32 protein-coding genes are annotated in these 41,978 nt (G+C 32.3%); 21 read left to right on the plus strand and 11 right to left on the minus strand.

All coding sequences use genetic code 11. The annotated features are described in order from the left end of the window. The 6 genes from Q0C58_RS06455 to Q0C58_RS06480 form a co-directional block, all read right to left on the minus strand. Positions 1-5,314 (minus strand): choice-of-anchor L domain-containing protein (locus Q0C58_RS06455; protein ID WP_290698979.1); only part of this gene is annotated, 5,314 nt, incomplete at its 3' end. A 156-nt stretch (positions 5,315-5,470) separates the two neighbouring features. Next, positions 5,471-7,819, minus strand: a complete 2,349-nt coding sequence (pbpC, locus tag Q0C58_RS06460; protein WP_290698981.1) for a penicillin-binding protein 1C — start codon at positions 7,817-7,819, stop codon at positions 5,471-5,473. A 75-nt stretch (positions 7,820-7,894) separates the two neighbouring features. After that, positions 7,895-8,203 carry an antibiotic biosynthesis monooxygenase gene (locus Q0C58_RS06465; RefSeq protein WP_290698983.1) on the minus strand — a complete coding sequence of 103 codons (309 nt, stop codon included), beginning with the start codon at positions 8,201-8,203 and terminating at the stop codon, positions 7,895-7,897. Positions 8,204-8,213: 10 nt separating this feature from the next. Then, a complete protein-coding gene (locus Q0C58_RS06470; protein ID WP_290698985.1) occupies positions 8,214-9,074 on the minus strand; it encodes an SH3 domain-containing protein in 861 nt (286 codons plus the stop codon). A gap of 49 nt (positions 9,075-9,123) precedes the next feature. After that, positions 9,124-14,721, minus strand: a complete 5,598-nt coding sequence (locus Q0C58_RS06475) for an MG2 domain-containing protein (RefSeq protein ID WP_290698987.1) — start codon at positions 14,719-14,721, stop codon at positions 9,124-9,126. Positions 14,722-14,830: 109 nt separating this feature from the next. Further along, entirely contained in the window at positions 14,831-15,916 is a 1,086-nt protein-coding gene (locus Q0C58_RS06480) for an isoaspartyl peptidase/L-asparaginase family protein (protein ID WP_290698989.1), read from the minus strand. A gap of 120 nt (positions 15,917-16,036) precedes the next feature. Here Q0C58_RS06480 and Q0C58_RS06485 point away from each other — a divergent pair, with 120 nt between their 5' ends. The 3 genes from Q0C58_RS06485 (at position 16,037) to Q0C58_RS06495 (ending at position 19,356) form a co-directional block, all read left to right on the plus strand. Continuing rightward, positions 16,037-17,590, plus strand: a complete 1,554-nt coding sequence (locus Q0C58_RS06485; RefSeq protein ID WP_290698991.1) for an aldehyde dehydrogenase family protein — start codon at positions 16,037-16,039, stop codon at positions 17,588-17,590. A gap of 213 nt (positions 17,591-17,803) precedes the next feature. Next, complete coding sequence (locus tag Q0C58_RS06490) at positions 17,804-18,736, plus strand: OmpA family protein (protein WP_290698993.1); 933 nt, start codon at positions 17,804-17,806, stop codon at positions 18,734-18,736. Between the two features lie 23 nt (positions 18,737-18,759). Beyond that, positions 18,760-19,356, plus strand: coding sequence for a hypothetical protein (locus tag Q0C58_RS06495; protein WP_290698995.1), 597 nt, complete (start codon positions 18,760-18,762; stop codon positions 19,354-19,356). A gap of 62 nt (positions 19,357-19,418) precedes the next feature. On the opposite strand, the gene Q0C58_RS06500 is transcribed toward Q0C58_RS06495, so the two are convergent. From Q0C58_RS06500 to Q0C58_RS06510, 3 genes are read right to left on the minus strand one after another with little or no spacing between them, the layout of a single operon-like run. After that, on the minus strand, positions 19,419-20,219 hold the full coding sequence (locus Q0C58_RS06500) for a phosphodiester glycosidase family protein (RefSeq protein ID WP_290698997.1): 801 nt from the start codon (positions 20,217-20,219) through the stop codon (positions 19,419-19,421). Beyond that, positions 20,216-20,842 (minus strand): hypothetical protein, encoded by a 627-nt coding sequence (locus Q0C58_RS06505; RefSeq protein ID WP_290698999.1) that lies wholly within the window; start codon positions 20,840-20,842, stop codon positions 20,216-20,218. The genes Q0C58_RS06500 and Q0C58_RS06505 overlap by 4 nt, the downstream gene beginning before the upstream one ends. Beyond that, positions 20,839-21,591, minus strand: a complete 753-nt coding sequence (locus Q0C58_RS06510) for an SDR family NAD(P)-dependent oxidoreductase (protein WP_290699001.1) — start codon at positions 21,589-21,591, stop codon at positions 20,839-20,841. Before Q0C58_RS06510 ends, Q0C58_RS06505 begins: the two co-directional genes overlap by 4 nt. Positions 21,592-21,789: 198 nt before the next feature. On the opposite strand from Q0C58_RS06510, the gene Q0C58_RS06515 reads away from it, so the two are divergent. From Q0C58_RS06515 to Q0C58_RS06580, 14 genes are all read left to right on the plus strand, one after another. Then, positions 21,790-22,791 carry a MoxR family ATPase gene (locus Q0C58_RS06515; RefSeq protein ID WP_290699003.1) on the plus strand — a complete coding sequence of 334 codons (1,002 nt, stop codon included), beginning with the start codon at positions 21,790-21,792 and terminating at the stop codon, positions 22,789-22,791. A gap of 117 nt (positions 22,792-22,908) precedes the next feature. After that, entirely contained in the window at positions 22,909-23,772 is an 864-nt protein-coding gene (locus tag Q0C58_RS06520) for a DUF58 domain-containing protein (protein WP_290699005.1), read from the plus strand. A 43-nt stretch (positions 23,773-23,815) separates the two neighbouring features. Continuing rightward, positions 23,816-25,495: a hypothetical protein gene (locus tag Q0C58_RS06525; RefSeq protein ID WP_290699007.1), complete on the plus strand. Its 1,680-nt coding sequence runs from the start codon at positions 23,816-23,818 to the stop codon at positions 25,493-25,495. Further along, a complete protein-coding gene (locus tag Q0C58_RS06530) occupies positions 25,495-26,499 on the plus strand; it encodes a VWA domain-containing protein (protein WP_290699009.1) in 1,005 nt (334 codons plus the stop codon). Before Q0C58_RS06525 ends, Q0C58_RS06530 begins: the two co-directional genes overlap by 1 nt. A 26-nt stretch (positions 26,500-26,525) precedes the next feature. Then, the gene (locus Q0C58_RS06535; protein WP_290699011.1) at positions 26,526-27,560 is read left to right on the plus strand and encodes a VWA domain-containing protein; all 1,035 of its coding nucleotides are present in this window, start codon (positions 26,526-26,528) and stop codon (positions 27,558-27,560) included. Positions 27,561-27,617: 57 nt separating this feature from the next. Further along, positions 27,618-28,457: a tetratricopeptide repeat protein gene (locus Q0C58_RS06540; protein WP_290699013.1), complete on the plus strand. Its 840-nt coding sequence runs from the start codon at positions 27,618-27,620 to the stop codon at positions 28,455-28,457. A 124-nt stretch (positions 28,458-28,581) separates the two neighbouring features. Beyond that, entirely contained in the window at positions 28,582-30,348 is a 1,767-nt protein-coding gene (locus tag Q0C58_RS06545) for a BatD family protein (protein ID WP_290699015.1), read from the plus strand. A gap of 37 nt (positions 30,349-30,385) precedes the next feature. Further along, positions 30,386-31,141, plus strand: coding sequence for a tetratricopeptide repeat protein (locus Q0C58_RS06550; protein ID WP_290699017.1), 756 nt, complete (start codon positions 30,386-30,388; stop codon positions 31,139-31,141). Positions 31,142-31,255: 114 nt separating this feature from the next. Then, complete coding sequence (locus Q0C58_RS06555; RefSeq protein WP_290699020.1) at positions 31,256-31,504, plus strand: hypothetical protein; 249 nt, start codon at positions 31,256-31,258, stop codon at positions 31,502-31,504. Between the two features lie 93 nt (positions 31,505-31,597). Beyond that, complete coding sequence (locus tag Q0C58_RS06560) at positions 31,598-33,178, plus strand: SulP family inorganic anion transporter (RefSeq protein ID WP_290699022.1); 1,581 nt, start codon at positions 31,598-31,600, stop codon at positions 33,176-33,178. Between the two features lie 11 nt (positions 33,179-33,189). Then, positions 33,190-34,011, plus strand: coding sequence for a universal stress protein (locus Q0C58_RS06565; protein ID WP_290699024.1), 822 nt, complete (start codon positions 33,190-33,192; stop codon positions 34,009-34,011). Positions 34,012-34,020: 9 nt separating this feature from the next. Further along, positions 34,021-34,695, plus strand: a complete 675-nt coding sequence (locus Q0C58_RS06570; RefSeq protein ID WP_290699025.1) for a DUF2490 domain-containing protein — start codon at positions 34,021-34,023, stop codon at positions 34,693-34,695. 80 nt (positions 34,696-34,775) lie between these two features. After that, positions 34,776-36,644 (plus strand): SulP family inorganic anion transporter, encoded by a 1,869-nt coding sequence (locus Q0C58_RS06575; RefSeq protein WP_290699027.1) that lies wholly within the window; start codon positions 34,776-34,778, stop codon positions 36,642-36,644. 38 nt (positions 36,645-36,682) lie between these two features. Next, positions 36,683-37,312 carry a carbonic anhydrase family protein gene (locus Q0C58_RS06580; protein WP_290699029.1) on the plus strand — a complete coding sequence of 210 codons (630 nt, stop codon included), beginning with the start codon at positions 36,683-36,685 and terminating at the stop codon, positions 37,310-37,312. Positions 37,313-37,376: 64 nt separating this feature from the next. Here Q0C58_RS06580 and Q0C58_RS06585 read toward each other — a convergent pair whose 3' ends face one another. Further along, on the minus strand, positions 37,377-37,892 hold the full coding sequence (locus tag Q0C58_RS06585; protein ID WP_290699031.1) for a CvpA family protein: 516 nt from the start codon (positions 37,890-37,892) through the stop codon (positions 37,377-37,379). A 67-nt stretch (positions 37,893-37,959) separates the two neighbouring features. Here Q0C58_RS06585 and Q0C58_RS06590 point away from each other — a divergent pair, with 67 nt between their 5' ends. Genes Q0C58_RS06590 through Q0C58_RS06600 form a run of 3 tightly spaced genes read left to right on the plus strand, consistent with a single transcriptional unit; the run spans position 37,960 to position 39,801 of the window. Further along, complete coding sequence (locus Q0C58_RS06590; RefSeq protein WP_290699045.1) at positions 37,960-38,316, plus strand: hypothetical protein; 357 nt, start codon at positions 37,960-37,962, stop codon at positions 38,314-38,316. A gap of 54 nt (positions 38,317-38,370) precedes the next feature. Continuing rightward, entirely contained in the window at positions 38,371-39,390 is a 1,020-nt protein-coding gene (pheS, locus tag Q0C58_RS06595) for a phenylalanine--tRNA ligase subunit alpha (RefSeq protein WP_290699034.1), read from the plus strand. Between the two features lie 15 nt (positions 39,391-39,405). Then, entirely contained in the window at positions 39,406-39,801 is a 396-nt protein-coding gene (locus Q0C58_RS06600; protein ID WP_290699037.1) for a hypothetical protein, read from the plus strand. A 189-nt stretch (positions 39,802-39,990) separates the two neighbouring features. Here the strand turns inward: Q0C58_RS06600 and Q0C58_RS06605 are convergent, their stop codons facing one another. After that, entirely contained in the window at positions 39,991-40,992 is a 1,002-nt protein-coding gene (locus tag Q0C58_RS06605; RefSeq protein WP_290699040.1) for an NAD(P)H-dependent glycerol-3-phosphate dehydrogenase, read from the minus strand. Between the two features lie 131 nt (positions 40,993-41,123). Here Q0C58_RS06605 and Q0C58_RS06610 point away from each other — a divergent pair. Continuing rightward, positions 41,124-41,978 (plus strand): nicotinic acid mononucleotide adenyltransferase (locus tag Q0C58_RS06610; RefSeq protein WP_290699043.1); only part of this gene is annotated, 855 nt, incomplete at its 3' end.

Raw genomic sequence — 41,978 nt, forward strand, 5'->3', positions numbered from 1 at the left:
AATTTGCAATTCCGTCTTCGTTATCATCACAACCTAATATAGTACCACTTTGTACTAATATTGGTTTAGGTGCTAAATCGATATTAAAGGTAGTAGTTTCAAAACAACCGTTAGCATTTTCAACTCTTACATAAATAATTTGTGCAATTCCTTCAAAATCTAATGGGTTTGCTATTGCATTCATACTTGTTTCTGCATCTGCTAAACTCGTATAATAAGAGAAAACAAATCCTGATTGTCCATTAGAAATAACTGATTCGTTTAATGTTAAGTCGTAATTAGCAATACCGTCAGCATTATCATCACATGCTAATATAGTATTAGCTTGAACTAGAACAGGCTTAGGCGCTAATGCTAAGTTAAAACTACTAACTTTAAAACATCCTGTTATATCATCTTCTATTCTGTAATAAATAATTGTAGGAGTTGATTGGTAAGCTGTTGAGTTAGCAATTGGGTTAACACCATCTGTAGCATCTTGCTCTGCTAAGTAGTAAGATATAGTTAATCCTGTTTGTGTTCCTAGAATTTGAACATCATTATCTGTTAAGTCAAATATAGCAAATCCAGTATTATCAGTATCACAACCAAGTATATCTGGAAGATTTTCTGGAGTAATAGGAGTTGGAAAGAATTCGACTATGATATTATCGATCACAAAACAAGATGCACTAGCGTTTAAAACAATTTCAACTTGGTACGTATTGCTCTCGGTAACAGTTAAAGTTAATCCGCTTTCAGGAATACCATTAGCATCAAGAACTGGTTCTTGAATCAAGAACTCATCTATAGTAAACCAAGTAATAGTAGCATTGCTACCTACTGGTACTCCAACATCTAAAATAATTTCATCACCTTCACAGTTCGCATTTCCATTAGCTACAAGAATGTCTTCTCCTAAATCTACTTCACCAATATCAAAACTACCTGCATTTAAGAATACTGCAGAATCGAAAGCAGTATCGCCATCATCAGCAATTACTAGTTTAATATGGTATGTTCTATTAGGTACTACTGTTGACATAGCTGCTAATGGAAAAGTTCTACCTATAAAGTTAGTTGGACTTGATATTTCTGGTAAGCCTCCAGGCCCATAAAAAGCATCAAACAATTCTGGATTTTCAGATGTACAGTTACCGTTAAAGGCCATATCTCTAATAGTAAATACAGAAACAGGAGTTGTTGTGCCTGGAATAAGAGCAATATTAGTTGTTACACCAGTAACTGTATCTGTTAGTAAGAATGCAAAAGCATCTGAGAATCCACATTGGAAATTACCATATTCTTCTGCTGCAAAAATAAATTCGAAAGACATATCTTGAATAAATGGTACAAAGTCAAACTCTATAATGGATGCATTATTTGTTGGACCTTCATTTATTACTGCTTCTAAATCAGCATCTCCTAGCCATCCAGAAGCACCACCATCACTAAGAGTCGTTCCCTCAGGTCCTGGAGCATTTTCAGCATTTCCTGTGGTCATTATTATTCCACTTTCAAAAGGGAATCCAGATCCATTTGCTTCAAAATAACCTATACCATTATCTGAACCAAAATTTGTTCCAGTAGATGATGTTACGTTAGATATAGTTGAACATGGAGAATTTACCAAGACGTCTTCAACCAATTGCTCTACTGTAAACTGAGTACTACTAACTGTAATAGGTGGAGGTATTGAAATAACACATAAATCAAAAGTAGTTGTTTCTGCATTGGTATTATTAGAAAATATTCTAATATAATATGTGTTTCCAATTGTAAGACCATTTGCTACACTATTATCATCAGTACTACAAGTTATATTTGTTAAAGTGTTACAATCTGGACCTTCATAAAGTCCATGAGACAAGAAAGTTGTCGTTCCAAGAATATTGGTTAAATTAATAGCATGATCTGTAGATACTGCTACAAAAGAGAACCAAACATCATCATTAGGTGTTCCATTACATGGATTTGCTTGAGGTGATTGTGTAGCACCAAATATAGTACCACTTGTAAAAGTTGTACAATTTCCATCTGTGTTAGCTGTAAACATTGTTGCTGTACCACATTCATCATTAGCAGGTAATGTTGAAAAAATAACAGGACCTGTCCAGTCACTAAAACCATCACCTGTAGAATTACAATCTGACCTTACATAAATTTCGTAAACTGTTCCAGCTATTAACATATCTACTGTTACAGTTGTTGCCATTGTAAATGTTCCTGCAGTTGTTGGAAATCCAGTTCCTACTGGTTGTACTATATATTCCCAAGCAGTTTCTCCAGCACCTGGTAACCAGGAAATTTCTACAGATGTTTCTGTTATGTTCGCTACTGTAATCATATTAGGAAAAAAACAAGGTGGTAACTCATCGAAAGTAACATCGTCTATTGCTATATCATCAGTAAAATCCCCTGTTACAGTTTCAGAAAATATAAATCGTGCTTGTACATCGCCAGTTATGTTTAAGGTATTAATGTTTATTATTCTTAATTCCCAACCAGCAGTATTTGTATTGTATGTACCCATTAGGTTCCAAGCAGCTCCATCCCATACTTCTACATCTAATTGTGCATTGGCATTTCCTTCATTATCACTAATTTCGAAGAAAGATAAAGCAGGTTCTGCTAATCCAGAAACATCAACAAATGGTGTTAATAAAGTAGTTGGACCATCATTACCAGATGCATCTACCCAAGCAAAAAAGTCATTGGTAGCAGTAGTTCCTGTAATAGTTCCATCATCTCCAATGTGGTTATTACCAGTAACATTATCAAAATTCCAATCTTCACCACCAGACATTTCCCAACATTGTGGTATAACTCCTGCGTTCTCAAATCCTTCTGTATATGGTGCTATAAACGTAGAACATTCTGTAGAAAAAGATAATGGTCCTATCCAATCGCTAAATTCTGTACCACAATCTGCTCTTACATAAAATTCATAATCTGTAATAGGTGCTAATCCCATAGCTACATGTGGATTTGTAGTTGTAGCAATTCCTGAAGCTGTTGGTACTCCTGTTCCTGGAATTTGCACTACAATTTCCCATGCAGTCTCTGTGCCATTTGCCAACCATGAGAGTGTCGCTGTCGTTTCGTTCACACTATCTATAGCTAAAGTTGATGGATTTACACAAGTTGGTAATTCATCGAAAGTAACATCGTCTATTGCAATATCATCTACAAAATCACCCAATGGTTCTGAAAATATAAAACGTGCTTGCACATTTCCGGTAATAGTTAGTGTGCTAATGTTTATTATTTTTTCTTCCCATCCTGCTGTATTTGTATTAAAAGTACCCATTAAGTTCCAAGCTGCTCCATCCCATACCTCTACATCTAATTGTGCATTTTCACCTCCTTCATTATCACTAATTTCGAAGAAAGATAATGCTGGTGTAGTTAAACCAGAAACATCAATTAATGGTGTCAATAAAGTAGTTGGACCCTGATTACCCGATGCATCAACCCAAGCAAAAAAGCCATTGGTAAGTGTTGTTCCAGTGATGGTTCCGTTAGCTCCAATGTGACCAAAAGCTGGTGCTACATCATCAAAATTCCAATCTTCACCTCCAGACATTGTCCAACATACTGGAATAACTCCTGCGTTTTCAAAGCCTTCTGTATATGGTGCTATAAAAGTAGTACACTCTGTTGTGAAATTTATTGGTCCTATCCAAAGACTAAACTCTGTACCACAATCTGCTATTACATAAGCTTCATAATCTGTTGCTGCTGTTAATCCTGTAATTACATATGGATTAGTAGTTGTAGCCATACCTGAACCTGTTGGTATTCCTGTTCCTGGCGCTTGTACTACAACTTCCCATGCCGTTTCTGTACCATTAGCCATCCACGAAATTGTTGCTGTGGTATCAGTTGCGCTAACTAAAGCTAGATTAGATGGGTTTGGACAGTTTGGTAACTCATCGAAAGTAACATCATCTATTGCAATATCATCAGTAAAATCAACCACTACTGGTTCTGAAAATATAAATCGTGCTTGTACATCACCTGTTATAGTTAATGTACTAAGATTTATAACTCTTTCTTCCCATCCGGCCGTATTTGTATTATAAGTTCCCATTAGGTTCCAAGCAGTTCCATCCCATACTTCTACATCTAATTGAGAATTAGCATCTCCTTCATTATCACTAATCTCAAAGAAAGATAAGGATGGCGTAGTTAATCCAGAAACATCTATAAGAGGTGTTGTTAAAGTAGAAGGGCCATCATTTCCTGAGGCATCTACCCAAGCAAAAAAGCCATCGGTTAATGTGTTACCAGTAATAGTTCCGTTATCTCCAACATGTCCACCGCCTGGTGCTGCATCATCAAAATTCCAATCTTCACCACCATCCATAGTCCAACATAAAGGAATAACTCCTCCATTATCAAAACCTTCTGTATATGGTGCAACAATTGTTATACATTCTGTTGCGAAATTTAAGGGTCCAACCCAAATACTAAAATCACCACCACAATCTGCTCTTACATAAGCTTCATAATTTGTTGCTGGCGATAAAGACATAGCAATATATGGTGCGTTATCTCCAGTTGAAACTCCTGCTCCTGTAGGAGGACCTGTTCCTGCTAGTTGTAATACTACTTCCCATGCTGTTTCAGCACCACCTGCAGTCCAAGATAGGTTAGCTGTTGTAGATGTTGCTGCAATAAATGATAAAGCAATAGGCTCAGGGCAATTTACTTCAAAGACTGTTACATCATCAAAGGCTACGCCTTCATCATTTACAGAAGCATCTGATCCAAAAGCAATACGTAATATTACATTAGATTCTCCAGCCAAACCATCTAATACATGACTTGCAGTTATCCAACCATTAGATCCAGTTCCATTTCGCCCTGTCCAACCTATTGGTTGTCCTCCAGGACTTCCGTTTATAGCACCATCATTATACCAATTTACATCATCATCTAATGCACCTACGTTATCCCATGTAGTACCACCATCTATAGAAGATTGTAAGACCGTACCATCCCAACTAAACTCTGATTCCCACCAAATACTAAAAGATATGGATGGTGCAGCTAGTGTTGAAAAATCGAATACAGGACTGATAACATTTGATGATTCACCATTGTTGTAATTTCCTACTAAGTTAGTAGCCCAAGAATTAACTCCTGAGGCTGCACTATTTATAACAGTTGATGCTGGTGTTCCTAGAGCCCAAGTACCGTTAGTTGTATTGTCTGCTATCCATCCTCCATCACCTGCTTCAAAATCTTCAGAATAAGGATACGTTGTAATTTGCGCATTAGTTGATAAACTTAAACAAAGTAAAATCAACAATAAAGTAATCTTTTTCATTATTATGATTATTGTTAGTGTTATTTAAACAAAATTGAATTTTAAATATAGACTAATTTATTTTAAAAATGGTTAAGGATAGATGTAATGCATTCTTATTCGATAAAGTGAGTTAAAATTTAAAAGAATGAATAAAGCCTCAATATTATTAACACTTTAGTTACTAATTTGTATGTTTCTTTTAATTTCATTTCCATATTCATCAACAGCAGTGATGATATGTTTTCCTTCTTTAGGAATAATGGCTAAATCATGAATATCATTGGTGTTTCCAATAAATAGATCATTTAAATACCAATAGATTTTGGTTTTGGGTTTTGAGTGTGCAATTTTTAAAATTAATGAATTAATTTTTCCATCAAAATCTTTAGGTAGAAAAACAATGCTATTGTGTTTTGGATAAATAAATTGCATGTTAACTTGCTCATTAACAGAACAATCATTTCTGAAAGGAGGTAGTGGTTTGTAGAAAGGGTTTTTAGATTTATAATAATATTCCATTAATGGAGGAAGTACAAACCAGGATGTATTTGAAACAGTACTTAAATCTTCACAAGAAGAATTTACTTGATGTCTTTTTGATACATCTAAGTGTATTAGTTTGTGATATGGACATGGTTTTGTTTTAAGACCACTTTTTTGTACAAATTTTTGAACATTGTTTTGACAATATTGTCCAGATCTATAACCACTCTCTTTACAAATGCTAGTTTGTTGCATTTCATCAAACGGTTTAGCAAACCAATCACTATTTGGAAGCAAATCGAAAACATCAAATAGAATAGGAGCAGCGGCTTGAACACCAACTAAACCAGGTCGTCCTTCTCCATCTGCATTGCCAACCCAAACACCAACAACGTAATCTTTTGTAGTGCCAATTGCCCAAGCATCACGAAAACCAAAACTTGTTCCTGTTTTCCATGCTATTTGTTTAGAATTATCAAAAAATTCCCAATTTTCGTCTCCTTCAGGTCTATTTACTTCTTTTAAACTTTCATAAGTTAAATAAATTGAAGCAGCATCAAACAATGTTTTTTCCGTTGATTTTTTTCCAAAATCAATAGTTTTTGAAGCAAAAAAAGTAGGTTCACAAAATTCGTTCGAAAAGTACTCGCTTGAAGACTCGTTAAAATGATTTAATGTTGAAGAAAAACTCGCGTAGCTTTTACATAGATCCCATAAATTACTTTCTGCACCACCAAGAATTAAAGACAATCCGTAGTGATTGGCATTGTTTTTAATATCTTTTAATTTTAAATCTTTTAAATAATGATGAAACCTATCCAAACCAAAATCTTTAAGCATCCTTACAGCTGGAACATTTAAAGATCGAGACAAGGCGCGACTAGCAGGAACAGCGCCATCAAATTCTTGATGATAATTTTCTGGCACATAATTACCAAATTGAGTAGGAATATCTGCAACTAAAGTATTTGGGAGTAAATCGCCAGCATCTAGCATTGCAGCATAAAGAAATGGTTTTAAAATACTTCCTGTACTTCTAGGTTTGTTTATAATATCAACATCTTTTTGGTTTTTGTTAGTTGTTGGAGCGTTTCCAATGTATGTTAATACTTTTCTGGTTTTTACATCTAAAACTAGGACTGAAATATTATGAATTTCATTTTGTTTCAATAAGTTGTAATGATTGTAAACAACATTATTAACTTGTTGTTGCAGTTTGTAATCTACAGTTGTTTTAATGCGTTCACCATAATTCGATTTTACTATTTTTTGAAGCAAATGAGGTGCTATTTGTGGTAAAGGATATGGTTTTTGAGGCAAGCCTTCAGCAATTGATAAATTATAGGTTAATGAATCTATAACCTCTTTTTGAAGTAATTTTGCTAGTAATCTGTTACGCTTTTTAAGCAGTCGTTCTTGGTTTTTTCCTGGATAAATTAAGCTTGGAGCATTTGGTAAAACAGCTAACGTAGCACTTTCTGCCCAAGACAATTCATGCGGATTCCTATTAAAATAACGCCAAGAGGCTGCATCTATACCAACAACATTTCCTCCAAAAGGTGCATAGCTAGAATAGTAAGTTAAAATTTGGTCTTTACTTTCTCGTAATTCTAAACGAGTAGCAAGAATTATTTCTTTTATTTTCTCTGTATATGTCCTAGATTGTCCTTTGCGAGATAAACGAATAACTTGTTGTGTAAGTGTGCTTCCGCCACGTTTTACTTTACCAGAATTAATATTTTGTTTGAGTGCGTTAAGTATTGAAACAGGATTAAAGCCTGGATGTTTGTAGAAATATTCATCTTCAAAATTAATAATGCAAATTTTAAATTTAGCTGGAACACTATCGTTTTTTGGAAATCGCCATTGTCCATCTTTTGCAATTTGAGCGCCTAGTAGAGTATTATTAGAGCTTGTAATTACTGTTGCTGTTGGATCTTTAAATAATTGTTTTGGTAAACAGAAATAATAAGCGACTAAAAGACAAGCGATAATTATCGACTTTATTTTATTACGGTTTATATAAGCTATTATTTTCATTTTTTTATTTCCAAGAAGGCGAAGATCTATTTGTCTTATTATTATGGATTCCTGCCTTCGCAGGAATGACAAATTTTATTTATTAAACTCATATTCACGTTCTACTTTACAAATTTTAACGTTATACCATTTGTACCAATCTTTAATACCTATCTGCTGCGCTAGAATATGATCTGTTTGTTGTTTCCAACTTTGTATTGCTTCTAAACTTTCCCAATAACTAACAGTGATTCCAACTTCGTTTCTGGCAGAATCTATGTTAAGAAAACCGTCTTGGTTTTTTGCTAAGGATTCCATCAAGGCTGACATTTCATTATAACCGTAGTCTCCTTCGGTTCTTGTGGATGTAAAAATCACTGCGTAATATGGTTTAAAGTTTTTCATCTTTATGCTTTTAGCAACCCATTGGAATTACAAATTCTATTGTTTTTTCTGTAATATTATCCTCCAAATCTGTTAAAATAAATTTCAAGAAAACACGACTAGTAGTCACTCCTGCAGGATATTGATTTACATCTTTAACTTTCTCAATATATTTTGCCCAGTCTTCACCGCATTTTTGAGATACCGCTTGCTTTAATTCTTCAATATTAACAGGTATGAATTTTTGGTAATCTGCTTCAGCGTAAGACAATGTTTGAAACTTTATTTTGTTTATTTTCTTTACAGGTTTCCAATCTGAATTATAATGTTTCCATTCTATTAAATCGCAATGAGGACCTTCATTCATTATAGTTATGCTGTTTTCATAACGCTGAAGAATCTTAACATTCTTGTACTTATTGTCCTTAATTATTATGGTTTTATTTTCAGGCGAATCTCCCAAATCTACTGCAATTATTAGATTATTTTCGTAATCTAAATGGCGAACCGCATCATCATCAATAATAGATAAGTTTTTAATATGAATGTTGGCTTTTAGAAACTTAACGTTAATAATTTTTGGCATTTTGTTTTCAGATAAAAAACCATTAAAAACGTAACCTTGTAAACCTTGGGAGCCATTCATTTTTATTTTAACCCATTCTCCTGAAATTTTGTTTCCTTCATCTACCACAATCAATTTAACATCGGTTTTCTCGATTACTTCTACTGCCTCGTTATACATTAGTTTCCCTGATTTTGAAGCACCAATAGCAGGTCTTTCTCTAACAGTTAAACCACTATCTGCGTTTACATATGCATAATTTTGGCCATAGCTTAAAGTGACTAATAACAATAAAATTATAGCTAAAAAATGTTTTGTATTTTTCATAATGTTTGTGTTTTAAAAAATAATATTATGGTTAAACATTTTTGGTTTGTTACTTCTCAACCGTCACCCATTCTCCTTTAGTACGTACTAAAAACTCGTTATCGTACATAGCTTCTGCTTGAACTCCTGGTAAATAGTAGGTTCCTAAATACGATGCATTTAGCATCACGTTAAACGTATTGGTTCCATATTTCCCTTTTTTATTTAAATCGAAATAGAAGTTTACACGATCATCGCGAATGTCTGTAAATCGCGCATCGCTTCGTTTAGCAGCACTTCCAAAGGCTGTAAATCGCGTGTTTACAATTTCCCAACCTGATGGAAAAATTTGTGTTAATGCGACATCTGTAAGACGTTCGTTTTTAAGATTAGAAACTGTAACTGTAGCCACAAAATCTTGACCTTGTTTCAGGCTTTTAATATCAATAGCGTTTCCTTTTAAGTCTTTATAAACAATACTTGTACTTAAACCTCTTTGTTCCGCTAATTCTTGACCTAAAGGTAATTTTCCAGAATTTAATACACGAACGTAAACCACATTGCCTTGCTTGTTTTTAAAGCTTAAAGTATTGCTGCCATCATTTACTTTTAGTTCTCTTTGCGCAATAGCACTTTTAGAATTTACACTTTCGGTTTTACCATTGATAGTGTATTCTAAATCAAGAGATTTTCCACCATTTGCTTTAACCATTTTTGCCATAGACAATAAACTGTAAGCTGTTGTTTGTGTACTCATCCAACGGTTGCTCGATAAGTCTTTAGCTAAAGTTTTTGCTAATTCCTGCATTCTATAATCTTTGGTTAACACCATAGTTTCTAGAGCCATTGCACGATTTCTGTCTATAGACCCATAAGTATAATAGTTATATCTAGGTGCTTTAAACTCTATATTCGCTGTTTTAGAAATTGCTTTACTAGCTTCCGTTTGTCCTGCTAATGCATAAGCTGCAGCCAATCTCCATTTTGCTTCGTTAGAAATTTCACTAAACTCTTTAAGCCTGTTCATTGCGCCTAAATCTGAACTTCCTGCTAAAGCTAAAGTGTATAATCTGTAGGCTTGCGCTAAATCGCTGTTGTACGTTTTATAGCTTGGTCTCCAACTTCTGGCTGCCTCTTTTTGGTATTTTATCCAATTACTTTTGAAGGTAAGCGGAAGAACGAATCCTAGTTTTTCGGCTTCAATCATAAAGTGACCAGAATAGCTTGTTCCCCAATCATTAGCTGAAGCTTCTCCCATCCAATAACTCATACCTCCATTTGGTCTTTGGAAATTTCCGAGACGCTTGATTCCACTTTCGATATTAGACTGAATTTCTTGTTTTTTCTTCAACGGAATATCAAAAATTTCATTTAAATATAACTGCGGAAACACTCCTGAAGTCGTTTGCTCCACACAACCATGAGGATATTGTACTAAATATTGTAGCCTTCGTGAAAAATCCATTGGTGGCATAGTTGAGAATTCAACCGTTGCACTATTTGAACCTACAACACCAAAGGTTTTAAAGTCAAGACTTGCAGAAGCAGATTTTTCTAGCGTTTGATCTAATGCTTGAGACGTTATCAGATTGACATTTTCAACATCCAATTCTACTTTGTAAGTCGATTTTTCACCATTTCCAGTTGCAATAACTTCTACAGTATTTATACCGTTTGCTTTAGTAACATCCAGCTCGAAATAAGCCATTTGCTCGTCTGGTTTTGCAAATGATAATTTTTTAGATTGATCTCCAATAATTTTAATACCGTTGCTTAATTTTAATTTAATAGTAACATTTTTAATATTAGGTTCCATGGCAAAAACAGTAACAGGTAATGTTACTTTTTCACCTGGACTTAGTTTTCTTGGTAATGTTGCTAAAACCATTAAAGGCTTTTTAACTTCAACAGATTTATCTGTGCTTCCATAAGCTTCAGCAGTTGTGTTTCCTGCTACAACCATTGTTCTTACTGCACCAATATAATTTGGCATTTTTATGCTATGCGTTGTTCTTCCACCAGCTTCCAATTTAAAAGGACCTAATACTTTTACAACAGGCTTAAAACGGTTTGCTTTTTTATTTTTTCCGCCTGCAGCACTTCCATCTCCACCAATAGCAAACACTTGATCTATACTACCACTATAAGCTCCAATAACATCATCGAAAACATCCCAAGTTTTTACACCTAAAGCTTCACGAGCATAAAATGCAGACCAAGCATTTGGTGTTTTAAAACGTGTTAAATCTAACAAGCCTTCTTCCACCATTGCAATAGTATAGGTCATTGCTTTATTGTTTTTTTCAGAAACAATAACTGTAAATTCTTCTTCTGGACGTAAGACACTAGGCATTCTAATTTCAGGTTCAAGTTTGGTACTTGGGTCTTCAACTAAAATTGGAATAACACCATAGAGACGTAATGGTAAATCGTTAGCAGTCGTAGCATGCGGTTGTAATAATGAAATGTTTACAAACACATTTGGCGCCATTGCTTTTGTAATAGGAACATCTACAACTGTTTCTCCTGCTTTGGTTTTTAGCCATTTTTGCTCAATAACTTCTGTGCCATTTTCTATAGAAATTAAAGCGCGACCTTCGGTTCCAGATGGGAATGTAATTTTCGCTGTTTCACCAACGTTATAGTTTTCTTTATCTGCTGAAAACACTAGCATGTTAGCAGATTCTTTGTCACCACTTGGTTGTTTTTTCCACCAGTTTTTATAGAAATATGCTGTACGTCCAGTTGCGTGACCACTTTTAGGATCGTAAACACGAATTAAATAACGTCCACCTTCTTCTTCTGGAACATTAATATTTAAAGTTGCTTTACCTTTAGCATCAGTATTTATTTTACTACTCATAAAAGGCTTGTGATAAGAGTTTGAAGTGTATTTAGATAAATTGTCGTAAGATGAATTCCACCACCAACGCCATTCAACTTTATAAACTTTTACTTCTAATCCATTACGCTTAATTGGATTTCCTTGATCGTCTACAACAACAATATCAAAGGCTTGATTCTCGTCTGTATAAAAAGAACCGTAAGCTCTACCTTTTGGCGAACGCAATCCAACAAATGACTTATAAGGTGCATATTTTTTAGTAAAAGCATCCATTGAGAAATCGCCTCCATTTTCAAAAGCACGCACTAAAAACTGAACGTTTAGCATTCCAGGAGCATTTTGTCCTACGCTTAGTTTATTTTTAATTTCGGTAAAACCTTCTTCATTTACATTACCTTCAAAAACAGTTAATTCTTCTTGAGAAAAAGAACGTGAAGGATCTCTAAACACATATTGTTTATAGTTTTTAAAAGGTGTGTAAGCGTTGCTAAATTTTGCTTTAATTTCAGTTTTTACATTTTTGGCAGGTGCTCCATGTAGCCAATTTACATTAAGTGTACCATTTAGTGCTTCGCTTCCAGTAAGGACTTGATCTTTAAAATCTACTTTAATTTTTAAGCGGTTTGGTTTTACAGTTTCTACTTTTAAACCTTTATAAAAAGTAGCACCACCAACACTTACTTTTGCGTTCCAATTGCCTGTTTTATTTTCGGTAGAAGTTGGGACTGTAAAGGTGTAAAAATCGTTAATATTGTCACTTGTAATTTTCTTGTAAGCTAACTTACCATTAGGATCTGTAACTTCCATTTTTACAGGATGACCTTTTGGTAATTTATTAGCATTATCATCTAATATAAATGTAAGATGAAGTGAGTCTCCAGGTCTCCAAACACCGCGTTCTCCATAAATATAACCTTTTAAACTACGTTGCAAATGGTTGCCAGAAACATCGAATTTACTAAGCGATAAAGCACGACCATCTCGTAATTTTATATACGTTTTATTATTGCCTTTACTAACAATAACGAAAGAGGCATGGCTACTAGTTTCAATTTTAGCTAAACCTTGTTGGTCTGTTTTAGTGCTAGAAATTTCCTGTTGTTGGTAGTTATATAATGTTACTTTAGCAGCAACTTCAACATTAGTGTTTAATATGTTTGTTACAGCAAAGTAGTAATTGTTATTTGCTCCTTTTTTTACAATAACACCTATGTTAGAGGCTAGTAAATTCTGAGATACTTCGCGATCTTGATTGTAATAAGCATCGTGACAAGGGTTGTCGCGTTCTCTCCAATTGTAGTTGCTGCTGCGATATCTGTAAGTTACATTATCCCAATATTCTTCTTCACGTTGGTCTACGTCTTCAGTTGTGCTTTCGCTATAATTATTGTTGTAATCATCATAGTAGTAATCGTCTTCATAATACTCGTCTTCGTAGTAATCATCATTATCTTCAGAGTTTGTAATATTTTGGTTTACAGAGCAATCGTAGAAAGAGTACTCCTTTTTAAAGCTTAATTCTACTCTGTAAAGTGCTCCAGGATCTGCTTTAAATATTTTAGATAAATCTGCACTGTAGGTTTTCCATTTTCCGGTGTTTTCAATGCCATCGTTTACCAACGTGATTGTTTGTTTAGCAATGCGACGACCTACTTGTCTTATACTATTTTCGTTTCCGCCTTGTAACTCATTGTCTTGTAGAAACTGAAGTACATTGTCTTCGTATATTTTAATAACCTTTAAGTCTACCTTTTTAAGATTTACGGCTTCAAAATTGAATTTTAATTCTTGAGAATTTGGTAATATTACACCACTATTTACCAAGCGCACTTGTGGTTTAATTTCTTGGAAAGAAATAGTTTCTGAAAACGGTTTTTTAAGTTTGTAGCCTTCTGTATTTAAAATACCTTGAAAAACATCAACCTGCACGTTTCCAGTGATTTTTGAGTCTGTATAGGCTTTTAGTACATTCCCATCTACAATATATTTTGGGTTTTTTGTATTCTGAATAGTTACTAAACCATCGAAATTTTGTTGTTTTTTTATAGGGTCAGAAAAATTAATAAGTAGATATTGCTCCGGATTTTGAACCACATCTATTTTGGTAATTGTAAAGTTATTTTTACCAGGAATTGCAAAAGTGTTCTCACCAGAATTTTCTGCATCTATTGCTTTACCATTCCATTTTATTAAAATTTCACTGTCTTCAATTTTACGATTTATACTATCTATTTTAAATTCGAAAACCTTTGCAGGTAAGCGCTCTTCATTCCATTCAATTTTTAATTTTTTTCCAACTTGAGACGCTTCAACCAATTGCTTTGCTTGTTCTGTAGTAATATAGTCTGCCGATTTTACTACACCTAATAAATATTGCCACTCTTTGTTGTAAGACTGTAAATCGTTAGTAATTACATTAAAACTAGGACTAATAGTTTTAAACTGAAAGGTGTAATTTGAAAACTCAGATGGTATATCTGGATAAATCTCACCAAGCTTTACAGTAACCGAATATTCTGTGTCTGGATCTAAAGGCTCGTTTGGTGTAAAAGTTAAAGCATGTTTGTTGGCCACTTTTAAATTTCCGGAAACGTTAGGTTTAATGGAGAAGAGGCTTTCATCAATTTCATTGCCAATTTCCCAACCTTTAACCTCTTTAGCTAAGCTAATTTGTATGCTACTTGCTGTAGATATTCTTCCCGAAGTTGTATAACTAATATAATCTCTAAATTTAAAAAGGTTATCGGTTTCTGTTGTTTGCTTCTTGCAGGAAAAAGCAAGTGCGATAATAAGGAGTGTTGCGAAGAGTGATTTTAATTTCATGGTTATATATTTTCAATAAAATTAATAGTAAATGCCAAAGCTATTGTATTGATTCTAATATTCGGTTGTTACAAATTAGTATTCGTTAGGTTTTTTTAAGCATTCGTAATTAGTCTTTATATATGGCAATAATTAGTTCGCCTTTATCATTCATGCTCGCACGATACATTCCTGCAGTATTAAAATTCATTTCCATATTTCCATTTTTGTCCACAGCTATAATGCCTCCATTACCACCTAATTTTGGTACTTTTTTCTGTATAACTTCATCTGCAGCTGCTTTTAAAGTTAAGCCTTTATATTCCATCAATGCAGAAATATCGTGAGCCACTGACGCACGAATAAAAAATTCTCCCCAACCAGTTCCAGAAACTGCACACGTAGTATTATTTGCATAATTTCCAGCACCTATTATTGGTACATCTCCAACGCGACCATAACGTTTATTTGTCATGCCTCCAGTTGAGGTGCCTGCAGCTAAGTTTCCATTTTTGTCTAGAGCAACGCAACCAACAGTTCCAAATTTACTGTCTTTGATATCTGTATTGTAAAAAGCCGATGTTTTATCTGTTGTATTTTCTTGTTCTCTTTTAATAACTCGTTTTAGTGTTTTTAATCTATTTTCAGTTTTAAAATATTCTGGAGATACTATTTCTAAGTTTTGTTCTTTTGCAAAGGTTTCCGCTCCATTTCCAACCATCATAACATGTGGAGAGTTTTCCATAATTGCTCTAGCTAAATTTATTGGATTCTTTACGGTTTTTGTTCCAGCAGAAGCTCCTGCATTCAAAGTTTCACCATCCATTATTGAGGCATCGAGCTCATTAGTTTCAGCATTTGTAAAAACAGCACCTTTTCCTGCATTAAATAACGGAGAATTTTCTAATACATTAATGGTTTTTTCAACGGCATCAAGACTGCTTCCGCCTTCTTTTAAAATAGCATAACCAACACGAATGGCTTCTTCAAGTTTCGCTTTGTATTCTGCTTCTTTTTCATTTGTTATATTCTTTTTGAGAATAGTGCCTGCTCCACCATGAATAACGATAGCAAAGTCGTTTACTTTTTTAGAGTTGTTTTTTGGATTAGGATTCTTACGTGTAATATTATTAGGATTCTCGTCAGGATTTGGAACAAGTTCACCGCAATTTATTAATACTAAAAAAAGAGAGAGTAAAGTGGTTATTTTTTTCATTTTTGGTTTGGTTTTTATAAGTATGGAAGTTACTATTTTTAAGAAAGTTAAGCGCCTAAAAACTCATATTTATTAGTATATTCGCTTCAAAATTTAATAATTCGTAAAAATTTAATAGATATGAATGCAGTTTCAACTGATTTCGGAATAAAAGAAGCTTTAAAACAATTAGGAATTAAAGATATAAATGATGGAACTTCAACAGGTTCTAAGAATTTTGGAAGTGGAGAAACAATTTCTTCATATTCACCAACAGATGGTTCTTTAATTGGTAAAGTATCCACAACTACAAAAGCAGACTACGAGAAAGTAATGAGTGCAGCAACAACCGCATTTACTTCTTTTAGAACGATGCCTGCACCACAAAGAGGTGAAATTGTACGTCAGTTTGGTAATAAATTAAGAGAATTAAAAGAACCTTTAGGGAAGTTAGTTTCTTATGAAATGGGAAAATCTTTGCAAGAAGGTTATGGTGAAGTTCAAGAAATGATTGATATCTGTGATTTCGCTGTTGGTTTATCTCGTTCATTAAATGGGCAAACAATACCATCGGAAAGACCACAACACGTTATGAGAGAACAATGGCACTCACTTGGTGTTGTTGGTATTATTTCTGCATTTAATTTTCCAGTTGCAGTTTGGGCTTGGAATACAGCTTTAGCTTGGGTTTGTGGTGATGTTTGTGTTTGGAAAGCTTCAGAAAAAGCACCTATTTGTTCGGTTGCTTGTCAGAATATAATAGCAGAAGTTTTAAAGGAAAATAACTTACCAGAAGGGATTTCTTGTATTATTAATGGAGACTACAAAGTAGGCGAAATGATGACTACAGATCATAGAATTCCATTAATATCTGCAACAGGTTCTACAAGAATGGGACGTATTGTTGGAGCAACAGTTGCTGAGCGTTTTGGAAAATCTTTATTAGAATTAGGTGGAAATAATGCAATAATTATTACACCAACTGCAGATTTAAAGGTAGTAGTTCCAGGCGCAGTATTTGGTGCAGTAGGAACTTGTGGACAACGTTGTACTTCTACAAGAAGATTAATTATACACGAATCGGTTTACGATAAAGTAAGAGATGCTATTGTTGGTGCTTATGGGCAATTAACGATTGGTAATCCATTAGATGAAAAAAATCATATTGGACCATTAATCGATAAAGATTCTGTAAACACGTATTTAGCTGCTATTGAAAAAGCAAAAGCTGAAGGTGGAAACGTTTTAGTTGAAGGTGGAGTTTTAGAAGGTGAAGGTTACGAATCTGGATGCTACGTAAAACCTGCAATTATTGAAGCTGAAAATGATTTCGAAATTGTGCAGTCTGAAACATTTGCACCAGTTTTATATTTAATTAAATATTCTGGAGATGTTGAGAATGCTATAGATGCTCAAAATGGTGTTGCGCAAGGATTATCTTCTGCAATTATGACTAATGAATTAAAAGAAGCAGAAAAATTCTTATCATTCGCAGGTTCAGATTGTGGAATTGCTAACGTAAATATTGGAACATCTGGAGCCGAAATTGGAGGCGCTTTTGGTGGTGAAAAAGAAACTGGAGGAGGACGAGAGTCCGGATCTGATGCTTGGAAAGTTTACATGAGACGTCAAACAAATACAGTTAACTATTCAGACGAATTACCTTTAGCTCAAGGTATTAAGTTTGATTTATAGAAAACAATAAATTTAAGTTTAAAAGCCACATCGAAAGATTTGGCTTTTTTTAATGTGAATATTTCTTATAAACCAATTCTATGTGTTTTGTTAATCGCTATTTTTAGTAATTTCATCGATTTTTAAGAGATTGATTTTTAATTTGTTAAAAAAAATGTTAAAATTCAATGGTTTTTTAATAACTTAAGGGTCACTAACTTAAATAAAATTATAATGAGTAAAAAAACCAGTTATTTACTTTGGATTTTGCTAACCATTATTTTCGGTACCATTCTGTACTATTTTTTTTGTTGTAAGCCATGTTTGGAAGCAGCTAAAAAAGAAGCAGAAGTTGAAAATAAAGTAGTAGAGCCAGAAGTAAAAACCGCAACAAAAAATGCATTTTCAATAATTGATTCAAAAAGCAGTTTAAAATTTGATGCTAACGATAACTTTAATTTTAAAAGCTCTGCTTTTTCTATTTTAGAACCAGTTTCAGATGGATTAAAAGCTCAAATTGAAAGATTATCAATTTACCTAAAAGATAATCCTAGTAAAACTGTAAATATTACAGGACACTATACAAGCGAAGAAAAGAATACTTCTGCTTTTCCTAATCTTGGATTAGCAAGAGCAAATGCTGTGAAAAATTATTTTGTATCGCATGGTATGTCTTCAAAAATGATTAACACCTTTGATAAACTAGACACTAGTTTAGTGGCAGATGCTTCAAAGATATATTATGGACCACTATCTTATAATATTAATACAAAAGATGCTAATGATACTAGTGAAGCAGATGGTTTAAAAGCATTACGAGAGGAAATTATAGCAGATCCTTTAGTATTACATTTTGAGACTGCTTCAGCATCAATAAATTTAAATGCAGAACAACGTGTAAAGCTTGCTAAAATGGTAAAATATGTGGATAAAGCTGATAATGCTTCTATAAAAACTATTGGCCATACAGACAACACAGGAAATCGTGCAACTAACGTAAGATTAGGTTTAGATAGAGCAGAATTTGCTAAAAACTATTTAGTAAGTAATGGTGTTTCGTCAAGTAATATTATTAGTTCTTCAAAAGGACCAGACAAGCCTATTGCAGATAATAGTACAGATGAAGGACGTGCAAAAAACAGAAGAGTAGTAGTAACATTAAACTAACAATTAAATATATATATATAATTATGATTTTATTAATATCAAACATACTATGTTGGCTAATACCATTATTAGTAGGAGCAATTTGTGGAATTTTAGGTTATTTACTAGGACGTCTTTTAGGAGGTGGCAGTAATGATAATGTAAACGAAGTAGACGTTGATGTTTACAAAAACAGAATTTCTAAATTAGAAGCAGATTTAGCAGCGTGTAAAACAAGTAATAAATCTACATTTACTGGAGGAAATTCTTCTGGTGGAGCAACAGCAGTAGCAAGTTTTGCAGCTGGAACAGCTACAGGAAGTTCAGGTGGTACAACAGCATTAGCTTTTGATGCAGCAGCAGCTAAAGCTGTATTTGGGAAAAAAATAACTCAAGACGATTTAACAGTAGTTGAAGGTATAGGGCCAAAAATTAGAGAACTATTTCATAATCACGATGTAACAACTTGGGCTGGATTAGCAGCTTGCTCTGTAGATAAGTGTCAAGAAGTTTTAAAAAGTGGAGGGAAACGTTTTGAGATGCATAAACCAGGTACTTGGCCAGAACAATCTAAAATGGCTGCTTCTGGACAATGGCAAAAGTTAAAAGATTGGCAAGATACCTTAGATGGAGGAAAATAAAATTTAACCATCTCATAAAAAATAAAAAACCGTTTTTTCATAGCATGGAAAAACGGTTTTTATTATTTTATAAGTTTAGTTTCGGCAATTATAACTCCAAAATCACCTTTTAGTTCATTACAATTCTTCGAAGGCAAATAGGTTTTAGAGACAAAGCCATCTAAATATAATGCATTTTCGCATCCGCTGTTTTTAAAAAAGGTAGCAAAGTCATAAAAATTAATTTTATTTTTAGACATTGCAAAAAGCAAGTCTCCATTTGGTAATGTACCAACACCATTTCTAATGTTTAAATTTGAAGAACCTTTATTAAATTTAGAATGTAGTTTTCCATCAATCACTAACATTGGTCCAGATTGCGTTGCATAATTAATATCGTTATTTATATTAAATTTCTGCGTTGTGGTAATTAATGGAATACCATTTTTAGTTATAAGAAACACACCGTTTGGTTGTAAATAAAAATTACCAAATCCTTTTTTAATGGTATCTAATTTAGATAGTGTTTCACCTTTTTCTATATATAAACCTTGAGGCGAAAAGTCTTTTTTAAACATACCACCATTCATGGCGAATACTAATTTTTGATTATTATTATCTACTTCAGTTTTAAGATTTTTAAAGGTTTTAATAATAGAATCTTTGTTGTTTTTCCAATAGAATTTAAGCGTTTCTTTTTTAGGGTTTACTATGTAGCTTAAAATGAGTGAGTCTTCTAGAGATTGAATTAAATTTTTGGTATTACAAATAGCGACAGTATTTTCAGTTTCAGTATTTAAAACAGTTCTTTTATTGTTTTCTGTTTTACAAGACAAAATCATTAAAAATAGAATTGGTATAAATACTTTAGCTTTTAATATCATAATAATTCAATTTCTTTGGTCAAGTTTTTTCGAGCTTGAACTTCATATTTATTTCTATAAGTTTCAGTAAAATATAAAGTTTCTCTTTCTAAAAAATGAAGCAATACTTTTTTACGTCCTGGTTTGTACATAAAATCTGGATAGATTTTATATTCTTTTCTAATGTTTTGTATATACTTTTGGTATGTTTCCCAGTCTGCTCCTAAAACAGAAAGGTCTAAATCTAAAAGATAAGTATTATCTAGATTTTTGTTTAAAACTAACTCATGTTTTTTAGTTGAAACAATCAGCTTTTTAATAATTTTAATTCTGTTTTCATCAAAATTGATGGTTTTTAATCGTTTTTCTGCAAAAAGAGCACTTTTTTCTTCGTTATCTTTTTTTGAAGATTTATAAATAATATCATGATACCAAATAGAAAATTGTAAGGCTTCTAAATCTTGAATTTCAGGTTTTAAATCTTCAGCTTGAATAAGCATATTATAAATATGCGAAAGGTTATGGTAATGTCTAGTTTTGTTAGTGTAATTATTATGAATTTCAATCCAAAGTGTTTCGGCTAAAGTAGCATTACAATATTTAGAAGCTAAATTATACCATTCGGTTTTTAGCCAATCTATCATATTTCCTTTTTAACAATAGTACTACTAGCTTGAGCAGTACAAAACATTAGCACGTCTGCAATATTTACATGTTTAGGTCTTGAAATAGCAAAGTAAATAACATCAGCAATATCTTCAGGTTGTAAGGCTTTGTATCCTTTATATACATTATCTGCTAGTGTTTCACCTTTAAAACGTACTTGAGAAAATTCGGTTTCTACCAAACCTGGATTTATTGCTGCTACTTTAATACCGTAAGGATTTAAATCCATACGCATACCTTCGGTAACTGCAACAACAGCATGTTTACTTGCACAATATACATTACCTTTTGGGTACACTTCTTTTCCTGCAGACGATCCAATATTTATAATATGTCCAGATTCTCTTTCCGTCATTTGTGGAATCACAGCTTTACTAACATACAATAAGCCTTTAACGTTTATGTCTATCATGGCATCCCAATCGTCCAAACTACCTTCTTGAATAGGATCTAAGCCATGAGCATTTCCAGCGTTATTTATTAAAATATCTATTTTTTTAAAATCATCAGGTAGCGATTCTATAGCAGAAACAACCGCGTTTTTATCGCGTACATCAAAATTTAAAATATGGACTTCGGTGCGCTTTTCTAATGCTTCTTTTACCGTATTCAAACGTTCTTGACGTCTGCCACAGATAATTAATTTAATATTATGTTTAGCTAATTCGTGAGCAGTAGCTCTACCTATTCCGCTTGTTGCTCCTGTAATTAATGCTGTTCTTTTCATTGACAATTATTTTTCTGTTTTCTGTAAAATTAAAATTCCACATTTGATTTAAAACTTAAAAATACCAAACAATTTGCGATAAGTTCCTTTAAATGCTCGAATTTTTAACCAATTTTTAACATGTTTACATTAAAAAAAGTAACAATTTGCAATTGATAAATTCAGATAGTATATTCGACGTTTAAAATTTATAAAAAGATGGAAGAAACAGGTGCAATTGATATAAAATCGATTAACGAAAAAATTGAAAAGGAAAGTGCTTTTGTTGATTTATTGACATACGAAATGAACAAAGTAATTGTTGGTCAAACACACATGATCGAGCGTTTACTAATTGGTCTTTTGGGTCAAGGACATATTTTACTAGAAGGTGTTCCTGGTTTGGCAAAAACTTTAGCTATTAACACGCTTTCTAAAGCGGTAGATGGTAGTTTTAGTCGTATCCAGTTTACACCAGATTTATTACCTGCAGATGTTGTTGGAACGTTAATTTTTAATATGAAAGAAAACGATTTCACTATTAAAAAAGGACCAATTTTTGCCAACTTTGTATTGGCAGATGAGATAAACAGAGCGCCTGCAAAAGTGCAATCTGCTTTATTAGAAGCGATGCAGGAAAAGCAAGTAACTATTGGAGATGAAACCTTTATACTAGATAAACCATTTTTAGTAATGGCAACAATGAATCCAGTAGAACAAGAAGGAACTTATCCATTACCAGAAGCACAAGTAGATAGATTTATGCTAAAAACTGTGATAGACTATCCTAAAAAGGATGAAGAGCAGTTAATTATGAGAGCTAATTTAAAAGGCTCTTGGGATAAAGTAAATCCTGTGGTTTCTGTTGCACAGATTTTAAGAGCACAAGAAGTAGTGCGTGAAGTATATATGGATGATAAGATTGAGAAATACATTCTTGATATTATTTTTGCAACACGTTACCCAGAACAATATAAGTTAGAAGAGTTAAAGCCATTAATTTCTTTTGGCGCTTCGCCTCGTGGAAGTATTAATTTAGCTACAGCTGCAAAATGTTACGCATTTATAAGAAGAAGAGGCTATGTAATACCAGAAGATGTTCGTGCAGTAGTTCATGATGTGTTACGTCACAGAATTGGAATTACTTACGAAGCTGAAGCTGAAAACGTAACTAGCGAAGACATTATTAATAAGATTGTAAATGTAGTTGAGGTACCTTAAATAGTTTACTGTATTCAGTCACAGTTTGCAGTAGCTTACTTAAAACTGAATACTATAATACTTATTAACGTAACGCAGATAACTAAAAACTGCGACTGAAAACTGTTTACTGAATACATGAATACTAAAGAATTACTAAAAAAAGTACGTAAAATCGAGATCAAGACAAGACGCTTGTCTGATCATATTTTTGGAGGCGAATACCATTCGACTTTCAAAGGTCGCGGTATGACTTTTTCCGAAGTTCGCCAGTACCAATTTGGAGACGATGTTAGAAATATAGATTGGAATGTAACCGCAAGAACCAACCTACCTCATGTAAAAGTTTTTGAAGAAGAGCGTGAGCTTACTATGTTACTTATGGTAGATATTTCGGGTTCAGAATTGTTTGGTACAGACCAACAGTTTAAAAATGAAATCATAACCGAAATTTCTGCAACGCTAGCATTTTCTGCAACACAAAATAACGATAAAATAGGACTGATTTTATTTTCAGATCAAATAGAATTATATATTCCGCCTAAAAAAGGACGTTCTCATGTATTACGTATTATTCGTGAATTAATTGAATTAAAGCCGAAAAGTAAAGGTACAAATGTAGCGGAAGCCTTAAAATTCATGCGAAACGTCATGAAGAAAAAAGCCATTGTTTTTGTACTGTCAGATTTTATAGCAGACGATTATAAGCAAACACTTAAGATTGCGGCTGGAAAACATGATATTACAGGTATTCGCGTATACGATAAAAGTGAAGAAGCAATACCAAATTTAGGAATGGTACAAATGCAAGATGGAGAATCTGGAGAATTAATGATGGTTAATACAGGCTCTAAAAAAGTAAGACAGAATTACGGTAATTTTTATAATGAGAAAGTAGCTTACTATAAAGATAGCTTTGCAAAATCTGGAGCAGGAAGTATTGATTGTCGCGTAGATGAAAGCTACGTAAAAAAATTACTAGGTTACTTTAAAAGAAGATAATTAAATGTCTGGTCGAGCGCAGTCGAGACCTCAATTTTTATAAATGAAAAAAACAGAATTAAAATATAATTTTAAAAGAGACAAAATTTCAATCTTTTTGTCTCTTTTCTTTGCTCTTTTTTCTCTATTCTCATTCAGTCAAGTTAAAGCAACTATAGATTCTACTTCAATTAAAATTGGTGCACAAGTCACTTATAAAATTGAAGTCGATACAGATACAACAGCGTTGGTTATTTTTCCTGAAGGTCAAACATTTTCTCCTCTAGAAATGATTGAATCTTACACCATAGACACCACAAAAAATAACGATCGTTACAACCTAATTAAAAAATACGGATTAACGCAATTTGATTCTGGTAGATATACCATACCAAAACAAAAAATATTGATAGGTTCAAAAGAATTCTATACAGATTCTCTAAAAGTTGAAATACGAGAAATTGTTATAGACACTACAAAACAAGGATTATACGATATAAAACCAATAATTGAAGTAGATAAGAGTATTGGTGATTGGTGGAAATATCTACTACTAGTTATACTTGCAATAGGCTTAGTAGGCTTTTTATTATGGTGGTTTATTTGGAGAGTAAAACCATTAACAGAGGAAGAAGAAATAGCATTATTACCACCTTACGATCGTGCTAAGTTAGCTTTAAAGCATTTAGACGAAAGTAGCTATCTTCAAAACGAAAATCTAAAAGGATACTATTCAGATTTAACATACATTATTCGAAAATTTCTAGACGAAAAGGTTTACGATCGCGCATTAGAAAGTACTACAGATGAATTGGTTTCTAGATTAAACTTATTAAAAGATGGCAACCAAATAGAATTAAGTAAAGACGATATTAGAAATATCGAGACCATTTTAAAACGTGCCGATTTAGTAAAGTTTGCAAAAGGCACTCCAGATGTTGCTTTAGCAGCAATAGATAGAAAAACAATTGACTTAGAAATCGACCACGTTAAGGAAGCTTTACCAGAACTAACCGAAGAAGAAAAACTTTTAGACAAGCAGTATAAAGAAGATCAAGCACGTAGAAAGAAAACTAAAAAAATAATATTAACCGTTGGTATTGTCTTCTTTTTATTAATTGGAACATTAGCTGGATTGGGTTATAAATATGGTTTTAGTTATGTAAAAGACACTATTTTTGGTCACGAAAGTAAAGAGTTGTTGGAAGGCGAATGGGTAACCAGCGAATATGGTTTTCCACCAATTTCCATTGCAACACCTAAGGTTTTAAAGCGTATTGAAATTTCAGTTGGAGAAGGCCAGGAAAATCAGCCAAAATCTAGTAGTTTCTCTTATGGCACAATGCTAGATGTTTTTAATGTTACAGTAAATACATTACAGTTTCCAAAGCAAACAAAAGAGGCAGGAACTCAAGAACAAGCTAATACACCAGAGGTTGATTTAGCTCAAATTTCGGAAAAAGGTTTACAAGCTATGGAAGCCAGAGGTGCAAAAAACATTGTAGCCCTAAAAGAAAAATTTGAAACACCAAATGGAGCCGAAGGTTTAAAGTCTTATGGAACCATGAATATTCCGTCTCCTGGAAGCGATAAATTAAGAGAAGCCAAATTTGCTTTTGTATTATTTACAGCAGAAAACGTATTACAACAAGTTATGGTTATTTATCAAGAAGACGATACTTATGCAAATAAAATGGTAGAACGTATTTTAAACTCAATAGAATTAAATCCAAAAACTAAATAATGTTTGAAGGCATAGAATTTTTAAATAAAGGATTTTTCTGGTTGCTGCTATTGCTGCCAGTAGCTTTGCTATGGTATTATTTTAAAAACAAACAACAAACAGCAGCACTTAACATATCAAGTTTAAAAGGCTTTAAGGTTACCAGTTCTTGGTTGCCAAAATTAAAACATTTACTTTTTGGGTTGAGATTAGTTGCTTTAACCTTTTTAATTATAGCGTTAGCAAGACCAAGAACAGTTGATGTTTCTACTAAAACAAAGACAACTCGAGGTATAGATATTGTAATGGCAATAGATGTTTCGGCAAGTATGCTTGCTAAAGATTTAAAACCTAATAGACTGCAAGCCTTAAAAAAAGTAGCTGCAGATTTTATTAAAGGACGTCCAAACGATCGTATTGGTATTGTAGAATATGCAGGAGAGAGTTATACAAAAACACCAATTACTAGCGATAAAAGTATTGTGTTACGTTCTCTAGAAGAAATTAGATACAATAATATTATTGAAGGCGGAACTGCTATAGGAATGGGTTTAGGTATTTCTGTAAACCGTCTTAAAGAGAGTAAAGCAAAGAGTAAAGTTATTATTCTACTAACAGATGGTGTAAATAATTCTGGTTCTATGAACCCGAAAATTGCGAGTGAATTAGCTGTGGAATTTGGTATTAAAACCTACACTATTGGTTTAGGTACAAATGGGATGGCTTTATCGCCAATTGGTATAAAATCTAACGGACAGTTTAAATACGGAAGAGTTAAAGTAGAAATAGACGAAGCACTACTTAAAGAAATAGCAGAAGTTACAGGAGGAAAATATTTTAGAGCAACCAATAATAAGAAGTTAGCCGAAATATATGACGAGATTAATAAGCTTGAAAAAACAGAAATAGAAGAGTTTAAATTTTATAATTACGAAGAAAAATTTAGATGGTTTGTATGGGTAACAGGAATCTTGTTACTGTTCGAACTACTGTTAAGAATTACCATTTTTAGAAGTTTTATATAATTTTAAAAAGTACAAACAAACAGTAAATGCAATTAGAAGAAAAAATATGGTTTTGGGCATTGCTAGTCATTCCAATAATATTGGTGCTGTTTTTAGCGCTTCAAATTTGGAAACACAAAACGCAAAATAAATTTGCTAATCAGGCTATTTTAAAACGATTGAGTCCTAACAAATCGTTATTTAAATCTGTACTTAAAATAGTAATTTTATGTTTAGTATTTGCTAGTTTAACAATGGCTTTAGTGAACCCTAAAATTGGTTCAAAATTAGAAACCGTAAAACGCGAAGGCGTAGATATTGTTTTTGCAGTTGATGTCTCTAAAAGTATGCTAGCCGAAGATATTGCACCAAACAGACTAGAAAAATCCAAGCAATTAGTTACTCAAATCGTAAATAATTTAGCTAGTGATCGTGTTGGAATTATAGCTTATGCAGGTAAAGCGTATCCGCAATTACCTATTACAACAGATTACGCTTCGGCTAAAATGTTTCTTAATAACATGAATACAGATATGCTGTCTTCACAAGGAACAGCAATTAACGAAGCCATAGAATTAGCAAAAACGTATTATGACGACGACCAGCAAACCAATCGTGTTTTAGTTATTATTAGTGATGGAGAAGACCATAGCCAAGCAGCAGCAAGTGTTGCAGAAGAAGCTAGCGAGGAAGGCATTAGAATTTTTACAATAGGTGTAGGAGATTTAAAAGGAGGACCAATACCAATTAAAAGAAATGGTGTTATTTTAAATTATAAAAAAGACAAACAAGGTGAAACCGTTATTACAAAATTAAATGAAGACACGCTTAAAAACATTGCAAGCGAAGCCAATGGTGTTTATATAAATGGAAGTAGTACAGGAAAAGTAGTTGAAGAAATACGAGATATTTTAAATAAAATGGATAAAACAGAATTTGAAAGCAAACAATTTGCAGCTTACGAGTCGCAATTTCAATGGTTTTTAGGTTTCGGATTATTGCTTTTATTTATAGATATTTTCTTATTAGAGCGTAAAACAGCTTGGTTGAAGAAGCTAAATTTATTTAACGAGAATTTATAAATTCCTTAACATCAACCAAATCAAGGCTTTCATATATTTAGAGCTTGAAAATTAACAATGAAAAACATAATAATCTACATATTAATATTTACAGTTTCTTTCACTTTTGCACAGCAAGAGGAAACAGAAAAAGCACTAAAAATATTAAATCAAGAAACTAACGATTTAATTAGCGATGCTAATGACTTGGCTAGTAGCGACGCCTTTGTTTCAGCTGAAATGGAATATAGAAGAGCAATCTCTAAAAAACCAACAAGTGTTGCTGGTACTTACAATTTGGGTCATTCATATTACAAAAAAGGAAATTTTGAAGAAGCCCTTTATCGTAATCAACAAGCTGCAAAACACGCGACAGATAAGTTAGAAAAGCACAAAGCGTTTCATAACATTGGAAACATTTTAATGGAAGAAAAGAAATGTAGCGAAGCTGCAGAAGCTTTTAAAAATGCATTAAGAAACAATCCTTTAGACGAAGAAACACGTTATAATTATGCACTAGCAAAAGAGTGTGCAAAAAACGAAGAGCCACCTCAAGAAGAGGACGATAATAAGGATAAAGACAAAGATAAAAAGGAAAACGAAGACCAAAAGGATAAAGATAAGAAAGAAGAAGAAGGCAAGGATAAAGAAGATAATAAAGACAAAGGAGAAGACGATAAAAAAGAAGGCGACGAAAACGAAGATGAAGGCAAGCCTGATGAAGAACAAGAAAAAGATGGTAAAGGAGACGACCAGAAAAAGGAGCAACCTAAACCACAACAACAGCCAGGAAAATTATCGCCACAGCAAATAAAAAACCTCTTGGAAGCCATGGAAAATCAAGAGCAAAAAGTACAAGATAAAGTTAATGCAAAAAAAGCAAAAGGCGCTAAAGTACAAACAGAAAAAGACTGGTAAATTAGTATTTAGTTTGCAGTCATAGTAATCCGTATTTACTAGGTTGCAATTACTCAAGTATTATAATAAAATTAAATAGAATTGTTTGTCATTCTTGCGAAGGCAGGAATCCAGAATAATAGAAATGAAAGTTACAAAACACATAGCAATGCTACTTATTATACTTTTTACAAGTATAGCAGGAGCACAAGTGAAATTTCAAACTAGAGTTAGTAAAAAAACTTTAGGATTAAACGAGCGTTTGCGTGTGGATTTTTCTATGAATAAAGATGGAGATAATTTTAATCCACCAGCTTTTAATGGTTTTAATATAGTTGGAGGTCCAAACCAATCTGTTAGTAATTCATGGATTAATGGAAAGCGTTCTTTCGAGAAAACATACAGTTATTTCTTGTCACCAAAACGAATGGGAAGTTTAATGCTTGAATCTGCAAGTATAGAAATCGATGGTAAAATTTATAAAACAAACGCCATTGTAATTAAAGTTACCAAAGAGATACAAAAACCAAAAGACCCAAGTACAGCTACTGCTACAGATAATATTCATTTAGTAGCTGAGGTTTCTAAAACCAATCCATATTTAAACGAGGCTATTACAGTAGTTTACAAATTGTATGTAGCACCAAGAACTGGTGTTAGTAATTGGCGTGAAACAGACGATCCAGAATACGACGATTTTTGGAGCCAAAGTATCAATCCAAAAGGATTAAAAATTGAAAGAGGCAAGTATAAAGGAGAAGACTACCAATATGTAGTGTTACGCAGAACTGTTTTATATCCACAAAAAACAGGTAAGCTAATAATAGAACCTTTAAAATTAGATGTTACTGCAGATATTCCAACAAAAAGACGAGATATTTTTGGACAGCGTTTAATGAGTAAAGTTAACGTTCCTGTTACAGCTGGAAGGCGAACAATAAATGTAAAACCTTTACCAGAAGAAGGAAAACCTTTAGATTTTACTGGAGCAGTTGGAGACTTTAAATTTAATTTAAGCACTTCTAAAAGTCAGCTTAATGCAAACGAATCTATGCAAGCAAAGGTTTCGGTTTCTGGAAAAGGAAATTTAAAACTTTTAACGCTACCTAAACTAACGTTACCAAACTCACTTGAAGTATATGAACCTGAGCATGCTGAAAATGTACGTACTAATTTAGATGGAATGCAAGGTGAAATTTCTGATAGTTATACCATTGTACCGCAATACAAAGGTAAATATCCTATACCAACAATTTCGTTTTCTTATTTTGATTTAAAGACAGAAAGTTATAAACGTATTTCTTCAAACGAAACTATAATTAATGTGATAGAAGGTCCTGTCCATGGCGCTTCAGATAACAACTTAATAACAGAAGGTGGAGATAGGCAAAATGTTGTTTTAAACGACGACCAATTTGCATTTATTAAAACAAGTCCTAATTTTATTTCTAAAAAAGAAAAATCATTCTTTAAATCTAAAGCATTTTGGGCTAGTTTGCTATCACCTTTACTGGCAATACCTTTGGCAATAGTCTTCCGAAGAAAAAGAGAACAACGTGCAGGAGATTTAGTAGGCAACCGTTTAAGAAAAGCAGATAGATTATCTAAAAAATATTTAGGAGAAGCTAAAAAAGCTTTAGGACAAAAAGAAGCTTTTTATGTAGCTTTAGAAAAAGCTTTACATAACTATTTAAAAGCAAAATTAAATATAGAAACTAGCGACTTAAGTAAAGATAGAATACAACTATTATTATTAGAAAGACAAGTAGAAACTACTGTAGTAAAAGATTTTGAAAGTATTCTTGAAAATTGTGAATTAGCAAGATATACACCAATTACAACAGTAACTATGCAGCAAGATTATGAAAAATCTGCTAGCACAATTAATTTAATAGATAAACAAATAAGATAATATTTTTTTATTTCCGTGTAAGCGGAAATCGTAATATATGAAATACATACTTTACATATTTTTATTTTTCATGGCAAGTCTTTCGGCACAAAACGAAAAGGTTTTCGATCAGGCAAATGCACTTTATAATGAGGGTAAATTTGCTGAAGCTATAGATAGATATGATGTAATATTAAATACAGATAAGCATTCTGCAGAGTTGTATTATAACATAGCAAATGCACATTACAAACTTAACCACATAGCACCTTCTGTATATTATTATGAAAAAGCACTAGCTTTAAAACCAAATGATAAGGATATTAAAAATAACTTAGCCTTCGCTAATAATATGCGAATAGATGCTATAGATAATTTACCAGAAGTTGGTTTGTCTCGGTTTGTAAAAAAAGTAACTAATAGTTTGTCTTTTAATGCTTGGGCAAAAGTATCTGTAGCATTAGTAATGCTTTTTGTTTTATTATATCTATTCTATTATTTCACTTATGGAACAGGAAAAAAGCGTTTCTATTTTGTAGGTAGTACATTGTCAATAGTGTTTGCTTTGATGGCTTTGGTATTTACATTTTACAGCTATAGTTTGGCAAATAAAAACAATCCAGCTATTGTATTTGCCCAAGAGTCTAAAGTAAAAACTGAGCCTAATTTAAGAAGCGACGAAGCTTTTGTTTTACACGAAGGAACCAAAGTACAGGTTTTAGACTCTATAAACAACTGGAATAAAATTAAGCTTAGCGATGGTAAAATTGGTTGGGTTCCAAAAGAAGACATAAAATTGCTGAATATATTTTAGTTATTCTTTAACAATCTTTCCCTTATCAAGTCTTATATTTACTTTTCTTAATTTTAATAGATGTTAAAACAATATTTACCAATTTTCTTTACTGTGCTATTTTTGTTGACATCTATGGCACCATCGGTATTGGTTTTGGTTGATGATTCTATTGATGTTTCTTTTTTATTTGACGCTTCAGAAGAAGAAGAAGAAGAAAAAGGTAAGGAAAAAAACAAGGAGTTAGAAGTTTTTGTTATTGATACTACTTTAGAAGCAGAACGTTTTTTTGCTTCTGAAAGCCAGGATAACCTTGAATATACTTTCAAAAACTATCCTAAACCACATCTTAATTTATTATTTCCACCACCCGAATTTATTTAGTAATTTCCCTAAAATAGGACTGTCTAGTTCAAATCTATAGTATTAAAATATCCTACTGCAAATCTATTTCAGTAGTAAAAAATCAATTTATTTATGTTTAAAAGTTTAAAAAATGACTTGCCAGCGAGTATAGTCGTGTTTTTTGTAGCATTACCATTATGTTTAGGTATTGCTTTGGCGAGTGGAGCGCCATTATTTTCTGGAGTAATTGCAGGAATTATAGGAGGTGTTGTAGTTGGAGCTTTAAGTGGTTCTAAAATAGGTGTTAGTGGACCAGCAGCAGGTTTAGCGGCAATTGTACTTGTAGCAATTGGTAGTTTAGGTGGTTATCAAAATTTCTTGGTAGCTGTTGTATTAGCAGGAGTTATTCAAATTTTATTTGGTATTTTAAAATTAGGAATTATTGGATATTACTTTCCATCTTCAGTAATAAAAGGGATGCTAACTGGAATAGGAATTATTATTATTCTAAAGCAAATACCACATTTTTTTGGTTATGATCCTGATCCATCAGGCGATTTTGCATTTTTCCAAGTCGATGGACAAAACACTTTTTCAGAGATTATTAGTACACTAAACCACATTACTCCAGGATCTACATTAATTGGATTAATTGGATTAGGAATTTTATTACTTTGGGATAAAGTACTATCTAAAAAAGGAAAGATTTTTAATCTTATTCAAGGACCATTGGTAGCTGTTGTAGTTGGTATTGTATTTTTTGTTGTAACGCAAGGGAATTCAAGCATGGCCATTGAGAGTACTCATTTAGTAAGTGTACCAATTCCAGACAGTGTAGATTCGTTTATTGGACAATTTAGTTTTCCTAATTTTGCGGTAATTACAAATGGAGACGTCTGGGTAGTTGCCTTTACTATTGCTTTAGTGGCAAGTTTAGAAACATTATTATGTGTTGAAGCTACAGATAAACTAGATCCACATAAAAATGTAACACCAACCAATAGAGAATTATTTGCTCAAGGAACAGGAAATATTATTTCTGGATTGATAGGAGGTTTACCTATTACTCAGGTAATTGTTAGAAGTTCTGCAAATATTCAATCTGGTGGTCGTAGTAAAATGTCTGCTATAGTTCACGGATTTTTCTTATTAATATCGGTTATTTTAATTCCAACATTATTAAACATGATTCCGTTATCTGTATTAGCAGCCATTCTATTAATAGTAGGTTATAAACTAGCAAAACCAAAACTGTTTAAAACAATGTTCAACTTAGGTTGGAAACAGTTTATTCCTTTTGTGGTAACAGTTTTAGGTATCGTGTTTATAGATTTACTTTGGGGAATTGGACTAGGATTAGCAGTAGGTATCGTTGTAATTTTAATAAAAAGTTTCCAAAATTCTCATTTCCTACATATAGAAGATAAGAGTAATGGAAAGCATAGAATAAAAATGACATTTGCCGAAGAGGTTACCTTCTTTAACAAAGGTTCTATTTTAAAAGAATTAGATAGCTTACCAAGAGATACTTATTTAGAATTAGATGTTAGAAAAACAAGATACTTAGATAATGATATTATTGAAATTTTAGATGATTTCGCTTTTAAAGCTAAAGAGAGAAATATTGATATTCAATTAATGTCTGAACGTGGTATAGTTGAGAATCCAGATAGTTTTATTGAGTTTTTTAAACTAAGACCAAAAACAGCATAAAATATAATATTATGAAAGATCAAAAATATAAAATATTAGTGCTTTCAGACTTGAAAGATACCTTAGATAGTGTGTTAAAAAACACTATTAGTTTATCTCAGATAATTAATGCTGATATCGAATTTTTTCACGTAAAAAAGCCTACTGATATTGTAGAAATGGAAAGCCAATTATCGGCAATGAGAACTATTAACAAAGAACATGTTTTAATGGATAATAAATTGAGAGATTTATTAGAGCCAATATCTAAAGATTATAACGTAAAAATTAATCATAGTTTCTCTTTTGGTAATATAAAAAATGAAATTAGTGATTGTATAAAAGAGTGCAAACCAGATATTATTATTTTAGGAAAGAAAAAATCTAAACCACTAAGCTTTATTGGAGATAATGTAACAAATTTTGTGTTTAAAAATCATGAAGGCGCAGTATTAATCGCTGCAGGTGATAGATTAAAACCTAATACCGAATTATCTTTAGGTCTTTTAAATAATCCTGAACAAAATATTAATTTAGAATTTGCTGAAAATTTGTTGGCTAATACTAATAGACCTTTAAAGTCTTTTAAATTTATTGACAAGTCAAATAATTATGATTTAGATTCAAATAAAAAAACTGTTGAGTACGTTTTCGATAAAGGAGATAATGCAGTTAAAAATCTATCAAAATATTTAGCTAAAAGTAATGTCAACTTGTTGTTTTTAAATAGAGAAGCAAAGACTAGTAATAAAAAGTCAGCTTCATTAAGTTCAGAGCAAAAAAATGTTATCAATATGGTAGATGTTTCTCTTTTGTTTAGTAACAGAAAACAACCCATACATATTTCTAAATAGAAAACAGAAATGAAATTTTTAAAACAAGCAGTGTTAATTATTGTTCTTTTGGTGTTTTTTACACCAATAAATACTAATGCCCAAGATAGCGACTTGGGCAATTGGTTAATTTATATTGGTAATAAAAAACTAAACAATGGATGGAGCATACATAATGAAGTACAATACCGAAATTATGATGCCATTGGTGATTTAGAACAATTGTTATTACGTACAGGTATAGGTTATAATTTAACAGAAAATAATAATAACCTATTATTAGGTTACGGTTATATTTTATCTGAAAACTATATAGGTGAAACAGATGAAAAAGTTTCGGTTAACGAGCATCGTATTTTTCAACAATTTACAACGAAGCAAAAAATTGGTAAAGTAGGTTTAAGCCATCGTTACCGTTTCGAGCAACGTTTTGTTGAAGATGATTTTAGAATGCGATTAAGATATTTTTTGGGAATAAACATTCCACTTCAGTATAAAGAAGATGGTAAAAACCCACTGTATCTTTCAGCATATAATGAGATTTTCTTGAATACAGAATCATCGGTTTTCGATAGAAATCGTGTGTATGGAGGATTAGGTTATAAGTTTTCTAATGCGCTAAGAATGGAGTTAGGTTACATGAATCAATTTTTCGAAAACTCGGGAAGAGATCAAATTAACTTAATAGCATTCGTAAATTTCTAATTAAATAAATTTTGAGTACCATTTACTTTTAAACTAGAAATGAAAAAACTACTTTACAATCTAAAGTTAAAACTAGAAATATGAAGAATTTGTTTTCAAACATTAAAGGCGATGCCTTTGGTGGTATTACCGCAGGAATTGTTGCATTACCACTAGCATTAGCATTTGGTGTTTCATCAGGATTAGGACCAGAAGCTGGTTTGTATGGTGCCATATTTATTAGTTTTTTCGCTGCACTGTTTGGTGGAACAAGTACTCAAATTTCTGGGCCAACTGCACCAATGACCGCAGTAAGTATGGTTGTAATTGCAGGAATAATAGCAACAAACGATGGAAACGTAGATAAAGCTCTACCAGTTATATTAACTGTTTTTTTGCTAGCTGGTTTAATGCAAATTGGTTTAGGCGCTTTAGGGCTTGGAAAGTATATTAGATATATTCCATATCCTGTAGTTTCTGGTTTCATGACAGCAATTGGAGTAATAATACTATTAACTCAAATTTTACCTTCAATTGGTTATTACCCAAAAGAAGACACAGCTTTTGTAGAAACTTTTAGACCTCAAGCGGAAGAGGTCCTACTTAAAAATATTTTAAAAGAAGAAGCAGGAGAAGGTATTTTGGTTCTTGAAAATTTTAAAGAAACTCAAATTAGGGCAAATGCAATAACGCCAAAAGATATTTTAAAAGAATCTCAGACTATTGCAGAGAAAACAGGAAAAAGTACTTTAGGAGTACTTAGAATACTTCCAAGGGCCTTAAAAAACATTAATTGGTTAGAGCTTGTATTAGCGCTTTCTACAATTTTTATTGTTTTTGGTTTTAAACGGATTACTAAAAAAATACCAAGCACTTTAGTAGCCTTAATTGTAGTATCTGGTGTTGCTTATGGATTTAATTTAGGTTACAGACCAATTTCTGAAATACCTGGAGGAATACCAATTCCTAATCTAGAAATGTTTACAAGCTTTAATCTAGGTAGTATTACACCTTATATATTTACAGCCCTAACTTTAGCACTTTTAGGAGCAATAGATTCTTTGCTTACAAGTGTGGTTGCAGATAATATGACTAAAACCAAACATAAACCAAATAAAGAATTAATAGGTCAAGGTATTGGAAATAGTATAGCATCTATATTTGGTGGTATTCCTGGAGCAGGAGCAACTATTAGAACAGTTGTAAATATCAATGCAGGTGGAAAAACAAAGTTGTCTGGAATGATTGCAGGTATAATGTTGTTATTAATTATGTTAGCATTTAGCGATGTAGCTTCAAAAATTCCAGCTGCTGTTTTAGCAGGTATTTTAATAACTGTAGGCATTGGCGTTATGGATTATAAAGGCTTAAAAGCCATACCTAGTTTACCAAAAGACATTAAATTAGGACCAATAAAATTAAGCTCAGAAGTATTAATTATGCTTATTGTTTTAGTATTATCAACCTTTTGGGATTTAATTTATGCAGTAGGTATTGGTTTAGTAATAGCCTCATTAATGTTTATGAAAAAGATAGGAGATTTAACAGCTGAACGTTCAGACGTAAAGTCTTTAGATGAAGAAGCATGGTTAGATGAAAGTGATTTTCCAATAAACCTTAAAGAAGAAGTGTTTATTAAACACTTAAAAGGTCCTTTGTTTTTTGGTTCTACAAGCGATTTTCAAGCACTTACCTTGCAAATTCCTGACACCGCAACAACTGTTATTTTAAGATTAGGACGTATGCAGTACATGGATCAATCTGGTTTGTATGCTATGGAAGATATGCTTCAATATTTAAAAACTAAAGGCGTAGAAGTTCTTTTTGTAGATCTATTAAAACAACCGCGTTATATGATGGAACGTATTGATATTATTCCAGATTTTATACCAAACGAACACGTTTTTAAAGATTTTAAAACCTGTTTAAAATGGGTTAAAAATAATGTGAAAGACACAATTAAAAATTAATAACTTTTCCTTTTAAAGGAACTTAATTCAAAATTAAAATGAAAAACACAGCAATTACAAAACAAGTTCAAGATACATTAACACCAAGTAGCGTGTTAAAAGATTTATTAGTAGGAAACGAGAGATTTGTAAACGGTAAACTTCAGTCTGTTGATAATTCTGCATTAGTATCTCAAACAACAGGAGGACAATTTCCTAAAGCAGTTGTATTATCGTGCATAGATTCTCGTGTGCCAGTTGAAACCGTTTTAGACCAAGCTATAGGTGATATATTTGTAGCGAGAGTTGCAGGAAATTTTGAAAATGCAGACATATTAGGCAGTTTAGAATATTCTTGTAAAGTAGCAGGAAGTAAATTAGTTTTAGTGATGGGTCATGAAGCATGTGGTGCTGTAAAAGCTGCTTGCGATGGTGTAGAATTAGGGAATATTACACATTTATTAAGTAATATTTTACCTGCTGTTCGCCAAAGTGCGAAAGAGGTAGATGGAGAAGCAAACTCTTCGAACAAAGCATTTGTAGCAAAAACAGTAGAAAATAATGTAAAATTAACAATAGAGCGTATTCGTGAAAAAAGTCCAATCTTAAAAGAAATGGAAGAAAACAACGAAATCTCAATTGTTGGTGGTGTTTATAATCTACATTCTGGTAAAGTAGAAATGCTATAATAAAGGTATTATACAATTATAAAAAAACCACTCGATTGAGTGGTTTTTTTGTTTAGTAAAATTTTTAAGATTCGGTTTCAGGCTCTATTTCATCGTCATCAGCCTTTATAATATTTGGAAAAATTATTGGCGCAATAGATTTTACAGGTTTATAAAGTATAGAATCTTTAATATGTTCTTCATCAACAAAGGTTATTGTGTTATTCATTTTATTAAAAACAATTAGTACGACACTTAATATCATTCCTATTTTTAGTGCTCCAAAAACACCACCAAGTAATTTGTTTAAAATACCAAGCGAAGCAAAGTCTGCAAGCTTAGTAAATGCTTTTCCAGTTAAGGCAATTATTATTATTATAATTACAAATGTAATAGCAAAAGCAGTGATATTGATAGTTTTTTCTGCCCATGCTGTTCGTTCTTGAAGAAATTCGGCAACAAAGTAACTAAAATGTATGGCACCATAAACTCCAGCAACTAGCGCAACTAAGGAGGCAACTTCAACAAAAAGACCTTTCATAAAACCACGAACAAGTCCAAAAAGTAATAAAGCACCTAAAACAATATCAATAACAGCCATAATATTAGATTTTAGACAAATATAAATTAACTTTGTGACTTTCAAACTTTATACTTTTAACAAATACATGTCTAGAGATCAAGAATTAAAAGAACGATGGGAATTGGTTGTTAGTAAACTATCCAACCAATTTGCAGATGGAGATAAATTAGATTTAGACGCAATAATTTACCTTATTGGCATTCAAGAATTAGGGCAATTAGAGCGCAAGTTTAAAAAGGATCACAAGCTCGATTTAATGCATATTGCTATTTGTAAGTTATTAGTACCTTATGGATATTATGAACTAGATTTTGTTGATAAAGAAGGTTGGCCACATTATACAATAAAAGAACAATTGCCAACTTTAAAAGCTGGCGAGCAAAGTGTTTTAATGAAAGAAGCGATTGTAAATTACTTTTTAGAAACGGAATATATAAAGTAGAAATTCATAAATTTGTGGCTTCACTAAGAGTTACTGAATTAAATTCAGCATAAAATGATAGATAAGATAAAAGAACTCATTGCAGAAGCAGATAGCTTTAAAGCACAATCTAAAGAAGAGGTTGAAGCTTTTAGAATAAAATATTTAGGCAAAAAAGGTTTGCTTAACGATTATTTTGCTGAGTTTAAAAATGTAGCAAACGAGCAAAAAAAGGAGTTTGGTCAAGTTATTAACCAGTTAAAAAATACTGCTCAAGAAAAAGTTAACGCTTTAAAAGAAGAGTTAGATAACTCAACAGACGATAACTCTGGAAATCTAGATTTATCACGTCCAGGAGCACCAATAACTATTGGATCTAGACATCCTATTTCTATTGTAAAAAACGATATTATAGATATATTTTCTCGAATAGGATTTAATGTAAGCGAAGGCCCAGAAATAGAAGACGACTGGCATAATTTTACTGCATTAAACTTACCAGAATACCATCCAGCAAGAGACATGCAGGATACCTTTTTTATACAAACAGATCCAGATATATTATTACGTACGCATACAAGTTCTGTACAAGTACGTTATATGGAAAATAACCAACCTCCAATTCGTACTATTTCACCAGGTCGTGTGTATAGAAATGAAGCTATTTCGGCAAGGTCGCATTGTTTTTTCCATCAATTAGAAGGATTATATATAGATAAGGATGTAAGTTTTGCAGATTTAAAGCAAACTTTACAATACTTTACTACAGAGCTTTTTGGGAAGTCTAAAATAAGATTACGTCCATCGTATTTTCCATTTACAGAACCTAGTGCAGAAATAGATGTTTATTGGGGACTTGAAACAGAAACCGACCATAAAATCACCAAAGGAACTGGTTGGTTAGAAATTGGCGGTTGTGGTATGGTAGATCCAAACGTATTAACCAATTGTGGTATTGATGCGAATGAATATTCTGGCTTTGCTTTTGGAGTTGGTATAGATCGTATAGCAATGTTATTACACCAAATTAGTGATATTAGATTGTTAAGTGAAAACGATGTTAGGTTTTTAGAGCAGTTTAAAAGTGCCTTGTAATACTAGCGTTTTTATATGAAAAAAGACATCCATATTCCTAAAGTTGAAAACGTTTACATTGCTGTAGTAAACGAGTACAACGACATTTATAAAACACAAGATTGGAACGCTTACATTATTAACGATAAAGACGTTGATATAGAAATGGTTTTAATTGTTACAAGTGGCTATAATGAAGATAAAATGACTTCTATCTTTAGAAAAAAACTAGATGTACTCCCTAAAAAAAGCTATGCTAAAATAGAGTTAATGCAAGAAGATTTATTTGCACTAAATAACCAGTTTAAAGTTACTTTTTTTGAAGATAATAAGATGTTTGATAAAACATACACTTTTAGAAAAAACACTATTAATTTAAAGGCTTTGCAGTCTTTGCCTTTAATGGAAGTAAAAGGTGTTTTGGTTAAATAACCAATTCCTGAGAATGCAGGAATCTTATAATAAATAAGCATAAACTTAGAAAGAAACTTTACAGTAGTAGATTAGTGCGTTAGGGATTGAACGGTCTGTTTGAGCTCCTCGAAGAGAGCGAGTAGTGAAAGCCCGACCTTTTTAGGTAACGCCCAAAAAGATAAAATTCCTTTTTTTTAAAGGGATTTATTAATCCAACTTATCAGTCAATTTTTTAAATACTTTTTTAGCGTCTTTACCTTCATATAAAATTGCGTAAACAGCATTTATAATTGGTAGTTTGGTTTTGCTTTTATTTTTTTCGTTTAATAAAAAAGCACTTTTTGTAGCGTAGTAACCTTCAGCAACCATACTCATTTCCATTTGTGCAGATTTTACAGTGTAGCCTTTACCTATCATGTTTCCAAACATGCGGTTTCTAGAGAAAACCGAGTAGCCAGTAACCAATAAATCACCTAAGTAGGCAGAGTTGTTTATGTTACGTTTCATTTTATGCATTTTCTTAATAAAACGTTTCATTTCACGAATTGCATTACTCATTAATACACTTTGGAAATTATCGCCATAGCCTAATCCATGAGCCATTCCAGCTGCAATAGCATAGATGTTTTTAAGCATTACTGCATATTCTGTACCTATAACATCGTCGCTAATTTTAGTTTTTATATAATTGCTAGACAAAGCATCTGCAATTGCTTGCGCTTTTACAGCATCTGCACATGAAATAGTTAAATAAGATAATCTTTCTAGTGCAACTTCTTCTGCATGGCAAGGTCCAGCAATAACTCCAATATTTTCGAAAGGTACATTAAAGTTTTCATGAAAATGCTCGCCTAAAAGTAATCCTGTTTCTGGAAGAATACCTTTTACAGCACTAACTACAATTTTATCTTTAAGTTCTAAATTAAGTTTTTTAAGTTCACTATTAATAAAAGCAGAAGGGATTACAAATATTAAAACATCTGCATAAGTCACCATCTCATTAATATCATTACTAATATGAAGTTGGTCTAAATGAAATTCTACAGAACTTAAATACGTAGGGTTGTGTTGTTCTTTTAGTAAGTGTTCTTTAGTGTAAACACTTCTCATGTACCAACCAACCTTTTCTTGGTTTTCACATAGCATTTTTACTATAGCAGTTGCCCAACTTCCAGATCCAAAAACAGCATATTTTAATTCTTTACTCATAGGTATAATTAATTATAAAACAAAATTACACAATTATTAGTTGTTGTTAATATGCTAAAAAACAGCATTTTATTTATTTTGGCAAAGCTTTTGAAATTGTTGTTATATCAATCCTTTAAAACGAAACGATTATGAAGACATTAAAATCACTTTCAGTATTTGCCTTAATGGCAACACTATTAACTTCTTGTTATACAGAAGTTTTAATAGAAGACGGTTATGCAAACAACACTACACCAGCAATTTCTATAAATCAATTATTAAACTCTTACGAGCTTTGGTATGTAAATATAAATGAAACTGTAGGTTATGGCGAATCACCATTGTTACAAATTGCATTTACACTATCTTTTAGAAATGGAACTTTACATGCTAATAATAATTTGGTTGGTATAGGAAGTCAAGGTAATGGTTTTGGAATACCAGTAGGATATTATAATGCTTATAACATGGTTTTAGATATCGATCACGATATTGATGGTTACGATAGTTTTGATGTTTACCAAATAGACAATAACACAATAGAGCTTTATAACCCTTTTAACGATACCTCTTATTTTTTAAATGGTTACCAACGTTCTAACTTTGATTACGACTATGTTTTTTACGATAACATTCAGTATTTTATGCAAGAATATGAAGCTTGGGAAAAAACATATACAAGCGATTTTGGTGCATTAAATGAATTTGACAACGAAAACTTCTTACAGTTTTTATCTGGCAGAAATGATAACACTTTTAGAAGTTCTCAAGATATAAATGTAACACACCCAAACAATTTGTATTGGGATTTTACAGGAGATTATGGTGTAGGAAACGTTAATGGAAATATGTATTTAAAAACATTAACTCTTGATTACGATTATTTTGATAATGAGTTTTTTGAACTTAGTGTTATAAACGATCAAAGAATAGAGTTATTACATGCAGATTCTGGAACGGTTTACGAGTTTACTGGTAGAGGTTATATTGAGTATTTAAAAGAT

The organism is Lacinutrix sp. (genome assembly GCF_023299985.1).
GTDB lineage: Bacteria > Bacteroidota > Bacteroidia > Flavobacteriales > Flavobacteriaceae > Lacinutrix.

Excerpts from the sequence above, each read along its gene's own strand:
- pbpC (WP_290698981.1), bottom strand. The coding sequence starts at position 7,819 with ATGAAAATAATAGCTTATATAAACCGTAATAAAATAAAGTCGATAATT.
- Q0C58_RS06465 (WP_290698983.1), bottom strand. The coding sequence starts at position 8,203 with ATGAAAAACTTTAAACCATATTACGCAGTGATTTTTACATCCACAAGA.
- Q0C58_RS06470 (WP_290698985.1), bottom strand. The coding sequence starts at position 9,074 with ATGAAAAATACAAAACATTTTTTAGCTATAATTTTATTGTTATTAGTC.
- Q0C58_RS06475 (WP_290698987.1), bottom strand. The coding sequence starts at position 14,721 with ATGAAATTAAAATCACTCTTCGCAACACTCCTTATTATCGCACTTGCT.
- Q0C58_RS06480 (WP_290698989.1), bottom strand. The coding sequence starts at position 15,916 with ATGAAAAAAATAACCACTTTACTCTCTCTTTTTTTAGTATTAATAAAT.
- Q0C58_RS06485 (WP_290698991.1), top strand. The coding sequence starts at position 16,037 with ATGAATGCAGTTTCAACTGATTTCGGAATAAAAGAAGCTTTAAAACAA.
- Q0C58_RS06490 (WP_290698993.1), top strand. The coding sequence starts at position 17,804 with ATGAGTAAAAAAACCAGTTATTTACTTTGGATTTTGCTAACCATTATT.
- Q0C58_RS06495 (WP_290698995.1), top strand. The coding sequence starts at position 18,760 with ATGATTTTATTAATATCAAACATACTATGTTGGCTAATACCATTATTA.
- Q0C58_RS06500 (WP_290698997.1), bottom strand. The coding sequence starts at position 20,219 with ATGATATTAAAAGCTAAAGTATTTATACCAATTCTATTTTTAATGATT.
- Q0C58_RS06505 (WP_290698999.1), bottom strand. The coding sequence starts at position 20,842 with ATGATAGATTGGCTAAAAACCGAATGGTATAATTTAGCTTCTAAATAT.
- Q0C58_RS06510 (WP_290699001.1), bottom strand. The coding sequence starts at position 21,591 with ATGAAAAGAACAGCATTAATTACAGGAGCAACAAGCGGAATAGGTAGA.
- Q0C58_RS06515 (WP_290699003.1), top strand. The coding sequence starts at position 21,790 with ATGGAAGAAACAGGTGCAATTGATATAAAATCGATTAACGAAAAAATT.
- Q0C58_RS06520 (WP_290699005.1), top strand. The coding sequence starts at position 22,909 with ATGAATACTAAAGAATTACTAAAAAAAGTACGTAAAATCGAGATCAAG.
- Q0C58_RS06525 (WP_290699007.1), top strand. The coding sequence starts at position 23,816 with ATGAAAAAAACAGAATTAAAATATAATTTTAAAAGAGACAAAATTTCA.
- Q0C58_RS06530 (WP_290699009.1), top strand. The coding sequence starts at position 25,495 with ATGTTTGAAGGCATAGAATTTTTAAATAAAGGATTTTTCTGGTTGCTG.
- Q0C58_RS06535 (WP_290699011.1), top strand. The coding sequence starts at position 26,526 with ATGCAATTAGAAGAAAAAATATGGTTTTGGGCATTGCTAGTCATTCCA.
- Q0C58_RS06540 (WP_290699013.1), top strand. The coding sequence starts at position 27,618 with ATGAAAAACATAATAATCTACATATTAATATTTACAGTTTCTTTCACT.
- Q0C58_RS06545 (WP_290699015.1), top strand. The coding sequence starts at position 28,582 with ATGAAAGTTACAAAACACATAGCAATGCTACTTATTATACTTTTTACA.
- Q0C58_RS06550 (WP_290699017.1), top strand. The coding sequence starts at position 30,386 with ATGAAATACATACTTTACATATTTTTATTTTTCATGGCAAGTCTTTCG.
- Q0C58_RS06555 (WP_290699020.1), top strand. The coding sequence starts at position 31,256 with ATGGCACCATCGGTATTGGTTTTGGTTGATGATTCTATTGATGTTTCT.
- Q0C58_RS06560 (WP_290699022.1), top strand. The coding sequence starts at position 31,598 with ATGTTTAAAAGTTTAAAAAATGACTTGCCAGCGAGTATAGTCGTGTTT.
- Q0C58_RS06565 (WP_290699024.1), top strand. The coding sequence starts at position 33,190 with ATGAAAGATCAAAAATATAAAATATTAGTGCTTTCAGACTTGAAAGAT.
- Q0C58_RS06570 (WP_290699025.1), top strand. The coding sequence starts at position 34,021 with ATGAAATTTTTAAAACAAGCAGTGTTAATTATTGTTCTTTTGGTGTTT.
- Q0C58_RS06575 (WP_290699027.1), top strand. The coding sequence starts at position 34,776 with ATGAAGAATTTGTTTTCAAACATTAAAGGCGATGCCTTTGGTGGTATT.
- Q0C58_RS06580 (WP_290699029.1), top strand. The coding sequence starts at position 36,683 with ATGAAAAACACAGCAATTACAAAACAAGTTCAAGATACATTAACACCA.
- Q0C58_RS06585 (WP_290699031.1), bottom strand. The coding sequence starts at position 37,892 with ATGGCTGTTATTGATATTGTTTTAGGTGCTTTATTACTTTTTGGACTT.
- Q0C58_RS06590 (WP_290699045.1), top strand. The coding sequence starts at position 37,960 with ATGTCTAGAGATCAAGAATTAAAAGAACGATGGGAATTGGTTGTTAGT.
- pheS (WP_290699034.1), top strand. The coding sequence starts at position 38,371 with ATGATAGATAAGATAAAAGAACTCATTGCAGAAGCAGATAGCTTTAAA.
- Q0C58_RS06600 (WP_290699037.1), top strand. The coding sequence starts at position 39,406 with ATGAAAAAAGACATCCATATTCCTAAAGTTGAAAACGTTTACATTGCT.
- Q0C58_RS06605 (WP_290699040.1), bottom strand. The coding sequence starts at position 40,992 with ATGAGTAAAGAATTAAAATATGCTGTTTTTGGATCTGGAAGTTGGGCA.